Genomic DNA, 57,671 nt, shown 5'->3' with positions numbered 1-57,671 from the left:
AAGACGGCAAAATGTCACGTATAGAAATTTTGCAAACAGATAATGATAAACTGAATGCCCCGTCAATTGCAGTTGTACAGCAACTGAATAACTGGCAACCGGGCATCCAGAATGGCCGCAATATAAGAGGCTATAAAAAGCTGGTATTACAATGGTAGCTGCACCGTACGTTTAATAATAAAAGAGGCTGCTAAAAAAAGTGTACCACGAAAGCAATACCCGTATACTACTAAATTTCCAGGCACATAAAATGTGGGAATCTTACAACAAATTGTATTAATGCTGTAACACTTCCTGTTTTTTATAGCAGCATTTTTGTGTTACACAATTTGTGAGCAACAAAAAAAGACGTAACATGAAAAATACGGCTATAGATTACTTTACACAGCTGAGGAACGATTATATTCCAAAGAAAAAAAATCAATACGATCATCTGAGGCGACCGTTCAACCCCGGTGACCCTGCTGAACTTTTATTACTACCTGCTCCAAAACCGGAAGCAGCGCACGCTAATTCAGAGGCAGCATATAGTACCAATACCGGTATATAAAAAACCTGTTTAAATACAACAGGCATAAGAAATAACCAATTCTTAATTTTCAAAAACAGAACATGAAAATATCAAACCTTGTAAAATCATTCTTACTACTATCAGCTATCTTCCTGCTTAATTCGTGCCAGGCCATTGCCGACATATTTAAAGCGGGTATGGGATTTGGCATATTCATCGCTGTAGTAGTGGTGGCTGTTATCGTATTTATTATCATTAAAATTACGGGTAACAACAAAGGTTCATAATTTGTACCGCATAAAACGCTAAACTAAACGACAGCAATGAATAATATTTTCAGGGGATTAATTGCAGGCTACGGCGCAAAAAAACTAGGCGGTGGCTGCTTAAGTACGATAGTTATTTTTGTAGTGATATGGGTGCTGCTAAAAAACTGCTAGCATTGATTTCCTTATCATGGAAAGAAAAAAGGCAATGTTCAATTAAGATGCAGCTGTGTTTTATATTGGGTATTGATTTTTTTTGAACAGGTTAACCGTAATATCAGCTTACACTACTGTACCGCATACTTCTTCTCTGCCACAATCACATTCCCTTTGGCGCTTATACCCTGCACATCAATACGCACTGTGGTTTTAGGATCGGCATTATAAAAACTGATGCTGGCTTTGCCATTTTCATTGGTGGTGATCACCGGCGCCCAATGAATGGTGGTACGTTCATCCGGTACGGCCTTATCAACACTGTAGTCAGGGGCATAAAAAACTTTAGCCTGGTAATAGCCGGTAATTTCGGTAACTATTTTGGCGGGATCATTATTATAGGCACCGGGTTTCAACACCAGGTATACAACAAAAATATCGGTTGCAGAAGTACCCAGGTCACGTACCGTTCCATCTTCTCTTTCTGTTCTTTCAAAAGTGGGCCTGCCCAGCAAATGCCGCACGGTAACACTGCTTACCTGTTGCATCGGCAGCGAATAATAATCTATCCTGTCAAACACATCTTCTCTTTTATCCACTACAAAACGGGGACGTATTTTTTTACCATTAGCCATAAAATACACGGCATCGTTTTCTATATCGTAATAGGCTCCGGGTACTTTCTTGCCTAAAAAATTCCGCAGGTCATCATATTTATAATCCGCAGCAGTAATATCAAAATTATCTACGGGGTAGCCAAAACTCATATAGGCACCATCTCTTAAAAATTCTGTTTTCTTTTTAGCATCCACAGTTACGCCAGGCAATATTGTAAACCACTTATTATTTTTTTCGGTAGCATATCTTTTACCGGCATCCTGTGCAAAGTGCATAAAAGCTGCGGTATCATAATTGATGAACCTGTTGGGAGAAACCGGTAATTTATTATTGAATAAAGAATCCATGAACAACTCTCCTCCTTTTTCAGCCTTATCATTTTTAGAACTGAGCTTAAGTGTTTGTACGCCGTATAAAGGAATTCCATCTAAAAAATAATTACCCTGTGCATCACTGCGTGTGGTAAACCATTTATCACCCTTTGCATTGGGAGCCTGCAGGGTAATGTTCATATCAGCCAAAGGTTTTTGAGAAAATTTTTGTTTTACTTTACCGGAAATAGTAATACCCTGTTCCGGCATAAAATGTATGCCGATCGTGGTATCAGCCATCTTGCGCCATAAAAAATCTCTCCAGCCCTGTGTTCTCAATAACAGGTCCAGCTGCTGCAAACGCAACGGGTTATTAACATCAAAATAGGCAGCTGCATTTTCTATCTTTCCTTTTATTTCTGTTTGCAATAATAAATAAGTAGCTATATTTTCCGGCACTGCTTTTTCCACATTATCGTCTATAGCTGCCAGTGACAGATTTGCTTTTACGGGCTGCAGGTCTTTATTGGTGACGGAAATATTTACCGTAACTTTTTCTTTTGCAGCATAAGTATTTTTATTGGTGGTAATATTTATCACCAGGGGATCTTTATCCTGCACATAGATAAGCCTTTCGCAATTGGGGCGCAGGCTATCATCATAAACAGTTATGCTGCAGATACCGGTTGGAAAATTGGTGGTGGCAATATCCAGTGCAGCCTGGTTGTCTTTCAATAAGAGTTTTTCTTTGTACAATATCCTGCCGCCATATTTTGCAGCAACAGTAATGGCTCCCGAGGGATGTAGTGCTGCGGTAGCTGCATTGGCAAATACCCTGACCTTTGCCATACCTGGTTCGTTATAGGTAACCTGCATGGCATAACCATCTTTTACAGCAACAGCAAAAGATGCAGGCAACAAATCACCATGTTTATATTGAACGAAAGCTTTGTATTGCATGCCTGGCTCCGGGGTAAAATTAAAACTTCCCATACCGGCATGTACTGTTTTAAAATGCACTACCGTATCTCCATTGCCTGATACAATGGCCCCACCGGCATCCACTCCATTACCATTAATATCCGTTGCTTTAAACGATACCAATGAAGCAATACCTTCCACCATTGATCCGCCTTCGGGAAAAAACTGTATGCTGTAACCAGGTAAGCTACTTGTTACATTATCTCTATTTTTTTGTGGCAGTTCATTTTTCTTGTTTACACCGGGAACATTTTTTATCAGTATTTGTTTTTCAAAAATAAAATGATTGCCAAAATTTCTCATCCAGTTGGTATACGCCCTGATGCGGTAGTTGCCGCCGGCAATTGAATCATCCAATTTAAAATCACCTACACCATAGCCGCTATCTATACGTATCACCTGCCGGGCTGTAATAATACCGGCCGGGTTAATAAGTTCGGTATATAAAGTATTGCTGGTGCTTACCGGGTAATTACTCTGCCCGTTTACCAGGTAGGCTTTAAACCAGATATCATCGCCACCGGCATAAAAATTCCTGTCGGTATGCAGGTATACTTTTTCAAAGAATAGTTTAATACCTGTGCCGTTTTGCTGGCCATAGGTTTTAAAAGCAATAAAAAACAGCAGGAAAAATACAGGGAACAACCGTAAGTTTTTTAAACACATAGCATTGATTTTCTGATAACCTAAATTTATCGGGTTACGGCTGGCCAACTGTTATGGGCTGGCAGGTAATTTTGGTAAACAAATGTTATTGCCGTTTTACCGTAAGGCAGGTTTCCAAACAGTTCATTTAACATTTACTTTAAACAATTGGTATTATTTTCATTGTCCTATACCAAACCTGCCTGTAACAGATGCGTACTAGTAACCAGCTTTTTTTACTTTCCTTAATACTGCTCTTTTCCGCATGCCAAAAAACAAAGGACTTTGATGCGAACCAGTTGTATGGCACCTGGAACATAAAAAAGATAACACCACTGAATGGTAATACCAATACAACAGGGTTAGATTTTGTGTATGGTGAATTTACATTTACTGCCGGCAATAATTTTCAATTTGTGAATTATACAAGGGAAGTATTTACCGGCAACTGGCTATTAAACCAGGAACAGGTAGAAACAGATTGTACTACTGCTGCAGATGGCACAAGATCCTGTAATCATGAGTGGAACGTAAGTTTACGGGTGAATGCAACAGGGCAGGTAGCCGGGCAGCCGGCAAAGAATGGCTATTTTGAATACCTTTCTTTTACAGATGCCAATCATTTTACCGGTAAGCTAACCAGCAGCGGAGGCATCGGCACACACGAATATAATTTTGAGAGAACCAGGTAATAGTCATCCTGTTTTTAATTATTGATAGTTTTAACGCCGCTTCAACACAGCCAATGTTGTTGTATATTTACTACACAACCAATTAGTACACTTTTACATTTTCAGAATTATGGCAACATTTACCCTTCCGCATTTTGGCCCCATTGATCCCACTCAACTGGACGAATATTACGATGTAACCATTCCATTCAACAATACTACCATTGATGTGGACCTGAATTTTGAAAGTAAAACCATTGCTGTTGAAAAATTAGCCACAGTAAAACATTTTATTGATAATATCAGGATCTACGATATCAACAACAAAGGCTATATCGCCAACGATTATAAAGATGAGGATGGTGATACCGTGCAATTTTATTTGCAACATCACCTGGAAGAATTGGGTACTGCAGAACTGGCGGCTTTGTTACCGGCAGGCAGCAAATCAACCGACCATGAAAAATTATTACTGCAAAAATTACACCTGGTAAGAGTAGGCATCTATCCTGGCAATGAAGACCAGTTTGCCGTTTTTGATTATTCTATCGGCAGAGATATCACCAATTACCTGGTAGTTGTTTTTACAGACGAAAACGGCAACCTCGATTATATGACAGTGGAGAGTTAAGCTGAAATACAATGGCATTACTATCTATACAATCCCGGCAGATCAGTATCAGTAAATACCTTATCTATTTTATACTGATGGGTGTTCTTTTAAAACCAATGGGCACTAAGCTGTGGTATGCAATTACCTATACCAAAACAAAAGGTGCAGTAAAATATTTTACATTTAACAAGCCTTACAGAAATACCTATTATTATCCTGTAGTTGCTTTTGTGGTTAACCAGGATACGCTTACCTGCACAGGCAGTTCCTTACAGCACGATGCCATCAATGTGCATGATTCTGTTAGCGTAATTTATGGTCCGGGTGATTCGCCCAAAGCCTATGTATATACTTTTCTTGGCTTTTGGGCGCCACCGTTAACTTATATCGCTCCCGCTGCGTTAGTACTTACATTAATTTTTTTGGGCGTAACTACTATTCCGCAAAATTTTGTTATCAAATTATAACCGGTTATGATCAGATACATTGGCAATGCCTGTTTATTCTTTACATTATTGGGTTGTAATCAAACAAATAAATACCCGGCAATAGCTGTTAAAGATTCGCTTCCTGTTGCAGATACGTTGCATGCGGCACCCACCCGGCCTGTTGAATATGCTGACGGCAAAAGCCCAGATTGGGCCAACGAACTGATCATGGAATATGAGAGAAAGAACAACCTGGTACTGGTAAACGCCGGTAATAAAGACACGGCTTTTATACCATGGATACTTGACAGCAGGCTGGCTACTGACAGCGCACAATTCCTTATCTTTCAAATTGGCCATACTAACTCTGAAAATTTTTATGCTATAGACAGGTGGTTATACATTGACAGCGTTTCTAAAAATATGTACGATTACGACCTGCCGAATGAACAATTAATTAAATGGTCAGCCAAAAAAAACAATTAAAAAAATGATAACTACTGACAACATTGCAGTACCGCCATTACATTTTTCTACCGAAGGCGAAATAATCATTACCCCGTCTGCGACTTCTTCTAAAAATGATTTTGATTTTTTTGAAGGCAAATGGAAACTGCATAACAAAAAACTGAAAGCAAGATTATGCCATTGCACAGAGTGGATAGAATTTGAATCGACGCAGGAAATGTACCGTGTATTAAATGGCATTGGTAATATAGATAATTTTTTAGCCAGTTTTGATGGTGTGCCTTTTGAAGGCATGACGGTGCGGCTGTTCAATCCCCTAACAAAACTCTGGAGCATTTACTGGGCCGATTCCAATACCGGGGTTTTAGACCCACCGGTGCTGGGTTCTTTTGAAAATAAGGTGGGCCATTTTTTTACCAGGGATATTTTTAACGGTAAAAATGTGATCATGGTTTTTCGCTGGGATGCCCGTGATACCAACAACCCGGTATGGAGCCAGGCCATGAGCGATGATAATGGCGCCACATGGGAATGGAACTGGTATATGTACATGAGCAGGATGTAATAACGCAGTTTATCTTTTGAATTTATTACTGCAGCCTTCGATACAGATCGGATCAAGCGGAGACAGATATAACGCTCTATCTGTAGTGTTTACACGATAATTCATTAAAGTATAACCGGAAGGCCTTGCGGAGGGCTGAAACTTAATGGTGGCACTATCTACAATTACAAAATGCGTAGCTTCCTTTAAAAAAGAAGCCGTACCACTAAAACTGCCGTCAGCTTTAAACTCAATGGTTTGATTGGCAGGCGTTACAGCATACCATTGTCCCGGTGCCCCGGTACTATAAAAATATTCAGTGTACGTCCACACGCCGGTAAGTGTATTTTCTATGGGTTGCTTATCTGTAACAGTAGTTTTGCTGCATGCCATAAATAATAATACCGGCAATAAAGCGATCATAAATTTCAGTTTCATAAACTTCATTTTTATCGCTGACAAGGCAAATTGGCACACCGTTGCACCGGTAAAAAAATCTTGTTGTTAACAGTACTATAAAACTGTATTGTTGTATAGCATTTACCTTCAAAAGCACCCGGAATATTCGACACACTACCCTTTCACATTTCTTTCACTAAACTTTCACAGTAACACGCTTTACGTGCATGCTTTTTGCAGGTCTGTACTGTATTAGTTTAACTCACTAAAAACAATTAGTTATGACAATTCAATCAATAAAAAGCGGTGTATGGGCTATTGTGGCAGGCATTTTTATGGCTGGTTGTGGCAGTACAGCCCATGTGGAAAAAGCAAGGAATGCCAACATGGGTGAATATAAAACCTACAGCTGGATAGCCCCGGAAAAAACCAAAGGCGCCAAACCCAACCGGCGCAACGATATTGCATTGCAAAATATACGCAGTGCAGTAAACGACGAGTTGCAGAAGAAAGGCTGGCAGGAAGTACAAAACAATCCCGATGTATTGGTAAGTTCTGAACTGCTGGTGGAAAAAAGCCAGAAGGAACAAAGCGACCCGGTATATTCCAACTCTTATGTTCGCTCTTATTACAACCCTCGCACGGGAAGGTATAATAATTTTTACTACCCCTCCAGGTTTATGGGTTACAACAGTTATGCCACTACTGTTAAGGAAGGTACCATCACCATTATGCTGATAGATACCAAAACAGATAAAACGGTGTGGCAGGGATGGTCAACTGACGAGCTGAATACAGCACAGATCACCGACAGGGAGATCAACAAAAATGTAAGATCAATTTTTAAGAAATTTGATGTTGACAAATAAAGAGCATAATGCAATAAAAAGCCCGCTACAACAGCGGGCTTTTTATTGCCCGGCTTTTATTATTACAGCAGTTTCACCATTCATCTCCGCAAGTTCCGGGTGTTGTTATTGCGCAATGCTTACGATATTTGTTGTACCAGATACAATTATTGTAAAAAGATGACCATCGAAAATTGCACACTGCCGGATATGCCTGAAATATTTCGCCTGTACAGCATTGCCGCTGCCTATCAAAAAACAAAACAAACAGTGGTGGTATGGCCGCAATTTGAACAGCAACTTGTGGAGACTGAAATTGCAGAAAACCGTCAATGGAAATTATTGATTGATGATGTGATTGCCTGCGTTTGGGCCACCACTTTCAGCGATGCTGAAATATGGGAAGCACGAAACGCTGATGCAGCGGTGTATATCCATCGTATTGCCACTAACCCGGATTACAGGGGCAGGAATTTTGTTGCCCTGATTGTGGCCTGGGCTAAACGGTATGCACAACTAAATGGTAAAGATTTTGTACGCCTGGATACACTGGGTAATAACACCCGTTTAATAGAACATTACACTAATGCCGGTTTTAATTTCCTGGGTATGTTTGATCTGAAGGATACCAGCAGCCTGCCTGCCCACTATCATAATACCCCGGCTTGTTTATTTGAAATAAAATTATGATGCATTTTTTTATCATTCGCAGTTGCAGCACGCTGCCCGGATAGTAATACCACTAAGTAAAACTCCGTAAAAAACGAGTAGTTTTCTGATACTTGTTTGTTATAATTTTATGTTACTAATAAGGTGGTATAAAACGCCTGAAAATGATCCTGCAATATCCGTATGTTTTGAGTTCATAAAACTGAAAAGCCAATGAAAACATTTTTACACTTCATTATTATTTTCTCTTTTATCAACAATCTCAATGCCCAGATTACCACCCCGGTAATTAAAGCAAATTTTGGCGTTGACGGCGATTTAAAAGCAAACTATTTCAACAGCACCACAGCTCCCGGTAATGACGACTGGTTTAAATTCAACAAATTTGGTACCGGTGAGTTTATGATCGATACAACCGGGGCTGCAGGTATTGTGGCTAACTACATCAGTAACCCTGCCAGCAGGATGGCTTCTTTTTCCAGGCTGATGAAACCGGCATTTTACAGTACGGTACAAAACAAACTTGTAATTGATGCTGTTTTTCATCGTGATTTTCATGGTGATGATTCTACTGTATTTGCATCGGGCAGCAATAAAAATGGTATGAGCCCTGCCATCTGGACCTGCCCCGTTGCTCAAGGTATTCCTGATAAAAACGATATACTCGATGCTTTTACACATATCAGGAGAGACGGCCCGAATGTTACTGATTCCCTGTGGATGTTTGGCGGTATATCAATAGAAAACACCAATGGCAACAGGTATTTTGATTTTGAACTGTACCAGACCAATATTTCTTACAATCGTACTACAAGGACCTTCCAGGGCTATGGCCCCGATGCAGGCCATACCGCATGGCAGTTTGATGCTGCAGGCAATGTTTTAAAAGCCGGTGATATTATTTTCAGTGAAGAGTTCAGCAGCTCTGCCTTATCACTTGTGGAAGCAAGAATATGGATCAATAAAAATTCATTGTCTGTTACACCGGTTAATTTTAACTGGGGCGGAAGCTTTGACGGCGATGGCAACGCAGCAGTATATGGCTATGCCAGCATTGTACCTAAAACCACAGGTGATTTTTACACCGGTTTGCAGGCGCCCGATGTTACATGGGCAGGGCCTTTTTCGTTAGTACGCCAGGATAACAGCGTGGTAACTGATTATACTGCCGGGCAGTTCATGGAATTTTCTGTTAACCTTACCAAGTTGGGTATCGACCCCGGCAGTTACAGTAACAATCCCTGTGGCACACCTTTCAGAAGGGTACTTATAAAAACAAGGTCGTCTACTTCATTTACATCCGAATTAAAAGATTTTATCGCACCTTTTAGAATGTTTGATTATCCGGCAGTGGACGTACATACAGATTTTCAATATTACTGTAAGGTATTTCCGCTGGTACCCATTACTGTTATAAACCCCAACCCTACATCTATTTATACCTGGAACACGCCTAACGGACATATTGTGGGTACCAATATTGGCACTACTATAATGGTAGATGCTCCCGGCACTTATTATGTTACACAGCAATTAAATGCCCTGTGCGATTATTACTCACGGGATTCTGTCACTATATTTTTTGATAGTGTATGCCATGTATTGAATATAAACCTCATCGACTTTACGGCATCCAAAACAAATGATAATGCCCTGTTGCAATGGCAGGCAACCAATAATGAAGAAGCCAGTAACTACGATATTGAATATAGCGCAGACGGAAATATTTTTTCTTCGCTTGGTATAATAACTGCCCGTGCAGAAAAAGGAACTGCAGCATATAGTTTTAATTACCCGTTGTGTAAATTACATACGGCACTAAATTATTTCAGGATAAAAGTTACCGGTAAAGATGGCAGGGTGAAATACAGTACTATTGTAGCTTTAAGAAACAGCATTAGTACCGGTGCCACTGCAACAATTTTTCCTAATCCAACCCGTGGCGATTTATGGCTTTCTGTAACCGGCGTTACGGATGAAAATGCTGCGGTATCTATATGGAATGCAACGGGCAAACTCATCAGCAACACCACCATTCACGTAGCAGCGGGAGACAATTTACTGAAACTACCTGGTTTATCCCTGTACCCTGCCGGTGTGTACCTGGTAAAAATAAAAATGCAAAATGAAAGCATAACGCAAAAAGTAATAAAAATCAATTGATGGTTTTCAGCTGGTTGCAACAGGCATCTAAAAACATCGGTTACTTTTTAAAATTATGTTTTAACTTTAAAAGCATGAAGAAACTTATCCTGCTGATTGTTATTGTATGCAGCACATTTACCGTAACTGCACAAGCTCCCAAAACAGAATTGTATGACCTTGTAAAGAAATTACTGAGCGACAGCACGGGGTATGAAAATGTTGGAGACTGGGCAGTTGGTGCGCCCAAGAAATTTCCTGTTAAATGGAAAGCTGACAGGCTGGAAATGAGTGAGGATACCAGTATCAATTTTTTCAGGATGGGTACGGTAGATATTACGCTTAAAGGCAGGTCATTTATACAGGATAAGCTACCCGTAAAATGGAATATCATGTTAAAAGGGCCACGATCGGGCTATACTTCTTTCAGCATTGTAAGTGCGCCGCTTTGCAGCGATATGCAACCAAAATATACATTGGACAGTGTATTTGGCAAAAAACCATTTAAAGCCACCTTGCTTAAAAGCTGCGATACCAAAACGATCTCCGGTTATTATTATTACGAATTGAAATTGCCTAAAAAAGATATTGCTTATGTAAAACTGAGCTGGGTATCTGTTAACGGTAATACTGCTGTAAGAATGGATTGTTATGATGCATTTAGTAAATATGCAGCAAAACTTGATTGTGCCAGGTAGATTATAATATCCTGGTAATTTAAAAAATGTATTCTACATACCGGTTGATAAAAAATCAATGCTGTTTTTTTGTTTCCGCTTTCTCGTCTCCTGTATTAGTTTTGGGTTCGGGCAATTTTCCCCGCTTATAAATTATTAATCCGTTTAAAAAATTACGGAGTATCTGGTCGCCTGCTTCTTCGTAACCGGGATGATCGGCATTCCTGAACAGGTCTCCCAAAGCACCTTTGGATATTTTAAAATCCACCAATGCCAGAATTTCTACAATATCGTCATTTCGTAATGATAATGCTACCCTTAATTTTTTTAGTATATCGTTATTGCTTAGCATAGTGTTTGTTTATGTTCAGCAGTAAAAGTAATACAAATAAACCCATCCTGCATTCTTCAGGATAGTTCAGCCGCGGATTATAGTACATTTATAGGCAAATATTGCTGTTGCCTGTTTTACTTTAATAATTACTATATGAGAATTGTGCTGTTATTTATTTTTTTATTTTCTTTTGTTATTACCAAAGCACAGAAAGACACGCTGCTGTTTGCAGATAATTTTTCTGCTGCATTAAACGCTACCTGTTGGCTGGTGGAAAAACAGGATGCAGACAGCGAACTGGTAGCTGCAAAAAATGGGAAACTTTTAATTGATACCTACGGAGGCGCTACCATCTGGTACAAGAAAGAACTGAAAGGGAATATCAAAATAACTTACACCAGAAAAGTAATTGTAGATGGCGGAAAGAATGACCGTTTAAGTGACCTTAATCAATTCTGGATGGCAACAGACCCTGCAGGTAAAATGTTCAGCCGCAAAGGTGGCTTTGCCGAATATGATTCCCTGAACATGTATTATGCAGGTATGGGCGGCAATTACAACAAGACCACCCGTTTTAGAAAATACAATAATGGTGATAAAAGAATTATTGCAGAATATAGCGATAGTGTGCACCTGCTGCAACCCAATAAAGAATATTTTATTGAGATAACTGTAAGCAATGGCCTGGTAAAATTTGCTGTTGATGGCAGAGTTTACTTTACGTGGAAAGATGAGCAGCCATTTACACATGGCTATTTCGGTATCCGGTCTACCAGGAGCCGCCAGGAAATAGATGACCTGAAGATCTACCAGCTGAAATAAGCCATTCCCTGATTTTTTTGTACCATGATTGCCTTCCGGGCATAAAATGGCACTTTTTTAATGCTGTTCAATATTGAGTTATCAACATCTTTTAACAAACCAAAGCTTTATTGTATTTGTAAGTAGCTGATTACAGCCTCAGTCAACAGGCCACTCAGATTCATTAGTAAATTTACTGTTAAACAGGTAAAATTACTATTGTCATCCGGACTTTCTACTATACTTTCGCCCTGCTTAATCCCACAAATACCTTTTAACATGAGAAAAAATTTACTTTTTGCAGGTCTTTTTATGCTGTTTTTACTTTGTCACACTATGGTGTTTTCACAGGCAGCAATAACATCCACCAACGGTTATACGGTTCACATTACCGTTCAACCGGTATCTATTGTTCCTTCCTCCACCAATTGCACTTTTGGCTACAATTACAATGTAAACCTGCATTACGTGGTTACTTTTACCGGCTCCAACATTCCTGCCTCTTTATTTACATTGCAGGGCACATTGGGCTGTGGTGCCGGCAGTCATTTTTACGATCTGCCCAATAGTGGCGGAACAGGCAATGTAACCAGTGTATCAAATGTATGGAACCCCAATGCTGATTGTGCCACTGCAACACCTGCTTCGCTGTTGTGCAATACTGCTTCTGTACAAATTGAAGGCGCCGGCATTCCGGCACAAACAGTAACTTTTGCTATTCCCTCCGGAGGGCCGCTGGCTATCAGTTTAACTGATTTTAATGCAGAGGCAGTAAAAGAAAAAGTAAAACTAAACTGGTCTACCGTTTCGGAGATCAACAATAATTATTTTTCTGTAGAAAGATCAACGGATGGTTCATCATGGACGGTGTTACAAACAATAAAAGGTGCCGGTAATTCTTCTTCCTTACTTAATTATACCTGGATGGATGAAAAACCCGTTGTGGGCAATTTGTACTACCGTTTAAAACAAACTGACCTTGATGGCAAATTTACCTATAGCACCACAAGACTGGTAAAATATACCACGGGAGATAACATCTACGCCTACCCTGTTCCCAATACAGGCAATACCGTAAATTTTAAAGGCATGCTGCAACCAAAAGATATGCAGCTTGCACTGCTGGATGCCGCCGGCGCAACGGTATACCGCACAACCCTTACAACAAATCTGGCAGAGCTGCCACTGATCAAACCGGGTGTATACACCCTTTCGCTCTATAACAAACAGAGTGGAACAACTACCAACCTGCGTTACGTAAAATTATAGTGTACTGGTAAAGTATAACAAAGCCGCCTGCAATGCAGGCGGCTTTGTTATGTCCATTGAATGATTTAATTTATTCGATATAAAATTTCAGCTAAGCAGGAATGCTTTCAAAAAAATCCGGAATTTAATATTACCGAATCACATCATAACATCTTTTTCAGTCCTTCCCATTTCACTTTCCATTTGCCGTCTTTTGGTATACCGGGGTTTGAAATAGTACTGCCATCATAACCGGCGCACATCATGGCGATGGCGGTAAGCAAGCCGCCATTACCGGGAAGATAGATGGTTAACCTGCCATCCTGGTAGTTATGCCCGTTGTTTAAATAGGTATTAGTGGTGATGTTCATCAGTAATGCATCAATGGCTTTATCGGGTAGGCCAAGCCGTGTTGCAGTCATGGCGGTCATTGGAAAATCCCAGCCCCAGGTTTTATCCCAGCTCCAGTTATTCCATATCCAGTTAAATGTATTCAGCATTATCTTTTTATCTACCATTGGTGTTTCGGGTGCCATGCCCAATGCGCCCAGTACCGATGGATGATCGGTCTTAAATTCAGGATTGGTATAGGAATCTGTTGCACTTTCAGTAAATAAATATTTATCGCCTTGTAGGGGCAATGGTGATAAATTATTGATCACATCATCCCATTTTTTATTTCTTTGTAAATGCAGGCGCTCTCTCCATTGTTGTGCAGTACTTAATGCCCAGTGCCAATAGGCCAATTCATAGGTGGGGTTATAGGTTTGCTCCGCTTTAAATCGTTCCTGCGCTGCAATTACGCCCTTGCCTAAAACATATTTATGGGTAGCAGAATCATAGCGTGCAAATGAAGCCATAAAATCGGCTGTGGCAAAAACCAGGTCTTTGTATTTGTTTAATGTTTGCAGGTTTGTTTTCTGGCGATACACCAATTCGGTAAAATAAATATAATGCGGTTGTTGCCATATCAAAAATGCGCCAATGGATGAAGGGACTTCTCTGCCATCATTGTCTGTCATTTTCTGCCAGCGTACACCATCATAACCCTGGCGTTGTGCAATGGCTTTTGCAACAGGCGCCACTTTATCATACCAGGCAAGCGTTTTCTCTAACAGATCAACTCTGCCCCATAAAGCAAAATGTACCGCATGCCACCAATGCATTTCAATATGCGGTTTGCCGTACCAGCTGTTATAAGTTAAACCGGTTTCCTGCGGAGGATTACTGCCTGCGCATTGTATCTTGGTAAGGTATTGAGAAAGTACAATTCTTCTTTCCAGTTCTTTTGCTCTTGCATCAATGCTGCCGCTAAAATCAACTGCAGCTCCGCGTTGCCAGAATTGTTGCCATTGTAACCTGCTGTTGTTTTGTATTTGCGGAAAGGAATATTCATTTAACCTGGTATCATCCTTTATCGAAAATTTACAGGTAAATTCAAAACTATTACCGCCGTGATCTGTTGGGGCCAATAAAAAATAATGCTTTTGCTTTTCGGTGATATATGCCGTGCTTTTCCAATTTAAACTGATTCTATATGCCATAGTATCTAATCGATGCTTTATTAAGGCAGAACCAAAAGAGGGTTGTATAAGCGTGGACTCATGTTTATCTTCATTCGTAAAATTATTCCCCATATCTGCCCAACCACCTGTAGGATAAGGCAATCTTATTCTTATTTTTATTTTTCCTTGTCTCAGTAATGCTGAATTTATTTTTACACCAATGGCATCATCCTGCTGATGGCAATAAGTAATCACTTCAACCGGCACATCTTCTACAGTAAACCTGGAATGAATTTCACCCGTCCACATGTTTAAAGCCTGGTTGATATGCTTTACATCTTCAATTTTAAAAATGCTGCCATCTTTTTTTGTGATCTCCAAACCTATATTGGCTAATTGCAAGCGATGTAAATTCTGCCTGAAATAATCAGACACATTTTTATTTTGTTCAGGACTGTTCCATTGCACCATGTATTGCACATCACGTCCGTTAAGATGGTAGGTTTTTAGTGCTCCTTCTTCTTTGTATCCTTTTATATTGGGAAAACTATGCCAGCCCCATTCGCTTTGCGTACCCAGCGGAACGCCTTTTACATACGCATCGGGAAAAGATTGCAAACCTGTGGCATCAACTGTAAATGCAAATTTACCATTGCCTACTGACAGGGATGATAAGGTATCCATTGTTTTGTTTACAATGGTGTGTCTTTCAACAAGCGCTTTTCTGTTGATGGATTGTGCATTTGTTTGCATGGTGCAAAACATAAGTGCAATACAGAAGTTTATTATTATTTTTTTCATTCTACTTTCTTTATAATTTCAATCTTAAAATCTTCTTTTAAACTTTTTAGCTCCACAGCTGTACCAAAAACATTCGGGCTGGGTACCTGCGCTGGCGCTGGTGAAAAAGAAAAGATTTACTTTATCAAATTTGTTACAGATTTATCTTTTGCAATCCACAATCTACAATCGTCATTATCTCATCAGTGTCACACTCATCAACCCTACCACCACTTCATTAGCAAGAGTTACCAATTGCATGCTCTTTAGTGCTTTGTCTTTTTGCAGGTACATTTCTACTACAGTTGCAGCACCGCCATCAATAGCACGGTTGGTCAATCCTTTGATTGCAGTATATTTTGAAAATGTCCTGGTAAATTCTCCTGTTTTTAAAATAAGGCGGTAAGGTTTGGCAGCCCCGGTAGTAAATGCAAAACCATCGTCATAATAATCCTGTTCTATCGGCCACCAGTTAGAAGGATTTACCAATGGCAATTCATCTGTTGTACCGTCTGCATAGGTAACAATAATTTTTGCATTGGTGAACCGGCTTTGCTGGTGATTGGTACTTCCTGCCATTAACAGGTACGCCATTTCTGCTTTTCCGCTTAATGGTATGGTTGCAGATTTGGGATAATTATCCCATTGTGAGGTATAGATAATATTCCTGGCCTCCATTGAAGATGGCGTGGCAAAAGGAACATTCGCCAGTTGAAGCATATTGGCAGTACCGGCTTTAGCCCTGGTACCGCTGTCATTAATATTGGCATCTGCCAAAGGGTAACACCAGTTACCAATACCCTGCCATGGCATTTGTAAGGTGGGCGACTGCGGACGGGGAGATAAATATTTATTCTTAAATATCTGTGTTACTTTATCATTGAAATAAGGTTGCAAACTAACGGTATCGTATACACCCGAACAATCAGGAGAACAATGAAGGCTGCGGCCCCTGATAGCAGCAATAACTTCATAATGCAGCGGTTCAATCCAGGTTACATCGCCCTGGTGCAATTGCACAAAAGCCGTATGATGATCCAGGTCATCACTATACCCGTTGATTTCAACATAAATGCTCTTTTTTTCAGCACGTGATACTTTAAAGATATGTTGAGAATCGTCAATTGCCAGCACCGTTGCTTTTGGAAAATCAATAGTACCTTTTCCGTAAGGCGGACAATTCATAAAAATTAAATTATCAAAATCATTGCCCGCCCATTTAATTTTAATCACCGCCTGTTTTAGTTTACCCGCTTCCACTGCAATCTCCGGATGGCCAACAGCATTTTGTATCCAATTCCATTTTGCAGGCTTACCATTTACTGTTACTGCAACTATTTTATCTTTTAACGCTTTCAACTGCAACGTAATATCTAATAACTTGTTGTAAGACTGATTAATGCTATAAGCAGAAATATTTTTATCCTGTTTAAAATCAAAGCTAATATCAGGCACTGTAAGCTTTGCAAACTGCCATGCTGCCGGAAAGCCAGGTCTGATGATCAATTTATCATGTAAGGCATCGGGTGTAATACCAAACAATCCTTCTGTTAAACTTCTTGCGGTCATACCAATTCCATCTGCAAAATCCCGGTACAATTCGCCGCGTATGGCATCATAAAAAGAGAGTTGCTGAAAGCCACCGGGACTTGCACTGGCATACATACTTTCTGCCAATGTACTTTTAAATAATTTGTAAGCATTGTCATTTTCACCACTCTGCCAGTAAGCCAATGCTGTATGTAAGTTTTCTCCTAATCCTACGTTGTTAATGCTCCAGGTGTAAGGCTGCCAGTTAGTAGTAGACAGTAAATAACACCCTTCATCTTTCAAGCCATTTATTTTTACCGGAATATGCGGAATATAAGTATCTACATACCGTAACATCTGGTATTGTTGTTTTGCATCAGCCACATTTTCATCAATGGCGTGATACACTGTCCACAATGCAGCAGAAGGATGCACCAGTTGCAACCCCATCAGGTCTTTATTTTCTGCAAACCAGCCTTTATCTTTCAGCCATAAATTTTTATTCATGGCAGTAAAAATTTTATTCGCCTCTGTTTCGTATGCACTACCATCTTCGCCCATTAATTTAGCCAGCATAGCGGCAGTTTTATTGGCACGATAGTTATACGCAGAGGAATGTGTAACACCGCCGCCGCTATACTGCAATGCGTCGCTTGCCCATATTGCCGCATACGCATCGTACAAGCCATCGCCATCGGCATCAAAATTTCTTTTCTCCCATTCCAGGTGCAATTTGATAACAGGCCACATTTTTTTCACATACTCAATATCGCCGGTATAATTAAAGTGATTGAGTAATTCATCAATGTACACCAGGTTCATATCATAATGGTGCGGACGAATATCGCCACCGGGATTGCGGCTGATATATCCATTGCTGAACATGGCATTACCCATTTTTTCCTGTTGCCTGGCTATGTGCAAAGCCGTATCAAACACAGCCGGGCCCGGTGGAATTTTTGAAACCTGCGATAAGGCATAACTGCTGAAATGTGTTCTTGCCCTGTCGTGCCAGCCTAACGGATCGGCAACATATGGTCCACGCCATGCAGGCAAACGCATACGCCAGGCAACAGCACCGTGCATATAAGAAGGTTCTTCCCAAATGGCATCAGCAGCAATTGCCAATGCACTACCCAAAGGATTGATGTATGCATCAGGCGTTTGCAATACCACCCTAGCGGCTATTTTCTTTCTTGCCGCTTCTGCTTTTGTAAATACCATTGCAGCATCATTGTAGTTAACTGATGCAGGTGCTTTTTGTACGATAAAATAATGCACCGCATTTTTATTCAGCCTTACCTGTGCAGTAACAACGGGCAATTTTAGATTGGCAGGTGATGCCAGCAATTCATCGGGCGTATTTTGTTTTTCTGCATCTGCAATTTGTATAATGGCGCTATCAGGAAAAATACCTATTAACTGCTTTGGTTTTTCCTTTGCAGTTGTATCTGCTGTTTTATTATTGTATTGAATTTCGTAGCGTTCCTCTTCGCTTATTGGTTTTGATAAACCGTAAGAGAGTTGAAAAATATTTTTATATACTGTGTACCGGTTATCTTTACAATAAGCAGGTTGTAAATAAAAAGATGATTCCGGATCGGCTCCGATATCACCATCACGGCTAAACTTTTTCCCTGTTGCACCACCATACATAATGGTTAGCGATGTATTAACCGGGATATTTTCATTTTCTATTTTTATTATCATGCCTTCATCCTCTGCCAATGCCAGCACTGTAAGTTTGAGAATACCTTTGCCCAGCAGGCTGTCTTTTATTTCATACAACATGGAACCGGCACGATATATAGTTTTGATATTGCCGGCAGCAGTGATCCATTTACTTTTTCCGTTTACACTGATACCAATTTTACAATTGCCCCCCATACCCGGCATGTACAGTGCAAATTCAGGAAGATCACCTGCCTCTACCCTGAATGCAGTGTTGGTGCCGTACAATGCACGGTTGAATTTTCTTGTGCCTTTATACAAAATAAAATCGTTGCCTTGCGGCTGGTAATGCATGGTGCGTTCTATACCATGCCAGAGCTCCGTATTATTTTGTGCAGAAGTTTTATAACTAATAAAAAGTAAAAAGATGAAAACAATCTTATTACTGAAGCCCGGTAGCATTCCAACCGTACGTTCTATAAAAATATTTTTTATCATACTACTGTGCAATCATTTTTGGTTTTAATTCATCAGGCGCTGCTTTGGTAAACGCATCCCACACCAGTTTTGATGGCGTGGTGGTTAATTCCCTTATCAAATTTATATCAACAGACCGGGTTGGTGCAAACGCATTGCTGAGCATATATTTTTGCAGGCTGTAAAATAATTGCGAGGCGGCCGGCTTGCCTGGCATTGCTGCAGATAAGTCGGCACTGCTTACCATGATCTTTCCATTGCCACATTTTGCTTCAAACAACATGGCCAGCCTGCGGTTCATGAACCAGGTATCAATGCTGCGTACCAGGGGAGTAAAATCTTTCGGAAAATTTTCCAGGTGCATCACCTGCGCCCTGTTCACTATCTCCCACCATTGCAGGTTGCTGTAATAGCTGGTGGGGAATGCCGCAAAGGCCGGATTTTTTTCATCCACCAGGATACCGAGTGTATGCGGTGGCCGCATTTTAAACCAGGATGTATTCCAGAATACCGGCGTAAAATATTGCACTACTTCTTTTCCCTTTATAATTTTACCGGCAAGGTTTAAAAATACTTTGCCGCCCTTATCTAAAACAGCAGCTGCTTTTGCATCTAATGTATCGGTGTAATAAACAGAGGTATTATCCAATGCCGGTAATGTTTTCGGATATACCCAGACATCCCAGTTGTTTTCAATATTTGTTTTGTTAATGGTTACCTGCAAGGATAGCTGCTGTGCCTCCGTAATTTTTAAAAGCGGAATAGTAATGATACCAATGCCGGTATTTTTGCCTGTCGGAATGTTTTGCGCCGCAAATTTTCCTTCGGTAAAAAGAGTGCCGTTACTATTCACCAGTTTCCAGCTCACCACGGCATTATTAAAATCATTTTTCCCGTAGTGATAAATTTCCACTGCAGCCTGTAAGTTTTCATCGTTGGTGTATACAAATTTCGATGTGCGTATCAGCGGTACCGTAACATTGCAGAACTGTTTGAATTGCTGTGGCGATGTATATCCCTTCTCTTTCCAGAAAGCATTGAGTGTGCCTACAATGGCTGAACCCTGTCCCGGAAAATCCTGCAAGCCCAGCAACTGAAAACCGCCAAGGCCTGGTGTGCGTAGTGATTTTTCTGTTTCGAATTTGTAACAAAGTGTTTGCAATTTTCCTGAGGCCATTAAAAATTTTTCTGCAAGATCCTGCATGCCATTTTCTGTAAGGTCCTGCTGAAACATTTCAAAATTCTTTGCACGGTAATTACCGGTGTATTGTTTAATCTCTTTAAAATCGGGGAATACACACCATTGACCCTGCTCGTGTGTTACATAAGGCATGCTGAATGCTGTAATAAAGCGATGGTAGTCAGAATCACTTTCGGGCATACGGTTATTCCAATCTAATCCCCTTGCGCCTGATTTTATCATGTATTCATTTTCCGGAACCAGTGGCCAGCTCATAGCAACAGAAGCACCGGTGTACAGCCTGCGGTTATCCAATGCTTTAAAATGAAAAATAAAATCCTTTAAATATTTTGCCTGGTTTCTTCCCGCAGGTTCGTTACCGGCGGCCAGCATGGCGAATGACGGATGATTGCCATAACGCTGCAACATTTTTTCTGCTTCATCATAAATGTATTTGTCGATAAATCTTCCATCGCCGAGTGATGTACCATGGTTGGGCCATGAATCCACTTCGGGCTGCAAATAAAAACCTTCACGGTCTGCAGCATCAAAGGCGGCTTCGGGCGGGCACCAGGAGTGAAAGCGCATGTGATTCAACCCATGTGCTTTGGCTGTGGCAAATATTTTTTGCCATGCTGCAATATCAGTTGGCGGAAAACCTGTTAACGGAAATTCACAGTTGTTTACTGTACCCCGTAAAAAAGTTCTTTGCCCGTTGATGGTAAATTGGGTGCCCTCAATACCAAAGGCACGCATTCCAAATTGTGTGCCGGCTTTACTGATGCCATTTGTAACAGAAAAAACAGTGGCATTAAGATCGTACAATGCCGGATCAAACTCACTCCACAACAACATTTTATTGGTCATTGGCAAAAGCAACTCCAGTACGGTATCACCCTTTGCAACAGCAACGGTTTTTGTAAATACTACCCTGTGCATTGTTCTGGTGTTAAATGACTTTGCTATTAGTGCAATGCTAACAGTGGCATTATCATTTGTGGTATTGGCTACGGTAAGTAATACTTTAGCTGTTTTATCTTTTATACCAGGGTACACCTGTACATTTTTAATATACACTTTCCGCTCAGCCCTTAATTCCATTTTACCAATGATACCGTTCCAGTTGCCCTGTGTATGATCTGTTACGCTATGTGAGTCGGGGCCCACATTCATGTCTTTAATGCGGTTATCCAGCCTTATGGTTATGCGGTGTTTACCAGGCTGTAAAAATGCCGTACAATTGTATTCGTGTGCCGTAGCCAGGCTGTTTTGTGTACCAATTTCTTTTCCATCTATCCACACGGTTGAAATAGTATGTACCCTTTCTAAAAACAATTGTACATTTTGTTTATTCCAGCTGGCCGGAATAATAAATTCCTTGCTGTACCAGGCCGGCCCAACATAATATTTATTAGGTGTTAGCCAGAACGGGAAATGTAAATTACCCGGCTCACGGTATTTGGCAAGGCGTGGCATAAAGTACCAGCTGCTGTCGTAAATACTTCCTGTCCACCTGGTATCAATAGTAAGCTCATTGCCTTTATTATTGCTTAACATTGAACCCGGCAATAAAACCGTTTGATTGAATTTTTGATTGAACCATTGCTCTTTGATACCCACATCGGTACTATCCATCTTAAATTGCCAACGGCCTGCAAGCGAAATCGTTTGCGCACCGGTGTTATAAACCTGAAAGACCACTGCAATAGCAATGGTCATTTTTATAAAAATATTTTTTCCCCTTTTTCTTTTCATCAAAATAACTTTTCGTTTCCCTTCTTACTCTATTTACATTATAAACTCTATTTGCTTTATTTATTTAATATACTTAACCAATCCACATTTCGGTAATTCTTTAATCCCTTTTACAATTGAAGCAGCATTAATAGCAGCGCCTTCTCTTGAAGTATGCGTATGCTCATTAGGAAATAATGGTTTTACTGCTTCCTGCCCCATAGCGTCGTAAGTATCAGCAGTGATCGTATTCAGATCGATAAAGAAAGCGCCTGTTGATTCCGCCGTTTGCTTTGCCCACAAACCATAACCTGTACCATTGTAACGAACTACTTTACCATCTTTCCAATCATTGCGTGGAATGGGTGAACAAATAAAAACAGTAGCCCCTTTTGTTTTAGCATCGTTTACAAATTTTGATAAATACCACCCGTAGGTATGCACCACTTCCTGCTGTTTGGTAATGGGGTTATAAATTTCTCTTGCAGAATCACCTACGCCTTTTATTGTACCTCTTGCTCTTGCGGTATCATCCAGCGGACTGCTGTCGTTATGCCCGAATTGCAGAATAACATAATCGCCTTTTTCAATTTTTGCCACTACCTTATCCCATAATCCTTTGGTTAAAAACGTACGGCTGCTGGTGCCGCCCAAAGCATCATTCTCTAACTTTATTTTTGTGGTATCAAACAGCGGCGCCATCAGGTCGCCCCAGCCCCACATGTTACCACTGCCATCGCCTTTACCATTTTTAACCGTGCTGTCGCCCACAAAAAACAAAGTAGGTTTTTTATCGGCTTTTCTTAAAATAATAAATGAAGACAATAAAATGACAACAATTACTAAAAGGAAATTAATTTTTTTATTGGTGAACATGAGCTTAATTTTTTTGCAGTAAATAATTATTTAATCCAAATGATTTTAATAAGCGAATACCTTCTGTTACAGACGCTGCATTGATGGTGGCACCGGCTTCGTTGGTATGTGTATGATCGCCGGGGAAGAATTCTTTTACCTTGTCGGGCCCCATGGCATCGTATTTATCTGCCGTGATTGCATTCAGGTCAATAAAAGCCACACCTTCGCTTACGGCTACTTCCTTAGCCCATTTGCCATAGTCATTATCCGCTCGTTTTACTTTACCGTCTTTCCATTCATTTCTCGGTATCATTGATGCTACTGCCGGAATTGCACCTTTAGACCTGGCATCCTGTATAAATTTACGGATGTACCACCCATAGGTATGTACAATTTCTTTGGTACTGTCCGGCCATATCAATTCCACTGTTTCTTCACCCGTGCCTTTTAAAACACCACGATATCCTGCCTTACCGGTATCGGGTTTACTACCTTCATTGTGCCCGAACTGCATGATGAGATAATCCCCTTTTTTAATGGTACTCATTACTTTCTCCCAGCGTTTTTCTTTAATAAAGGTTCTTGTGCTTCTTCCTGCCATTGCCTGGTTGGAAATGCTGAGTTGTGTGGTATCAAAAAAGTCAGCGATCTTTTCGCCCCAGCCGCATTGGGGGCGATTGGTATTTCTTACCGTTGAATCACCAATGATGTAGAGTGTTGGTTTTTCTTTTTGTATAAATAAAAAAGAACTCAACGTTACCAATGCAACCAGGTAAACAATTGAATTTACCGATAAATATTTTTTGCTCATAGTCATTATTTTTTATTTGATCACTTAAAAATTTCATGCTGGGCTAAAGCCCCTTAATAAGCTTTTGTATTGCCCCGGGCTTAAGCCCTATTGCTCTTGCACTGCTCCGTGTTAAATTTTTCATTAGTATTTGTGCAAAGCAAATTCAAAAGGCAAATGCAAAACAAAATCCAGGAATTACTTAAAACAACGATTTTATCTTTAATTTTTTACATTTATCGTTACAGCGGCACTCTTTAATTCATCTGATGATGCAGTTATCTTTATCGCTCCCATATCTGCATTTGCTTTAATGATGGCAATACATTTTCCTTTAAATGCCCATCTTTCTTTACTGAGATAATTTTCTGAACCAGACAGATCTGCATTATCTACAGCAGCAATTACACCGGCGCCTTCTGCAGTGAATTTTATTTTGTTGATCGCATTTAAACAAGGTAAGCCATTTTCGTCTGTTACCGTTGCTGTAACATATACCACATCATCCCAGTTATTAGCAATGGTATTTCTTTCTGTTGTTAATACAATTTTTGCAGGATTGCCTGTAGTAGTGAGCTCCTGTTCTGCCACAACTTTACCGGCATTTTTGGCAACCGCTTTTAATGTGCCCTTATGAAAATTGATGGACCAGTTTCTTGGTGAAGCATTGTCAGCAGGCCTTGGTTGTACACCAACTGAAGTACCGTTTAAAAATAATTCCACTTCATCACAATTGCTGAACACCTGTATTTTTGCTTCATCGTAAGTATCAATATCTGTCGGGCTCCAGTCGCTCACCCATGCGCCTGCACCTGCATTGCCTTCTTTACGCATTACATATACCATTGGTTTTTCGCTCCACCAGCTTTGGCGTTGGTAACCTACATCTCTTATACCACCTGTTTTATCGAGTAAACCGGAACCATGCGCCACTTCAGGCCAATCTGCTTCTCCTAAATAATCAATACCCGTCCATAAAAATTGTCCTGCCATATAAGGTTTATCTCTTAACGGGATCCATGCGGCCTGCTCTAAACGGTTCTCTGTTCCGATCACTTTCCAGTTGGGATTTTTTTCGTGTGCGGCTACCAGTTCGTTCTCCCTGTAATTCTGTCCCACTACATCCATTGTATTGGCAAAACCATTATTATACACTTTTGACAATGCAGGGCGGAACAGCGCCATTGTAACCGGCCTTGTTCCATCAAGAGAATGCACAAGGTCCTGCTGCATTTTATATTTTCTAAAACCGGTGGAATCATTCAGGTTGTCATGTATCTCGTTACCGATACTATAAATTACAATAGAAGGATGGTTACGGTCACGCTGCACAATATCCCTGGTATCTCTCTCCCACCAATCGGTGAAATATAAGTTGTAGCCTTTTTCTGCATGGCTCTTCGCTGCATTCCAGGTATCAAAGGTTTCATCCATTACCAGAAATCCCATTTTATCACAAAGGTCTAAAAACTCCGGTGCCACTGCATTGTGTGAGGTGCGGATACCATTCACACCCAGGTCTTTCAATGCCTGTAAGCGCCTTACCCAGGCTTGTAACGGAACGGCAGCTCCTAGTGCACCTGCATCATGATGCAGGCAAACACCTTTTATTTTTACCTGTTTTCCATTAATAGAAAAACCGGTGTTGGCATCAAATTTTATTTCACGTATGCCAAATGAATTAGTAACTTCATCCACTGTTTTTTTATTAGAAACAATTGATGTAACCACTTTATACAATTGCGGATGATCTGCATCCCACAAAGCCGGCTGATTGATGAACGGGCTCATGATAACCGTTTGTGATTCTCCTGATTTAAGCTCCTGGCGGCTTTCGGCAGTACCAGCTACTTTACCATCAGGCGAAATAATACTGGCAGAGAGTATATATTTTTGTGCCGATGCGGTTTGATTAGTAACGGTTGTTTGAATATTTACAGTAGCTTTTGCAGCCGTAACATTTGCGCTATTAACAAATGAGCCCCAGTGCTGTATGTGCAGGGGATTTATAACGGACATGCGTACATGCCTGTAAATACCTGCACCGGTGTAATAGCGTGAAGCAGGCTGAATTGTATTATCAGCTCTTACAGCAATTACATTTTTCTTTCCGCCAAAATTTAAATGGCCGGTCAGTTCATATTCAAAACTGGCGTAACCGTTGGGGCGCTTACCCAAATGAAACCCGTTGATCCATACATCGCTGTTGGCCATCACACCATCAAATTCAATAAAAGCCAGTTGCCTGGCAGTGGCTTCATCTACTGTAAATGTTTTACGATACCACCCTACGCCACCGGGCAAATACCCGCCGCCTCTTCCTGTAGTATTATTCCTGTCGTAAGGCCCTTCAATACTCCAGTCGTGCGGCACATTTAAGGAACGCCATGCAGCATCATTAAAATCAGTTTGCTCTGCGCCTTGGGCATCTTCACGAATAAATTTCCAGTCGGTATCAAAAGGAATTATTTTTCTTGATTGCTGAGCGTTAACCACCAGCAATAAAAAAAAACTTGCAACAGCCAGGCAAATACGATAAATATTTTTTTTACTTTGTAGCATTTTTTTAATTGTATTTCTTAAATGCTCATAATACCTGAATGGTTTAATTATTACCATTCAGACATTGAGGACATTTAGATTTTATTATTGGATTCATTTCTTTTTTATAATTACAATATTCGGCTTCGGTGGTTGCGGCATATCCTGCCCCATAAAGAAACTGGTATGCGGTGGTTGGTTGTAGGCCACATTCTGCCACACAATACTCAACCTGTATTGCGGGTCCTGCATCAGTGTATAAAATTTTTTTGCTGTTGGAATGGTGGTTGTAAAAATGCGGAGCTCTTTACTGTCTCTTGTACGGCAAATTAATTCCTCTCTCCAGTCGCCAAACAAATCTGCCGATAAACAAGGATTTGATTTGGTACCGTTATTACTCACACAATCAAAATTTCTGCCATCGAATAATGTTTTGGTTTTGCTGCTGTCGTATATCCATTTGCTGATGTTAACACCATTCAGTACTTCACTCAGCACATCTCCATCCCAGAAGATGCCCATATTACAAGCCGGTGTTTTTTCTGAAATGGTATTGCCCTTATTATCAAACATACCGGTAATACCTGCACCCGCCACCCAGCATTCAAAACCGGGATAACGAGGGTCCACATCCAGTGCCAGCGCCCTGCCCGGGCCCTCGCCATCGCCACCCGCTTTTACCGAAGCTTTTTTCCAGATTACATCGCCTGTACGGGCGTCACGGAAGTTGGCACCGGCATCATCAAAACGTTCCTGGATACTGAACACTTCCAAACCAGGCCGGGAAGGATCGAGATCACTCACGTGTAACGCATCCGCATGCCCGATACCAGTACTGTACAACCCTTTGCCATTATCATCAATCGTCATTTGCCCGTATACAATTTCATCTTTGCCATCGCCATCCACATCTGCAACGGTTAAGTTGTGATTACCCTGGCCGGCAAATTTTTTATTGCCTTCGTCATTACTGTCAAATACCCAGCGCTTTTTTAATTTGCCGTCTACCAGGTCCCATGCAGCTAAAATAGTACGGGTATAATAACCACGGCACATCACCAGACTCGGATGCACACCATCCAGGTAGGCTACACAGGCTAAAAAACGATCCATACGGTTACCATAGCCATCGCCCCACACTGCTTTTAATTCATCAGTAGTAGGATTAAATTTTGCATGACGTGGTGGTGTATACTCTGTTGTATTAATGATCTCGCCGGTTAATCCATTAAATACCGTTAAATATTCCGGCCCCGATAAAATATATCCCTTCTCGTTGCGCCAGTCTTTGGTAGAATCACCAATTACATTGCCTTTTCCATCCATACTGCCATCGGCCGTCTTCATCGCAATTTCTGCTTTACCATCGCCATCTAAATCGTACACCATGAATTGTGTGTAGTGAGCACCTTCACGAATATTTTTTCCTAAATTGATCTGCCATAAAAAAGTGTCGTTCAATTTATAAGCCTGCAAGATCGGGGGATCGGTTAGCCCGGCCTGCGAATTATCGTGTGCCCGTCCTGTTAAGTGAATAATAATTTCATATTCGCCGTCGCCATCCAGGTCACCTACTGATGCATCATTGGCAGAATAGCCTTCCGGCGTGCGCAGGGGAATAGATAAATAGGGCTTTGCCAACGCCGGCACTGTAAATTTTTCTGAAGCCGTTAATTCTTTCCCCTTTACCACCGGCGTTACAAAATAAGTGTAGGCTTTAGTGCTGTCAGTTTTTTCATCCACATAATGGGTGAATGCATCAACAGGTTTTTTATTCAGCTTTCTAAGTTTTTCATTGGTGGCTGTGCGGTATACATTAAAGCCAATATTATCATCATCGGTTACCAATAACCTCCAGCTGATAAAAATATTGCCTTTGCCATCTGGCACTGCTACCACACCACGATTCAAATATTCCATTTGCCTTTGTGCAACAGCAGCCATGCCACAAAAAATTGCAATGATTGCTATAAGTGATTTTCTTTTCATACATTTTTTTTGAAACTACTGCGTAGTTTTTTGTTGCCACGGATTACACAGATTAAATACACTCAATCCGTGTAATCCGTGGCTAGTTTTTTTTGCTTCGTAGCAGCAATTTTTATCACAGTCCCGTTCTAAACGGCACTGCCGGTAATCCTTCGCTGTTCACTAAATTGGGTTGTGCTTTTTCATCCCATGCAAAGCGAACATATTTTGGTTTCTTCAACCCCTCTGCATACACTATTACTATATCACCATCTGTGGTTGCTTTTGCAGGCACAAATTTTCCATCCCTGCCGGCAATTTCAAACCAGCTTAATGCGTTGCTGCCATCACTGCTCATCAGTTTGGTGCCGTGGTGGCTGAAGCTGATAAAAATATTTTTCCTGTTTTTTTTCATGCCTGCAAACACAGGCCCCGAAATTTCTTTTTGTTCAATATGATAGTCTTTTTGCAAAGCCCATAGTGCCAGCCTTCTGCCTACGATCCATTTGTAAGAGGGATGAATATTACTTAACTCGTCTACCAGGTCGGTTGTAACTACCATACCGGTATTTTTTATATGTAAACATCTGGTTTGCGCTTCCCAAAATTCCGGCAACAGCGTTGCACTGTGTTTTTTAGCATCTTTTCTTGCGGTATATAAATACGGTGCCACCTGCACATAATAAAACGGGAGTGCATCATTTTTAAATAAGTTGCGCCAGGTGTTTACCAGTAATTCAAACTTTATGGAATAAGTTTCCTGGTCTTCCACCATGGCATTGCTTTCGCCCTGGTACCACAGTACGCCTTTAATAGTAAAAGGTACCAATGGCGCTATCAATCCCTTGTGCATTTGCCCGGGGTGCATGCCATCAATTTTAAAATTGGGCGTAGTAGCCGAATCTTTAAATATTTCTGACCGGGCATAACTCCAGTCGGGTTGCCACTGCTCAATCCTTGTGCCGCCCCAGCTGGAAGAGATGATACCAATGGGCACTTTTGTTTTTTCGTAAATGTCTTTGGCAAAAAAGTAGCCGATAGCAGAAATATATCTTACCAGGGTATCATTGCCATCAATCCAGCCCCTGGTGGGTAATACAGGAATTTTGTTCAGGTTCTTCTCCACATATAAATACCTTATTTCGCCGGGCTTTGTTTTGGTTAATTCCTGTTCGGCTTCGTCAATACCTTTTTTGGGAGCGCTGTATTTTTTTAACTTCCGGTCCAGCGGGTATTCCATATTGCTCTGGCCGCTGCAGAGCCATACATCTCCCACCAGGATATTATGGAGTGTAATAGTGGTGCCGCTTTGCACGGTTAAGCTTTGTGGTGAGGAAGCAACCTGCAATGGCGCCAGTACCAGCTGCCATTGGCCTGCACTATCTGCAATGGCTGTTTTTTGCTGGCCGGCAAATTGTACTGTTACCGTTTGCCCTGCTGCTGCTGCGCCCCAGATGGTTACAGGCGTTTCCCTTTGCAATACCATGTTATCAGAAAATGCTTCGGCAATTTTTAGCTGTGCGTTTGCCGTAGCGCCGGCCAGGCAGAGTATTATTATAAATAACGCTTTATTTATTGTAGCTAAGTTCATGCAGGACAATCGTTTTGCACCCACAATTTAGTTGATATAACAGCGGCTGCATCCTGTTGCATCCTGAGGATAAAATGATGTTTTGCGGCGACGGATTTTATTGAGGATGGCGTTGTGTGGAGATTTTTTGAAAAGGCTTGGGAAAAGGATAAGATAGCAGTGCATTCATCATCAGGAATAATTTTCTGCATAGCTGTTTTATGATTATTTTTAATATTTAAATTAAAACCCTGCATTTAAACCGAAGATTTTGTTCTTTTTGATTAAGTGTTACTTGGATAGTGAACAAGAGTTGGGAAATGCGGGAATTGTAAGCAAGCTTTAACCCTATCGAGGAAATGACATTTTTAGCAGCAGACGATTTTAGCCTTTCAATGGGATTGCTTTTGGGTATCCTTTTCTCCCTGACATTCTTGTGCGGAACAATTGTAGTAATAAAAATTGTGATCAAACCAAAGAGTAATGAAAATAGACTTCACCACATATTTTACACAGCAGTCACTTTGATTTTTTTTTATGATGGATTAAGAATCACATATAGAGAGTATAACCTGTTGTACAACTACTACTGGGTTGAGGGTACACTCATAGACAAGTGCTCTTCCAAAGGTTCAGGTCAGTCATATGAATTTGAGTATTATGTCGAGGGCAAACGATATACTAACTGCAATAGCTCAGGAAATGTGAAAAACATAAGATTCCCAAACGGGAAATACAAAGTCAGGGTTTCTACAAACGTACCTGGAAGTGGTCGCATTGATTACAATCAGGAAATAACTAATACTACTAATTTTGTGAGGTGAGCATTATTCAATCCAATTTGCCAACTGAGCCTGCACATAAAGGGTTTGCCGCAAGGCTCCCAGATGGAACAACAATCGGCTGTTGTATTACCCTCTGCTAATATCTGCATCACCGAATTCTATTTGGCTTTTTGTTGTTAACTTCAACCTTATATTTCCAACCAGGCCAGGTACTACCAAATGACTTTATGAATTCCGGTACACAGCAACCTCTTCCTGGTTGAGCAAAAATTAAAACAACTACTGTATGAACTGTAAAAAAATTATCCTTTTAGCGTTACTGTTTGGTATTGTTCAGCATACCTTTTGCCAGGATACTAAAAACAATAAGTGTGCTATAATGAAAAAAGGAAAATTTTTGTATTTAGATGCTGATGATAAGACCGCTTATATTGAGATGGACGGCAATTATCAAATTGAAAAAAGTGGTAAGACACCTTTTTACATAGAGTCTACAGTGGAATGGATAGATGATTGCTCCTATATTATGACCATGACCAAAATTACTGTCCCCGATTTTCCTTTTGGCCCGGGAGATAAAATGAAAGTGACCATAGATAAAGTGGATGGAAACATTATCTATTATACCTCTACAGTAAAAGGAACGTCCTGGAATGGCAGATTTAAAAGACTTAAAGGTTAAAAGGCGCTACATCAGTATCGGTTAAAGGCGTAACCAACTACAATATACTGTGTATATACAAGCTTTTAATAACCGGGAATAGCATCTGCATATCCTTTAAAAGCAGGATAAACAGGCTGCATTTTTATTTACCCCTTACCTTCCCTTATTTATTTTTTAAAATTATTTTGCAAAAAACTTGCGAAACCGAATAGTTGCACATATATTTGCAACCGATTAGTTGCGCAAGCAAAATTTTAAATATTATGAGACGAGACATTTTCCAGGCCATTGCCGACCCTACCAGGCGGGCCATCATTACTTTAATTGCTCTGCAGGCCATGACGCCGAATGCCATAGCCGATAATTTTAACACCACCCGGCAATCGGTTTCCAAACACCTGCGCATACTTACCGAATGCGAACTGGTAAAACAGCAACAAAAAGGAAGGGAAATATATTATTCACTTGAAATTGAAAAAATGAAAGAGATCGATAAATGGATTGACCAGTTCAGAAAAATCTGGGAGATCAGGTTCAACCAACTCGACAATGTATTAGCAACAATTAAAAAACAAAAAAAATGACAAACCATTTGCTATTTGATTTTACAGTTGATAAATCAACAAAAACAGTATTTATAACCAGGCAATTTGATGCCGAACTTTCGTTGGTATGGGATGCTTTTACCAAAGCAGAATTGATTGACCAATGGATTGCACCAAAGCCCATGATCGCAAAAACAAAATACCAGGATTTTAAAGTGGGTGGCAAAAGATTTTATGCGATGATAAGTCCTGACGGTAATGAGCGCTGGGCACTGCAGGAATATACTTCCATTACCCCGAAGACAAATTTTAAAATGAAAAATGCCTTTGCAGACAAGGATGAAAACCCTGAGTTACATGGTTCTGAATGGGACCATACTTTCAGCGAACAAAACGGTACCACAACAGTAAGCATCTCTATTTACAATGAATCTCTTGAAAGATTAGAAAGAATACTGGAAGGCTTTACACAGGGCATGAAAATGTCGTTGAGCAACCTGGAAAATCTATTGGCAACTTTATCACAAAAATGATCTCCGTTTTCAAAACATCTGTAAAAACCAACCTGCAGGTAAAGCAGCTTAAACCGCATATTGATAGCCTGCTGCCAAACGCAACCTGGAATTTTGACCTTACAGACTGTGATAAAATTTTACGTATTGACGGCGAAGACAATGTTGTTTTGAAAATAATTGATCTGCTAAACCGCCATAACTACTATTGCGAGGAGTTAGAATAACAAACAAACAATTAAACAATCTAAAAAATAAAAATTATGCCACTTATCAATCCACACATTAACTTCAACGGCAATGCCGAAGAAGCATTTACCTTTTACAAATCAGTATTTGGCGGAGCATTTGCAAAAATTATCCGCTTTAAAGAAATTGCCAGCGCTGAGTTCCCGGTATCGGAAAAAGAAGAAAATAAAATCATGCATATTGCATTACCCATCGGCGGTAATATGCTAATGGGCAATGATGTTCCGGAAATCATGGGCAAAACAAATGAAAATGAGAACAGGAGTAAAATTGTAATCAGTGCAGCAAGTAAAGCAGAAGCAGACAAATTATTTAACGGGCTTTCTGCAGGAGGACAAATAGAAGGGCCAATCGGTGATAGTCCATGGGGTACGTATTTTGGTTGTTTCAGAGATAAATACGGTATTGAATGGATAGTGGAATTTGATGCCGGCAATAACTTAATATAAAGACATGATGAGAAAAATAATTGTGTTATCAATGATTTCAATAGATGGAGTAATGCAGGCACCCGGTGGGCCAAAGGAAGATGTATCAGGCGGTTTTAAATATGGCGGCTGGAGTGCACCGTATGGTGATAAAGCCGGAGGAAAAGTGGTGCAAAAAGAATTGCAGCAACCGGCTGATTATCTTTTGGGCAGCAAAACATTTGAGCTATGGGCCGCTTACTGGCCTGATCATGGAGACTTCTGGCCCCGTATTAATGAAGGTACCAAGTACGTATTTTCTAAAAGCCTGAAAAAGCAGGACCCGGTTATTGCCGGATGGAAAAACTCGGTAGTGATAAAAAACCTGGCCGCCATTAAAAAACTTAAACATTCAAAAGGCGCCGATATACAGGTTTGGGGTAGCAGTAAGCTTGTTCAACTGCTGTTTAAACATGACCTTGTTGATGAACTCAGGCTTAAAATTCATCCCCTGACTTTAGGTAAAGGAAAAAAACTTTTTGATAATGGTGCAATCCCGGCTGCATTTACCTTAACAGAAAGCATGGTTACATCAACCGGGGTTATTATTGCCGCTTACAAGCGGGCGGGAAAGGTTACAACAGGTACGAGTGGAACTTAAAAAGTAATAAAACTGGTAAAGCATTACGTCATTGCGTATTCCCGCTCATAAAACTTTGCTTACTGCTTCATTGCCGCAAAATATGTAGCATCTACCAGGTGCAACAGGCTGTTGATATGCCGCCCGGTACAATACATAGGCAAATAAAAACAGGCTTCCCCTTGGGAAGCCTGTAAAAAAATGATGCCCGTAAGTTTACCGCCTGTACCCATTGCGCAAATAAAAATCATTGTATTCGTAATTGTTGGAAATACCCAAATAAGAATCATCATAATTATGATATTGGGTAATGGTATACGAGCTTTGCCCCGCAGTGAGGGTATAACTGGTTTCTGAGTAAGAATAGTTGTTTGTACCCGAGCCATGATACGATGACAAACTGTGCCGGATATTCGCAGTTTTGGTTACAGAAAGTATTGCAGGCGTTGTATGCGACGCATCTGCCCAAAAATTAATCACCACATCCCCGTATTCATCAAAGTCTTCGCCGTTAGGATTGTGATAAGAATATGTAGGTACAAGATCTACAGACGCAAACGGCGGTCCGTACAAAAATGCTGCTGATTCTATATCTCCGGCAGAAAGTACGGTAGATGTACCCCATGTGGTTCCATTTAACCTTGTCATAACCGGGGTAAACGGATCAAACACAAAGTTGGGATCAAAGATGAATGAAGGATACAGCATGATGGAGTTAAAATCGAAAGTACCCAGGTCAGCTCCCGGTATACCCTGCTGTGCGTATGTTAAAAAGTTGAACTGCATTGCCGGCCGTATATTGGCCCAATTCACTACAATCTCATTATCCCGATCTGCTCTCGACTGTTCATGAAAAAAACCTATGGCATGCCCGATCTCGTGAATGGCAGAACTTCGGTTAACCGTTGTAGCAAGGTTGATTACCTGGCGCCCATTTTGCCGGCCCACATATGAATTGTTGACTGTACTCGGCATGAATTCAATGTAATTACCATCAGATTGCCTTGGTACAATATCCAGCGATGATACTGCCCGCCAATCGGCAATTGCATCCAGGATGGTGTTACGGTCTGCAGCAGAAAAACCGGCATTAATAACATACGCCACACGGCCCAGTTCCCAGTTCCTGGCAACGTCGGAAGTAAAGGTTCGTTGCTGGCCACTGTTATTTGCCTTAATGATCTCCAATTGTGCAAGCGATAATATAATATCGCCGTCAAGATAGTAGGTAGAGTCTTTTTGCAACAGCGATAGCGTTTTCCCGTTTTGAAAATGAATGTCAGTGGGCAGTGCATCTTTTGGAAAAAAGGCAACAGCTGTTGCTTTGTTACCCGTTGCTGAATCAGTTGAAGTGATGGCGGGTTCGTTCTTTTTACAGGAAGAATAAAAAATTGTTACAGCCATAACCAGGAGCAAAGATTGCTTTTTCATAAGGAAAGTTTTAGGTTAAAAAAAAATATTGGCTGGAAGGAGATTATCGGGCAGATGCACAAAGTAAACATTTTATTTAAAAAAAGAAATAGCCGAAAGTTAAATTATTGTTTCGTGTAAAAATTAAAATAAGGCCTTCGTTATTTTACAAGTGCCGAAGCTCCATAATTACCGGGAGCTTTTATAGCTGTTACAGCATAGATACACGGGTGGTTGGTATGCCAATGCTCATTAACTTTGCTTTAATACAAACAATAGCCCACTTTGATGAGAAAATTGTTTTTAATAAAGAAGCCAATATTTTGACAGCCCGGGAAATTATAACAAATAAAGAAATTATCTACCAGTGCGCAAAAGCATTCAGAACCGATGCAAATACCTTAATGCTTGCACTTGCACGGGAATTTGATTTTAGCATAGACGATTGCGGAGCATGGCCATCAAGTGTATATAACACGAGTCATAACAATAAAGGAATACTAAACCGGGAATGGACCTTTTACCTGCATGGATCTCATTGCCGTTTTGATAATCTGCATACAGGACAGGCTGTTGAGGTACTTTATACAGAGAAACCGGAGTTTGGTATTTTAAATGGATTTTTCTTTTATAAGTATATGCAGACAACAGAAGAGTTTAAAGGACTTGCCGCCAGGTTTATTGATTACCTGAATGTTTATAAGGCCATTGATATATTGTGCAAAGAAGATATCCTCACAAAAATTCCGGGTAACGGACCGACTAGCTACATTATTGCCTTGTAAGCAAGCGCCTGACATTACTATTGTAATAAGTAAATTTTAAAATTTCCTGTATAACTTCAACAAAAGTTATACATTTAATTTCCGTTCCGGCAAACAGTTGGCAAGTCCCCGACTGTAAAGAACATCAGCCGCAATGATTTAATACCCTTATAATTTCTAACCATAAAAATCTCTATTATGAAACTGATCCCCCTCCTCGTAACCGGTCTTTTATTTTTTACCACCCATCTTTACAGCCAGGATTTTGAGGTACCTAAAGGCTATCAATTGAAAAACGCTGCAGATTATACCCGCTATGAAAAAGATATTATTGCAGCCGCCAAATGGCTAAAAAAAACGCCATTAAGTGAGCAGGCTGACAAACGAAAAGAAGTAGGTGCTTTTGTAATTTCATGGGTTAACGGAAGTCCTACTGTTAATGTGGAGATCAATCCTACGATCATGGACTTTGAAAAAAAGAATGAAGGCATGCTCCTTTTGTACATGGCCTTTTCAGCAAAATATGTTTTGGAAAACAATTATTCCAAAGACATGCGTGCAAAACATAAAGCCGCATTGCATGATATGATCAGTGTATATCAATCGGGCAATGGCATTAAGAAGGATAAAAAAATGGAAAAACTTATTAAGAGTGATGAGGATGGAAAGTTAGATGAGTGGTTAAGTGAAAATTTAAAAGTGAATACAAATTAATATTGTAGCCAGGCATGACCTGGCAATATTCCTGTTTGAATGTATTTACATTATTTGAAGCAATTGATTAATCCCCGGCTGATTCAACTTTTAGCCCGGCTTAAACTATGTGTATGCGTTATTTCTTTTTGATACTCATTGGCTTTTATTCCTGTAAAGGAAATGAGCAGAAGATTTTACTCAATAAGGATAAAATAAAAATAAACGGAGTCCCATTCGTTCAGGCAGCAGGAGCATCAGTGAACGCTGATTCCTCTTATACAAAATCGCCTGGCACCTGTTGCTATTTATCCTGTGATAGTTGCAAATACATGCTGATAAAAGGTACCTGGAGAATAAAAGATTCTGATTCTTTATATTTTTCTTCAATAGATATCGTCTCCAACTCTGTTTTGTAAATTGACCAGCACCCTGTAGATGCTCAATCAACTTTACAACAATTGGAAGACATTTTTAAAACATATGACAGCGAGCTGTTGGACTGGAAATCAGAAAATAAAAAAGTATTTGCTGTAAAAACAAACGACAATTGCCAATTACATTTCAGATTTGAAAATGGAAAACTTAAAGAAGTTGTATATGGAACATTCATTTATTTTTAACGAGGCCGGCGCTTCGCCATTGCTGCATTAATACCAGGTAAATTTTATTTTATGAACATTAATTTAATTTCATGGTTATATAAAAATGATAGTGAGGAAGAGATTTTAAATTCCGGATTAAAAATTTTTCGTGCCAACTATCTTGATAGCAAAGCCACCTTTGTAAAGCTTAAAAAAAGATACCCCGGCACAGCGCCTGAAATTATAGCCGCACATGTGCAGGAATGTGAAAAAGCAAATACATACGCCACCGGCCTGGTAGAAATGGCCGCAGCAGCAATTGAGACCGCAAAAAAAAGAAGCTTACCCGTCAATACAGCATTCCGGCAACAGTTTGATGCACAAATGAAAGCTGCATTTCCCTGGGTGAATGAGTATAATTTATCGTCGATATACAAATGGGCATGCTACGGATTATTGTTTGATGATTGAAAATGTTAATTGGTGCGCCAGATGAATAAAAAAAAGAAGTTTTAAATTACACTACAACGGCCTGTTATTTAAAAGCAATTAAAACCATTTACATGTTCCTCCCATTAAAATATGGCATTGCAAGAACCCCGATAGGTGTTGGCGAATACTTAATTAAATGCCCGTCGTGCGAAACGCATCAATGGGCAGAGCTATTGGTATCAGGTGTTTATTCGCATGTGTGGTTTATCCCTATCATGCCCAACGATAAAGATGCGATGGTGGTGTGCAAAAAATGCGGTTTAAAAAGATATGGCGTACCATTTGATGCCAGGCTGATCAGCAACTATGATGATGTAAAAAAACTTTACCGGCACAAATTATTTACCTATACCGGGGCTATCATTATTGCATTCCCCTTTATACTCTGGTTATTGATTATAATCAGCCGTTGGTTATCTTAAGCCTGCCATTATCCTGCCGGTGCTGCTTTATTTTCCTGCAAAAAAACAGGTATAAATACGGAAGAGAATTTCATTTCTTTTTTCCACTTTTACAGATGCGTTTATAAATGTTTTTGCCCGTCTTTAAACCTTCTGTTATGAAAAAATATTTTTGCAGGATACTCTTGCCGGCAGCATTGCTATTTTGTACAACCGGTTTATTTGCCCAGTTTCTTCCCGATTCAGTAAAGCTCAGGGTGGTCATCATCAGGCATGGCGAAAAACCCGGCAAAGGTGATAACCTTAACTGCATGGGATTAAACCGGGCACTGGCATTGCCCGCAGTGCTGGATACGGTTACCGGCAGGCCCGATTATACTTATGTACCCACCATCAGCACCGGAAAAAAAACCAGCAGTGTGCGCATGTTTCAAACTGTTACACCTTTTGCAATAAAAGACAGCCTCACCATCAACAGCCATTATGAAGAAACCGCCACCGACAGCGTAGCCAAAGATGTACTTAAAAAAAGAGGCATGGTACTGATGGTTTGGGAACATAGTAATATTCCTCCCCTGGCAAAAGCATTGGTGGGTAAAAAACATGCCGGCATTATCGGGGGCTGGAACAAGCTGGATTTCGACAGCATCTGGACCATAGATTTTAAATTATCAAAAAAAGGCAACCTCACTTTTTGCAGGTATGCAACAGGGCAGGAAAATATTTTTCCTTCGCCGGATTGCAGATAATCTTATCTCTGTCATTCACATAATACTGAAGGCTATTTACCTTAGCCACAACTCCCGCCTGCTGTAAGCCTGGCTGTTGCAGACCATTAACCGGCCAGGCCGGCATTTTTCATTTTTGATGCTTATCTTCAGTAAAATATTTTATCGCAGGTTATTAAAGTAGTGCTATACCATGACAGTTAATATTGAAAACGGGCAAGACATTATTGACATACTTAGCGATGGATTTGTAACCTGTTTAAAAATACAAAAGCCTGTTGCTGCTGATTGGTACGATTACGCAGGCTCTGCAGGTAAATACTATTCACTTACCACCGATTTTGAACCTGTTGCTAAAAAATTTAATGAGGTGTTGATAAAAGGCAACGACACTGCAATACTGCAGGCGGTTGCTGATTTTTTAAACCTGTTCAACTCAGGTGAATATACTGTTGTCGTCAGCAGGGAAAAAAGAACGGACTATCAATTGCATTATGAATATGGCACAGCACACAATTCAAAGCATTTTACCTATGGTTACTACAACCCCGGTGGCGATAATTTAATGTTTACACAATTACATTCCGCTATAAATAAAAAAAGAGTAAAAGAGTATGAAGAAAGTATCTTTTACGGTCAAAGACCTAAGGCAGTTGTATTCCAGGCTTATTTTAATGACCGGGGTACGTATGCCGATGGCTCTACCTGGATGAATACCGTTGACAGTCCTATGTTTATTTTAGACGGGCACCATAAACTATTGGCTTACCAAAACCTGGGCATAGATCCTGAATTGGTGATCATTACCAAAGAGAGAATGGCTAAAGTTGAATTTGCAAAATATAAACAGGAGCTATTTTTTGAGTATGAATATTTTTTGACAGATCATTGCAGGCAGCATATCATCAGCCATATACCCAAACTGTTAACAGGCGATACTCCTGCTGCTAAAAATTATAACCTTCAGCTGGATAAGTACTTAAGTTCCCCGGGAAGAATTGAAACAGAAGTGCTGGAGCTTTTAAAAACAGCCGCTGTAAGTGATGAAAAAGCCAGCCTCAACTGGTTTTATGAAAGACTTGAAGCCATTAAAGCAAAAGATTTTGAAAAAGGAAACCTGTGGCTGCAATACTTTGAACACACGAACGAGTACCCGAAGGGTATCTGGAACGGTATATCCATAAAATCACAAGCTGACTTTGCTGACTGGGTTATAAAAATGTTTGGCAAAAGTATTGACGAAATAAAAAATAACCTGCAGCCTTAAAATTGTTAAACAATTATTTTTTTACACATGAAATACCTCTTTACACTTTTACTCCTTTCCTTTTCGCTCCCTTCTTTTCAAAGTAACAGGCAAATATTTAATGACTTTCACCTTGCATTTGAGCAGTCTGATTTTGAAAAAATGGATGGATTACTAACAGAAGATTTCAGTTTACTGCAGGATGGAAAAGTAAGCAGTAATAAAACAGAGTACCTGAAATATATGATGAACTGGAACAAGGCTTTTAATACCAAATGGAATGTGGTATCGGTGGAAGAAGCAGGACAACAGGTAAAAAGTATAGAATACGACTCCGATATTTTCAATGATCATTTTTACGGTGATAAAATGAAATTCAAATACACCTACTCCTTTGATAAAAACAAACTGAAAAGCATTGCCGTTGATACTTTACCCGGGACTGCAAAATTAAGAGCCATATTTGATGAACGGTTTCGTAAATTTTATAACTGGGTATATTTTAACTTCCCCGGTAAATTACAATATTTAAACCAGGGCGATAAACAATCGGCACTTAAAGAAAAAGAGTTGCTGGAGAAATACCTGCTGTCTTTAAAATAAGAGCAGCAGCAGATAAAACAGTAAGTTTACAAGACCAAAAAGAGGTTAGTGCTCATTTATGACTATCACCACTACTGAATATATCAACCAATTAGCGTTTGATTATTTTAAAACTTACTCCTTTCAAAGAAAAGGCATTTATGAGCTGTTGAATACTCTGAATAAAAAAAGGTTGGCAGGCATTGCGCTTACTAAGGCAGAAGCGGAAACGTGCAGCACTTTAAGAAAAACGATAGCAAACTCTGACACTACAGGAATTTTTACTGAGTCAGGCACACTGAATGCTACAGCAGAAAAGATTGCTGTAATTACTAAAGAGAAGGCATCTTTTTCATCACTTATAGAAATATTACGTACCGAAATTGAAGAAGAAGTGCTTTGGGTATGTGCCCCGGTTTACAGGGATGCAATATTATTTTATTCAAAGAATAATGAACTTGTTAATGGCATACATATTTGTTTTGAATGCGACAGGATTGAATCGATACATGGCGAACATATTGCAACCGATTTTAAAACTTTCAAATATTTAAAACAGCTACTCCTGCAACTCGGGCATCCCATTGAAGATCCGGGGTATTTTAAAGCAGACGAAATATTAAAAACTATTGAACGAAATAAAAATAAATAATAACCTCTTTCTAAATTTATTGTAATGAAAAAAAGTATTTTCCTGGTCATTGTTTTTATTATGGCAACAGTTGCTGCGGTAATGGCACAAACTGCCAACCCCATTGCAGAAAAAACAAAACGCATGAAACTGTACAAGGGTTTTATTGATTTTTACCGGGACGACAGTACAGGCAAAGTGTGGCTGCAGCTGGATAAATTTGATACCGAAATTTTATACCAAACCGCATTGCCGGCCGGCTTAGGCTCCAATGATGTTGGGTTAGACAGGGGCATTATGGGCACTACCTATATTGTAAAATTCAGCCGTGTGGGCAATAAAATTTTAATGACAGAACCTAATTATGCCTATCGTGCGGTTACCGGTGATGCTGCCGAAAAAAGGGCCGTGGCGCAGTCTTTTGCACAATCCACTATCTGGGGATTTACTGTAGCCGCAGAAAAAGGCGATACCGTACTGGTGGACGCCACCGAATTTTTATTACGCGATGCCCTGCAGGTGAGCAATGTTTTACAAAACAGTAAGCAAGGGTCTTATGCCATTGATGCTTCCCGCAGTGCGATGTACCTGGCACGTACCAAAAATTTTCCGTTGAATACAGAGTTTGAAACTACCGTAACTTTTGTAAATAAAGATGGCCGGCCGGGTAATTATGTTACTGCTGTTACACCTGCGCCGGAGGCCATAACACTGCGTATGCACCACTCGTTTGTGCAGCTGCCCGACAGCAACTACCAGCCAAGGCTATACGATGCCCGTTCCCCGTATATACCCACCTCCTATTTTGATTACAGCACACCGGTAACTGAACCGATACAGAAAAACTATATTATCAGGCACCGCCTGCAAAAGAAAGACCCCACGGCAGCAAGAAGCGAAGCGGTGAACCCGATTGTGTATTACCTGGATAACGGCACACCCGAACCTATACGCAGTGCTTTACTGGAAGGTGCCCAGTGGTGGAACCAGGCTTTTGAAGCAGCCGGTTATATCAATGCCTTCCAGGTAAAAATCTTGCCTGATACTGCCGACCCGATGGACCTTCGTTATAACATGATCAACTGGGTACATCGTTCCACCAGGGGCTGGAGTTTTGGTAATGCGGTAGTAGACCCAAGAACCGGGGAAATAATTAAAGGCAATGTAACCCTGGGATCTTTGCGTGTGCGGCAGGATTATATGATCGCACAGGGTTTATTAGCGCCTTTTGAAAACGGCGAATTACCGGCAGATAATAAAATGCTGCAAATGGCACTGCAACGTTTAAAACAATTGGCCGCACATGAAGTGGGCCATACCCTGGGCCTGATGCACAATTATATTTCCAGCGCACAAAACAGGGCCAGTGTTATGGATTATCCGCCACCGTTAGTAACACTAAATAATAATGGCGATATTGACCTCAGTAATGCCTACACCAACCAGATAGGCGATTGGGATAAAGTAAGTATTGCTTTTGGTTACCAGGATTTTGCCAAAGGTGCTGATGAAGCGAAGGAACTGAATACTATTTTATCTGCTGCTGCAAAAAAAGGGCTTACATTTATTTCTGACCGTGATGCCCGTGACCCGGGTGGCCTGCATCCCAATGCTCATCTCTGGGATAATGGCAAAGACCCGGTAACAGAATTGAAGACTGTTTTGAAAGTAAGAGCCAAAGCCTTATCGCAATTTGGTGAAAACAATATCCGTAAAGGAACACCGATGGCCATGCTGGAAGATGTGCTGGTACCCATTTATCTTTTTCACCGTTACCAGGTAGAGGCAGTTACCAAAGAAGTGGGCGGCATGTATTATTCTTATGCCATACGTGGTGATGGACAGGTGATCACACAAGCGCTTACAAAAGCAGATCAGTTAAATGCATTGCAGGCAGTTATTGATTGTATAGATCCCCGGATATTAGCCTTGCCGGAAAGCATCATTAAATTAATTCCGCCACGCCCTGCAGGCTTTGGCTATACCAGGGAATTGTTTAACAGGCGTACAGGACTGGCTTTCGATCCGCTTGCTGCAGCAGAAGCAGCGGCTGATATGCCGCTCTCATTTTTATTCAACAGCAGCCGCCTGAACAGGATGGCACAATTCCAGGCAGAAAATAACGGATTGGGTATTGATGAGATGATAACACAATTAATGGCGAAGACATGGAAAGCCGCCAGGTTAAAAGGTTTGGAAGGACTGATACAAAAACAGAATGAACAATTACTGCTTACCTATTTGCTTGCTGTTTCTGTAAACGATGATGCTTCGTTTGCTACTAAATCGCAAATGCTCAGTGCTATCGAGGATATTAAAAAATACGCCACGGCACAATTAAAAACCAATACAGATAATACTTACAAAGGGTATTTGCTGTTGACATTGGAAAGAATAAAAGCACCTGAAAAAGCAAAACCCACATTACATGAAGCAGCGCCTCCGGGTTCGCCGATAGGTTGTGATGCCGAGGAGTATTGAATAAAATATTATACCGCTCGCCCTGGTTGTGTGAAACGGGCCTGGATTACACTATTGCTAATGGCCTGTTAGACACGAGCCAGGGTGAATTAAAGTAAAATAGTAAGTTTGTAATTCACTGACATAATCTTTCATTTAAAATGAGCGCTATGCAATTTTTATCCCTCGCCCCTTTTATTCCTTCGGGCAGCAATTTTGAGCGTGCCAAACAATTCTTTGCAGCATTAGGTTTCAATATTACCTGGGATGGTGGTGGTTACGCAGGTTTTGAAAGCGGTGAATGCAAATTTATTTTACAGGATTATAACGATAAAGCATTTGCAGAAAACCTGATGCTGACTGTAAAAGTGGATGATGTGACATCATTCAGAAATTCGGTGATCGAGAAACAATTACCGGAAAAATTTGGCATTAAGTTAGGCGCCATTACACAACAACCTTATGGTAAGGAAGTGAACATCATTGATATGGCAGGCGTTTGCTGGCATTTCGTACAATAATTAAAAGCCTGCTGACTCCTTTTACCCTGGCTTTAATATTTTTTTATGGAATAATGTCCGTACCGCATCTGTTCACCAAATGTTGATTCCGAAAAACTATACGGCATGAGAAGTATTGCATTTCTACTATCTTACCAGTAACAAAATAGCCTGTCTGCCTTGATTCGTAAGTTCTCCACCAGGATGAATACCAATACAGGCATTACATTTTTGATCAAAAAATATTTTTATACTCCCATAATCAATCCCGGATGAAGAAAATTTCAATGCTTTGTATCGCAACAATAATTTTTGTTTGCACCACCGTTGCCCAAACTGCATTTGACAGAAATAAAATTGCAGATTTTTTTCAGAACCAGCAATATGAAGATGCTATCAATTACTTAACACCATTATTGGATGCTGGTCCTAAAGATATTTCATTACTCGGGTACATGGGTTACGCTAATTATATGAACGATAATGAAAATGCTGCGGAAAAATATTACCGGCAGATTTTCGATATCGATTCTGTAAATATTGCTGCTATCAGTTACCTGGCTATTTTAACTAAAATTGAAAACCCCGGCGAATCCCTATCTTTTTACCGGCGCCTCGTTAACCTGCAACCGGCACGGGCCAGTCATTACAGGAATATAGGCGAACTATTAAAAAGAAAGCAACCTGATTCTGCACTTATTTTCTACAACACCGCTTACCAGCTATTACCAACAGATCAAAAAAACAGCCTCGGTTTTGCTGAAGTTTTAATTGACAATAAAACTTTTGTAAAAGCAGACAGTATTATAGCTGTTGCTTTACAAAAAGATTCTTTAAATATTCCATTTTTAAAATTAGCAATACGTTCAGCTTATAATTCGGGCAACTATCAAAATGTGATAGTACCGGGTGAAAGACTGGTAAGGCTTAATGATCCTGCTTTAACGGCATTAACTCAAATCGCATTGTCTTACTACAGTTTAAAGTTGTATACTGATTGTATCAGGATTTGTGATTACATGGATCAACAGGGCATTGCCAATGAAAGAATTTTATACTACGAAGCAAAAGCATGGGGCCAGTTAAAAGAATTAAACAAGAGCAATACCTTGCTGAAAACCTGCATCAGCATGGCCATTTCAAAAGACGCAGAAACTTATTATTACAACATGGCACAGAATTATGAGTCGCTTAAGCAATATAAGAATGCTGTTGCTGACTATGATACGGCCTATTATATTTTTAAGCATCCCATAATGAAATATAATTGCGGCCGCATTTATGAGCTCAGTTTAAAAGACAGTTTGCTTGCCCGTAAATATTATACCGAATACCTTTCGAAGGCTGATCCAAAAGATGCAGAAGAAAAAAAGGCCTACGAATATGTGCAATCGAAATGGGGGAAAGCAGGCAAACTAAAAAAATGACTGCAGAGTATAATGCCTGGTAGTATCGATCAGCAATGGAGACGCAGTTAAAATAACGGGTATCCGTTTACAAAATAGTACCTGCCGTTTAATAACCGTTTTGTTCTACAGCATGCCATTCCGTCTTTCTTTGCAAAAAAAAACAATGGTGAAGAAAATAATATTTGCGGTGCTGCTAACGATGTACTCAGCCCTTACCTATGCACAAAGCAATGCAAAAGATTACCTGAAGGTGCCGGGCCCGGTTGTTTTTGCTAACCAATCCTTTCACCTGGATTGGAGCTCCCATCCTGCTGTTAATTTTTATAAACAGGAATACCTTACTAAGAATGACACTGCAGGTAAATACAAAACAATGTTGCTGATGGATGTTATTACCGGCGATAAAAACCTTAAAGATGTTGTGGCAGAAAAAATAAACTCACTTAAAAATTTAAAAGCCACCAATCCATTGGTTAGCTACGAAAGTTTTGGCAATGCCGCAGCGGGTGAATATATGCTGGATTTTGTTTTAACCGCTAATACCACTGATGGCAAACAGCTGAGCATTGCAGAAAGAAATGTATACCGTTATAAAACCTTTACTGATAAAGACGGCACAAAGGGTGTTCTTCTGTTTGGTGTAAGCACAAGGGCCTATGGTAAAGATATCAGCAGTTTTTTTGCTTCATTAAAAACAAACAGATCGCAATTGGTAAACCTGGTGGCAAAATATACGATGCCGGAAATAAAGGTGGGTAAATAAATTTAAAGCCGGGGAAACAGTACCCGTAAGGAAAAACATTATCTTTAGTACATAAAAATGTACTGCTTGAATTGTAAAAGAATTTTTATAGTAATACTAATTACGACAATTACTGTATTCCATTCCTGCACTGATACAGCAAAAGAAAAAACCCCATCCTTATATGTAAACCCGGCCCCGGTTGACCTTACTGCACAACTGGACAGTATTCAGCAAAAAGATTCGCAATCAGTTTTATTTATTAAGCTGAGCCTGTTGAATAAAACGGTTGTTCCCCTTAGCTATTACTCAATGACCTGCTCGTGGACTACAGGCATTACCTGCGACAATAAAGACATTACCCCGAATCAAAACATTTGTTTTTCAAACTGGTGGATAAAAGAAATTATTGCACCGGCACAAAGCCACAATTATTTTTTAACTGCGGTAACAAAAGGCGATCAGCTGAAAAAAAATTTCCGGATCGGTTTTAATGTGGTCACTGATGTGGTGAATGATGTTGACAGTATTGCGCATGCGCTATCCGATATGAAACACGTGGTGTGGAGTAATGTAATTCAACCGGCGCATTAATTGCGGGACTTCGTTTTACAGTTATGCCACTGCTAATGCCAGTTCTGAAAAAGATATTTTTATAGCATTGGCTGTAGCGGTTGAAACGGTATGCTCAACTGTACCATTGTAAGATTGTGCCATCTCAAATAATAAACTGTTGAACACTTCCTTACTCACTTCATTAAACCCAAGTACCGGGCCGTCATCCTCAATTAAAATTTCAAAAGGCATACCTGTTTGTATGGTAATGGTAACGGTGGTAATATCTTTTTTATCGGCCAGTACTTTTAACCATTGTTCAATAATGCGTATGGCAGCAATGGCTTTATCACCGGTATAAGCAGTTTTTTTACCTGTAATTTTAGTGCGTATTGAAAATGAAAAGGTACCTGCCACTCTTTCTATAAATTCTTTCACCAGTTCTTCTGCCGGGATAAAATTCATAGCAGGTGGTGTAATAGCATAAGAAAGATCACGTATACCGGTAAGTACTTTACTCAATTCTTCCTGAGCAGTTTTCCAATGTTGCGAATCCTGTATACCTGAATCAGCTGCCATTTTCAGAAATATCATTGCCGAGGCCAGTGATTGCGCCAGTTCTTCATGCAGGCTGTAGGCTATTTCCTTTTTATTAACTTCCTGTGCCAGTATTACCCTGCTGATAGTTTTACTTTTTACTGCGATCATTTCTGCGGCACGTTTGCGGATGAGCAGATTTTTCTTACGCAACTCCAGTAATTTAGTAACCTGGTTAGATAAAATTTTCAATGCCCTAGCCTGCTCCGGCAACAATTTACGGGGCTGATTATCGATGATACAGATCGTTCCCAGTTTATAGCCCGCTGTTGATACGATCGGCGCACCGGCATAAAAACGAACCTTGTGTTCACCACTTACAAGCGGATTGTCAAAAAAACGATCGTCCCTTGCAGCATCTTCTACTTCCATTACCTCATCCTGCAATATGGCATGAGCACAAAAAGCAATATCCCTTGCTGTACCATTATCCAACCATCCTTTTTTTGCTTTAAACCATTGCTGGTTTTTATCCACTAAGCTGATCAGGGAAATAGGGCAATTACAAATCTGCGCCGCCAGTTCTACCAGTTCAGTAAAATCAGTTTCTTCGGTGCTATCGATTATTTCGTAAGACGCCAGGTCGATAAGTCGTAGTTCTTCGTCAGGAGGTAATTCAGCAATGATCATGATACAGGATTTTAATTCTCAGTTTACCAATTAAGATAATCAACTGCAAAGGTGCAACTATTCCTTATTTGATCTACGTATTAGTTGTTAAAAAAAAGATCTACTACAGCATTTTCGAATTACTACTACCCACTGCGCTGGCATATATAATTTTATATAACAGTAATGCATGCAGTATACCTGGCAGCACAGGACATTGCTATTGTAAAATTACCGGGAAGATAAAAATTACCGGCAGCCGGAATTGATTTGTAGAAAAACTAAAGTATTTTAGCAATTGCAGCAAAATGCATTTAATCTATAATAATGATGACATCGGCGCCATATCCAAAAGTATATTTATACCGGCGTATTGTGCAGGCCAAGCTTTTTATTGATGATCATTATACAGAGCCTATCGATCTTGATAATATTTCAGACGAAGCTTATTTTTCTAAATTTCATTTTATCCGGTTGTTCAAAAAAATATATGGTAAAACACCGCACCAGTATTTAACCGTGGTAAGATTAGATAAGGCCATGGCCCTGTTAAAAAACGGCACTCCTGTTACCGCAGCCTGTTATGCTGTCGGGTTCGAAAGCCTCTCTTCTTTCAGCGGCCTTTTTAAACGTACGGTTGGCTGTTCCCCTTCTGATTACCTGGTACAACAACAACTTCTCCAAAAACAATTGCTGCAAACGCCTTTAAAATTTGTTCCCGGATGCTTTACCACAAAACATGGCTGGGCAAAAAACAGCAATTTTGGAGAAGTCGCATTGTAATGCATTCTTCATCTTTGTTACTCATCAATAATTATTACCATCATGATCTCAAAACTGACACATGTATGCGTTTATGTGCTTAACCAGGACAGCGCCTACGATTTTTATGTAAACAAACTCGGGTTTAAAGTACATACAGATGCCCCCATGGGTAAAGATGCCCGCTGGCTCACTGTTTGCGCTCCCGATGATCCGGGACTGGAGATCACTTTATTTTTGATTGCCGAAGGTGGGCCATTCAGTAAAGCAACGGCAGAAACAATGAAGGAACTGGTACAAAAAGGAACTTTCGGATGTGGCGTATTTACCTGCAAAGATATTTTTGCCACTTATGAAGAACTGAAAGCAAAGGGAGTAGAATTTACCAAAGCGCCAACAAAAGAATTTTATGGTACTGAAGCTCTTTTTAAAGATGATTCAGGCAACTGGTTTTCTTTAGCCCAGTTAGAATAAAAAACCAGTTATGATATACCCTTTTTGAATTGTTGTACAAAATCATAAAAAGATATGAAAACTGTATTTGACGAAAGTACAAGAACTGAATTGATCAACAGGATAAATTCACTTAATGAAAACAGCACTGCTCAATGGGGCCAAATGAATGTGTACCAGATGCTGAAACATTGCACCCTGTGGGATGAATGGGTTACCGGCAGGGATACTACAAAATATCCCCGGGCATTCCTAGGCCGCCTTATCGGGAGAATGGCATTGAAGAGTATTACAAAAGATGAAACACCGATACAACGCAATGCCATTTCCCTGCAGGCATTTATCATAAAAGAAACACAAGGTGATGTTGAAGCCGAAAAAAAGAAATGGATAGCACTGATTGCATCCTATGCTCATTTTTCAAACCACGATTTTGTACATACATTTTTTGGAAAGATGACAACTGAACAAGTTGGTTATTTTGCCTACAAACATACCGATCATCATTTACGGCAGTTTAATAGTTAGAAAGGAGCTGTCCTGTCTATTAAAAAATGCAGTACAGGCAATAGCGTTTCTCCAAAAACTTTCAAGTGTAGCCTGACCATTTAAAACAAAAAAACTCCGCCTGTAAAATCCGGGCAATCCTGATTCAACTTTTTCAATTCTTCCTTGTTACTCTTCCTGTTATTTCCATTCTTAATAACCGCCATAAAACATGGAAATTATTTACATCGCAAATATCATCGTTGCCGGATGGATCAGTATCACATCAATATTTAATCCTAAACTTGCTGCAGCAACCATATTTCAACATGCCTATCCCCATACAGAGATTACCAGGCTTACAGGTTGCCTTTGGCTTTCCATTGCTGTTATTTCTTTTTTGGGGCTCTGGCAACCGCTCACATTTGCACCTATACTGCTGGTACAACTGATTTATAAATCTGCCTGGCTTTTATTTGTTGCATTACCGGCCCTGAAACATAAACAACGTTATCCTGCTGCAATGGCTTTATTTTTTTTGGTGTGGGTAATAGCTTTACCTTTTTTTATACCCTGGAGCGAATGGATAAAGTGAGTACCGTTTTTTAAATACAACAGTAGTTGAACTTCATTATAGCGTAGCCAATTTAAAAATATGAAAATCAAACCTGAAGAATTACCTGCACAACATTACACCCTCCTCGCCAGGCTCGAGCACCATAACATCATTCCTTTTGTAAGGACTTACATAAAAAAGAAAACCCGGTTCGCTATAATTTATTATACCTGCAATAGTATTCCGGTATTGTTACTGTTTTTCTTTTCTTACAGGTATCATACTACTCCCGGGTTTACAATTATCAATTGCATCAATCATTTTTGTTACGGACTTGCTATCGCCATTGCATTAGTGCCTTTGCATGAGTATATTCATGTGCTGGCATATAAATCGCAAGGCGCAAAACAAACTTCGTATGACAGCAACCTGAAAAAATTCTATTTTATGGCCATTGCCGACCAGTTTGTTGCCAACAGAAAGGAATTTCAAATTGTAGCACTGGCTCCTTTTGTATGTATTTCTTCTATTTTGATAGTGGCATTATTTTTCTGCGGCCCCTTATGGAGTTACACTATCACCGGAATATTACTTACACATACGGCTTGTTGCTCAGGAGATTTTGCCCTGTTGAGTTTTTTTGATTTTTATAAAGACAAGGACCTGGTTACATATGATGATAAAGCGAATAAGGTTTCTTATTTTTTTGCCCGGTAAATATTACCTCACACTGCGACTACTCTTCACACATTTATCCCACATATTTACAAAATAATCAGCAGCAGAAAAGAACACCTGCCTTTCGCTCCGCTCCATACCCAGGTTTTTCAGGTCCTGGAAATAATCAGGGTACAATCCAATATGCGCCACGCCCTCGGTATTATAATCCCAGCTTTTATTACCAAATTTATATTTACGCATTTTTAAAGGTGCGCCCGGTGATGATTGCAAAGGCATTCCATCAGCAGCATAACTTATTTGTTTATTCCAGAAGTTGTAAATATTTCCGGTATACCTGCTTCTGGCCCCATCCCTCCCGGGGCCGATACGTGGCTTTGGCATGGTAACGGCACCATTTACATCAGAGCCCATCATAATTGCGCCGCCATCCATTTTATTGGCATGCATGGCAATGCGAAAGTTGGTAAGGTATTGCGCCGCTGTTGATTCGCCGATACCAATACCAAACACTCCGCCGAGGCTCTTTATGTTTTGTAATTGTTCATCCGTTCTCTGGTTCTCACTTACTTTATGTTCCCTGTCTTCAAAAAAACCGTCACGCATACCATTATGGCCCGATACCACAGGGTAATTATATTCATTCGCCATCATCAGCATATCCGTTACCGAATGATCGCTCATATGGTCCACATCAATGATCATTCCCAGGCGCATCATTTCTTTTATGGCTGCTTTTCCCAAATCGGTAAGGCCTAACTGATTTTGTTGCCCGCCCGCAATACTATTGTACACATCCCATGCAGGATCTGGTGTAAGTAAACTTTTGATGATCTTAAACTGGCTGATGCAACCCAGTTTAGGATCGGGGCAAAAATCACTGCTTGTAAAATCAAGATTTAATGCAGGAGGAAAAGGTATTTGCGAAATACCATCAAACAATCCGTTGATGCCTGCAATAGCGGCGTTCATTGAACCTGCTGTAGCCACACCATTGGTAAGGCTTAAAGAATATTTTATCCTCGGGTCACGTGCAGCCTCTACATTAAACATTAATCCGGGCCGCAACGGATCGCCAAAACGAAGTGGCTGGCTGTTGGTAAAACGATTACTGAAATTAAACAGCAAACTGTAAATAGCAGAGCCGCCGAATTTATTATTTACCAGGTGAACAGGAAAAATATACCGCACACCTTTGTTGTACAAGCGCCTGATCTCCGCCTTTGCCGTAGTTTCATTTACGGCAACATTGGCATAATTAAAGTTGCCGATATTATCTACTTCCATACCAATGATGATGGCCATTTTATTACTGCGTACGATGCGCCTGATATCATCGGGGCCATTAGCTACTTCCATAAAATCATTATGCCTTGCCACGAATGCTTTTATTTCATCCAGTTGCAGGTCGGCACTGGCTTTATCATCCATCGGCCCGTCACCACTAAGTACAGCCCCCAGCAATTCACTATTTACAGTAAGGGTAACCATCACCCGCAATCCGCCCTGGTAGGCCCTTTTGATCCAGTCTACCCACATCTGCTGGTGGCTGGCACTGGAAAAATGCGGCCAGTATAAAAAATCGGGATAGCCTGCATGGGGATGATCGCCATGTAAATTTCTTTCCAGCGGCACCCGGTTTTCAAACTCTGCATCAAATGCAAAATTCAAAACTGCGGCACGTATATAATTACCGCAATCATTATCTGCCCCCCAGCCTCCATGCGCCGCATTGCAATTGCCTAACGCATCGGCCGGACCTTTCGCCCTTTCATCGCCGGGGTTACATTCAGGAGCAAATGCATCAAAACCACGTACATGCGTACCCGCAGGCACTATAGAACCGGAATCGGGTGCGCCATAAATTAATTTCTTGCCCATCGATAAATGACTCATCAGGTGTGTATGCAGGTCGGCAGCGCCATATACCGGCACATACATATCTGCCGTAATCTGCTGATCCCTGTTGGCCACCATATCTTTGATAACGATCTGCTGTACTTTTAAAGAATCATTGGGTTCCCTGTTATCTGCAGGATTAAATTTCACCATTTTAAAATCATCCACATTAATGATACCCCAGCTGAGATTAGTGGAATTATCTGTAATGCGGATGGCATATAGTTTTGACGTATCAAGATTATGTACATCCCACCAGTCTCTGCGAAAGATATGATTGTTATGGCCGGTTTTGGCAGCAACACCTGCAATGGATTTATACATGGTATCTCCCACCGTTCTTATACTGCCCTGGCTTACACCCGGCAAAGTTTGCTGGCCGGTTAATACGCCGGCAACATTTGAACCGGCAAGCCTTATACCTGTTACATATTCCAGCAACTCTACTTTTAAATGCTGTATATCATTGCCGCCGGAAATTAAAAAGCTGATGAAATTCTGATTGGGATATAGTTTAAAGGGTTCCGAAGTTAAGGTCCCTGTTGCACGGCCCGCTTCTGTACTGCTGCCCAATATACCATCGCCTTTGCTGCTGATCCAATGGCCGCGATGATTACCTAAATTAAATTTAAGGTCCGTCCAGTAGTCGCCTCCCACATCAGTTTTTGAAACCACATCAAAATCACTCCAGGTATAAATATCAGCGCCTTCCTTTTGCATGAATGCCGCGCCGTTAATTTTCCATCCGGGTAATTGGCGGAAATACCCCAATTCAAAATCACCATTATTTAAATAATCAAATGTGCGGATGTTGGCATTCACCTGTACCGGTGTGGGTACGTACACCATGGTTTTAACTGTATCCTTCTTAGGCAGGGTTTTAACTTTAAGCGGTGCGTTCTTTACAAATTTAGGATCTATTTCAAAAGCAATACTGTAGGGATTTTTAGACTGATCCACTTTTGCCAGCATATTGTTGTACATCAACCGGTAAAACGCAGTATCGCCGGGGTTCATATGCAGGAAGATGATCTTACTGCCATCTAATCTTACCTGGCCCTGTTGTTCCATCATGCGAAGGCCACGTTCAAAATCTTCCTTTGATTGCTGGGCGTTGGCAATTACAGGCAGTACCAGCAACAGGAATACAATGGTTCTTTTTAGCATAGTTTGATTTTGCTACGCAATAAACAAATAACCCTGTTTTTAAAAAACTACATAATCATGTTTCAGTTTAAGTAAATTCGTTTAGCCATAGCCAATTTTATGACCGAAATGCCTGTTAAAAAATGGATACTGCCCGCCATTGTAGTGGCACAATTTTTCTGCACTTCCCTATGGTTTGCAGGCAATGCCATTATGCCCGACATTATAAAAAACTTTGCATTGGATGAAAGTTTTTTAGCAAACCTCACCAGCGCTGTGCAATTTGGTTTTATTACCGGTACATTTATTTTTGCCTTGTTTACTATTGCCGATCGTTTTTCTCCTTCGGTAGTTTTCTTTAGCTGTTCTGTTATTGCCGCATTGTTTAACCTGGGTATAATCATCAATGGCATTCCTTCATCTCCCTTATTATTATTCCGCTTTTTCACCGGCTTTTTTCTTGCCGGCATTTATCCTGTAGGCATGAAGATCGCCTCAGATTATTTTCAAAAGGGATTAGGCAGGTCACTGGGATTTTTGGTGGGGGCATTGGTTTTAGGTACCGCTTTTCCTCATTTATTAAAAAGCATGACGGCACAATTGCCCTGGAAATATGTGATCTATTCTATTTCCATACTTTCTATGGCAGGAGGATGCATCATTTTATTTTTTGTACCTGATGGCCCGTACAGAAAAAAAAGCCGGCAACTCAACTTTGCCGCATTCAGAAATGGTTTCAGCAATACAAATTTCAGGTCGGCTGCGGTTGGTTATTTCGGGCATATGTGGGAGCTGTATACCTTCTGGGCATTTGTACCGGTGATGCTGGCTGCCAATAAAAATTATTATCATAACGATATTGATGTGCCGCTTTTTTCTTTTTTAATTATTGCCGGTGGCGCTGTTGCCTGTGTGGTAAGCGGTTTATTATCGCAACAATTTGGCGCAAAAAAAATAGCTACCCTTGCTTTACTTTTATCCTGCTCCTGCTGTTTGTTATCGCCGCTATTTTTATCATGCAGTTCAACACCGCTATTGATCTCGTTTTTATTTTTCTGGGGATTTACAGTGATTGCCGATTCTCCCCTGTTCTCTACCTTGGTGGCACAAAACGTAGCTGAAGAATCAAGAGGTACATCGCTCACTATGGTAAACTGTATCGGGTTTTCTATAACGATCATAAGTATCCAGTTAGTGAAAATATTATCAGCTAATATCAATGCCCGGTATGTATACCTGATATTGGCTATTGGCCCTGTGATAGGCCTTATAGCTTTAACCAGGCATAAAAAATAACACCACCTAATACACTGCTATGATAGACAACCACAGAATAACAAATCCTTCTTTCATTGACCGCAAACTTATTTTATCCGAATTAAAAGCAGGCCGGGAAATTACTATTCAGTTCAGCTATAAAAAATACAATGATAAATTACTGGCAGATATCAATGCTCTGTGCAGGATTTGTAATGAAAACCTTTGCATCCGGTTTTACAGTCATCACACTACCGGATTCAATTGCAAAACGCTGCTAAAGATCGCTCATGTAAAAAACCTGCACATCGATTGCATGGATAAAGTACAGCATACCAGTGCGCTGGCCGAACTTTTACATTTACATACTTTACGACTTGATATTTATACACTACATGAAAATACGGTATTGCAATACCAGAATTTACAGTCTATTACTGACCTTGCCATTACCAAAACAAAAAGCAATGCCATTGACCTTTTATATTTAAAAGATTATACCAATTTAAAAACACTGCAGATAGACGGACAATGGAAAAACATTGCTGCAATCGGGCAATTAAAAAAATTAAACACCCTGTACTTATCACTGCCCGAAAAAGTATCGCTCGATTTTATCAATCATACTAAGGGCTTAAAATCGCTATACCTGCTTGGCGGCAGCAGGGAAAACATTAATGAAATTGAACAGAACAATATAGAGGAACTTAAAATTGAAGGCGTACGCCGGTTTAGTAATTTTAACACTATTGCCCACTTCAGTAAACTCAGCAAATTGCGTCTTGCTGATGAGTCACAGTTAAAGAATATTCATTTTACCACCAGGATGTCAAAATTAACTGACATCAGCATTGCCAATTGTAAAAGCCTGCACACTATCAGCGGACTGGTTAATGTACCCCATTTAAAAAATCTGCACCTATATGGCACGGCTATTGATTTTACTAATTTTATACAGCAACCACTTCCGGCCACTTTACAAAATTTGAATTTCTATACCATGCAATCAAAGATAAATGCCGGCATCAAAAAAATAATCCTGAGTAAAGGGTATACCTGTGCTTAAAACCAAATCATTCATATTGCCATTGTTGCTGTTACTTAATGCTGCAGCACTAAGCCATTGTGTTAATAAAAAAACTGTTGACGATAATAATTTTATCACTTACACCGCTGATGCACAAAAGCAGGACATTCAATTCTACTGGAAAGATGCGGCCAATAAAAACTTCAGCAGTATCGGAAACCTGGAACAATGGCTAAAAAAAAATAATCAACAACTGGTATTCGCCATGAATGGTGGTATGTATACAACAAACGGTGCCCCGCAAGGACTTTATATTGAAAACGAAAAATTGCTTTCGCCTTTAGATACTACAAACGGCGATGGAAATTTTTACCTGAAACCCAATGGCGTTTTTTACATCACTACAAATAATATCGCTGGTATTTGCAGCAGCCCCGATTTTATGCACAAAGAAAAAATAAAGTATGCCACACAATCCGGCCCCATGCTGGTGATTGACGGACAAATCCATCCTGCTTTTCAGCAAGGCTCTGCCAATCTTAATACCAGGAATGGCGTGGGCATACTGGAGGATAATAAAATTATTTTTGTGTTATCTAAAAAACCCGTGAACTTTTATGACTTTGCAAATTATTTTAAAAGCTTAGGTTGCAAAAATGCATTGTATTTAGACGGGTTGGTATCCCGTGCTTATTTGCCGGAACAAAACTGGATACAAAAAGATGGAAACTTTGGCGTGATGATAGGTGTAACCGAAAATAGTAATTAAGACAAACAGCGATAACAGTTATCTTGTCATTATCGGAATCTATTTACAAAAATATTATTTTAATTAAACTAACAGCTGATGCAAAAACCGGTAACTTTTTTAATGTTTGATGGCCAGGCTGAAAAAGCAATGAATTTTTATTTATCCATTTTTAAAGAATCGTCCATATTACAAATTGCACATTATGGCAAAAATGAAGGCGGTGCAGAGGGCTCCATTCAATTAGCCACTATCGTTCTGGCCGGCCAGGTATTCATGCTGATTGACAGCCCGGTAAAACATAATTTTTCTTTTACGCCTGCCATATCCATTTATGTGAATTGCGAAACTGAAGAAGAGATCAACACTATTTTTTCAAAACTATCACAATACGGAACTGTCTTTATGCCGTTAGGCCCTTATCCTTTCAGTAAAAAATTTGCGTGGATCGCAGACCAGTTTGGTGTGTCATGGCAGGTAAATCTTATTGCAGCCTAACCATATTACATCGTAATTATAC

The 57,671-nt window shown here is 40.2% G+C and carries 58 protein-coding genes (1 of these 58 only partly in view); 44 read left to right on the top strand and 14 right to left on the bottom strand.

Annotated features, from left to right (window positions below; all coding sequences use genetic code 11):
- The 3 genes from ACYVM0_RS00475 to ACYVM0_RS00465 form a co-directional block, all read left to right on the top strand.
- Positions 1-158, top strand: partial view of an energy transducer TonB gene (locus tag ACYVM0_RS00475; RefSeq protein ID WP_460550815.1) — the final stretch only. Its footprint begins 1,357 nt before the window's first position; the window shows 158 of its 1,515 coding nt (coding positions 1,358-1,515); the start codon falls outside the window, past its left edge; it ends in the stop codon at positions 156-158.
- A gap of 197 nt (positions 159-355) precedes the next feature.
- Entirely contained in the window at positions 356-550 is a 195-nt protein-coding gene (locus tag ACYVM0_RS00470; protein WP_460550812.1) for a hypothetical protein, read from the top strand.
- A gap of 62 nt (positions 551-612) precedes the next feature.
- On the top strand, positions 613-798 hold the full coding sequence (locus ACYVM0_RS00465) for a hypothetical protein (protein WP_460550809.1): 186 nt from the start codon (positions 613-615) through the stop codon (positions 796-798).
- Positions 799-1,064: 266 nt separating this feature from the next.
- On the opposite strand, the gene ACYVM0_RS00460 is transcribed toward ACYVM0_RS00465, so the two are convergent.
- Positions 1,065-3,509, bottom strand: a complete 2,445-nt coding sequence (locus tag ACYVM0_RS00460) for a hypothetical protein (protein ID WP_460550806.1) — start codon at positions 3,507-3,509, stop codon at positions 1,065-1,067.
- 191 nt (positions 3,510-3,700) lie between these two features.
- Here ACYVM0_RS00460 and ACYVM0_RS00455 point away from each other — a divergent pair, with 191 nt between their 5' ends.
- From ACYVM0_RS00455 to ACYVM0_RS00435, 5 genes are all read left to right on the top strand, one after another.
- Positions 3,701-4,180, top strand: a complete 480-nt coding sequence (locus tag ACYVM0_RS00455; RefSeq protein ID WP_460550803.1) for a hypothetical protein — start codon at positions 3,701-3,703, stop codon at positions 4,178-4,180.
- A gap of 109 nt (positions 4,181-4,289) precedes the next feature.
- Positions 4,290-4,790 carry a DUF2004 domain-containing protein gene (locus ACYVM0_RS00450; protein WP_460550800.1) on the top strand — a complete coding sequence of 167 codons (501 nt, stop codon included), beginning with the start codon at positions 4,290-4,292 and terminating at the stop codon, positions 4,788-4,790.
- A gap of 11 nt (positions 4,791-4,801) precedes the next feature.
- Positions 4,802-5,239, top strand: coding sequence for a hypothetical protein (locus tag ACYVM0_RS00445; protein ID WP_460550798.1), 438 nt, complete (start codon positions 4,802-4,804; stop codon positions 5,237-5,239).
- 6 nt (positions 5,240-5,245) lie between these two features.
- Positions 5,246-5,686, top strand: coding sequence for a hypothetical protein (locus ACYVM0_RS00440; protein ID WP_460550795.1), 441 nt, complete (start codon positions 5,246-5,248; stop codon positions 5,684-5,686).
- A 4-nt stretch (positions 5,687-5,690) separates the two neighbouring features.
- Positions 5,691-6,233, top strand: a complete 543-nt coding sequence (locus ACYVM0_RS00435) for a hypothetical protein (protein ID WP_460550792.1) — start codon at positions 5,691-5,693, stop codon at positions 6,231-6,233.
- A gap of 9 nt (positions 6,234-6,242) precedes the next feature.
- On the opposite strand, the gene ACYVM0_RS00430 is transcribed toward ACYVM0_RS00435, so the two are convergent.
- On the bottom strand, positions 6,243-6,650 hold the full coding sequence (locus ACYVM0_RS00430) for a hypothetical protein (RefSeq protein WP_460550789.1): 408 nt from the start codon (positions 6,648-6,650) through the stop codon (positions 6,243-6,245).
- 242 nt (positions 6,651-6,892) lie between these two features.
- On the opposite strand from ACYVM0_RS00430, the gene ACYVM0_RS00425 reads away from it, so the two are divergent.
- From ACYVM0_RS00425 to ACYVM0_RS00410, 4 genes are all read left to right on the top strand, one after another.
- Positions 6,893-7,480 (top strand): DUF4136 domain-containing protein, encoded by a 588-nt coding sequence (locus tag ACYVM0_RS00425; protein WP_460550787.1) that lies wholly within the window; start codon positions 6,893-6,895, stop codon positions 7,478-7,480.
- Positions 7,481-7,639: 159 nt separating this feature from the next.
- Positions 7,640-8,149, top strand: a complete 510-nt coding sequence (locus tag ACYVM0_RS00420) for a GNAT family N-acetyltransferase (RefSeq protein WP_460550784.1) — start codon at positions 7,640-7,642, stop codon at positions 8,147-8,149.
- Between the two features lie 192 nt (positions 8,150-8,341).
- Positions 8,342-10,291: a T9SS type A sorting domain-containing protein gene (locus ACYVM0_RS00415; protein ID WP_460550781.1), complete on the top strand. Its 1,950-nt coding sequence runs from the start codon at positions 8,342-8,344 to the stop codon at positions 10,289-10,291.
- Between the two features lie 74 nt (positions 10,292-10,365).
- Complete coding sequence (locus tag ACYVM0_RS00410) at positions 10,366-10,968, top strand: hypothetical protein (RefSeq protein ID WP_460550778.1); 603 nt, start codon at positions 10,366-10,368, stop codon at positions 10,966-10,968.
- Positions 10,969-11,023: 55 nt separating this feature from the next.
- On the opposite strand, the gene ACYVM0_RS00405 is transcribed toward ACYVM0_RS00410, so the two are convergent.
- Entirely contained in the window at positions 11,024-11,299 is a 276-nt protein-coding gene (locus ACYVM0_RS00405) for a DUF1456 family protein (RefSeq protein ID WP_460550775.1), read from the bottom strand.
- A 135-nt stretch (positions 11,300-11,434) separates the two neighbouring features.
- Here ACYVM0_RS00405 and ACYVM0_RS00400 point away from each other — a divergent pair, with 135 nt between their 5' ends.
- Both ACYVM0_RS00400 and ACYVM0_RS00395 read left to right on the top strand, forming a co-directional pair.
- Positions 11,435-12,103 carry a DUF6250 domain-containing protein gene (locus tag ACYVM0_RS00400; protein WP_460550772.1) on the top strand — a complete coding sequence of 223 codons (669 nt, stop codon included), beginning with the start codon at positions 11,435-11,437 and terminating at the stop codon, positions 12,101-12,103.
- A gap of 258 nt (positions 12,104-12,361) precedes the next feature.
- Positions 12,362-13,351, top strand: coding sequence for a hypothetical protein (locus tag ACYVM0_RS00395; protein ID WP_460550769.1), 990 nt, complete (start codon positions 12,362-12,364; stop codon positions 13,349-13,351).
- Between the two features lie 143 nt (positions 13,352-13,494).
- Here the strand turns inward: ACYVM0_RS00395 and ACYVM0_RS00390 are convergent, their stop codons facing one another.
- The 8 genes from ACYVM0_RS00390 to ACYVM0_RS00355 form a co-directional block, all read right to left on the bottom strand.
- Entirely contained in the window at positions 13,495-15,636 is a 2,142-nt protein-coding gene (locus ACYVM0_RS00390) for a hypothetical protein (protein ID WP_460550766.1), read from the bottom strand.
- Between the two features lie 174 nt (positions 15,637-15,810).
- Positions 15,811-19,314 carry a DUF4450 domain-containing protein gene (locus ACYVM0_RS00385; RefSeq protein WP_460550763.1) on the bottom strand — a complete coding sequence of 1,168 codons (3,504 nt, stop codon included), beginning with the start codon at positions 19,312-19,314 and terminating at the stop codon, positions 15,811-15,813.
- Position 19,315: 1 nt separating this feature from the next.
- Positions 19,316-22,228 (bottom strand): exo-beta-1,4-galactosidase, encoded by a 2,913-nt coding sequence (locus ACYVM0_RS00380; RefSeq protein WP_460550760.1) that lies wholly within the window; start codon positions 22,226-22,228, stop codon positions 19,316-19,318.
- Between the two features lie 60 nt (positions 22,229-22,288).
- Positions 22,289-23,083, bottom strand: a complete 795-nt coding sequence (locus ACYVM0_RS00375; protein ID WP_460550757.1) for a rhamnogalacturonan acetylesterase — start codon at positions 23,081-23,083, stop codon at positions 22,289-22,291.
- A 4-nt stretch (positions 23,084-23,087) separates the two neighbouring features.
- Complete coding sequence (locus ACYVM0_RS00370; RefSeq protein ID WP_460550754.1) at positions 23,088-23,876, bottom strand: rhamnogalacturonan acetylesterase; 789 nt, start codon at positions 23,874-23,876, stop codon at positions 23,088-23,090.
- Between the two features lie 201 nt (positions 23,877-24,077).
- On the bottom strand, positions 24,078-26,417 hold the full coding sequence (locus tag ACYVM0_RS00365; RefSeq protein ID WP_460550751.1) for a glycoside hydrolase family 2 protein: 2,340 nt from the start codon (positions 26,415-26,417) through the stop codon (positions 24,078-24,080).
- Positions 26,418-26,510: 93 nt separating this feature from the next.
- Positions 26,511-28,385, bottom strand: coding sequence for a rhamnogalacturonan lyase (locus ACYVM0_RS00360; protein WP_460550748.1), 1,875 nt, complete (start codon positions 28,383-28,385; stop codon positions 26,511-26,513).
- 115 nt (positions 28,386-28,500) lie between these two features.
- Entirely contained in the window at positions 28,501-29,955 is a 1,455-nt protein-coding gene (locus tag ACYVM0_RS00355; protein WP_460550745.1) for a sialate O-acetylesterase, read from the bottom strand.
- A 338-nt stretch (positions 29,956-30,293) separates the two neighbouring features.
- Between ACYVM0_RS00355 and ACYVM0_RS00350 the strand changes: the two genes are divergently transcribed.
- The 7 genes from ACYVM0_RS00350 to ACYVM0_RS00320 all read left to right on the top strand — a co-directional run bounded on the left by ACYVM0_RS00350 (position 30,294) and on the right by ACYVM0_RS00320 (position 33,757).
- Entirely contained in the window at positions 30,294-30,758 is a 465-nt protein-coding gene (locus tag ACYVM0_RS00350) for a hypothetical protein (RefSeq protein WP_460550742.1), read from the top strand.
- A 247-nt stretch (positions 30,759-31,005) separates the two neighbouring features.
- Positions 31,006-31,401, top strand: coding sequence for a hypothetical protein (locus ACYVM0_RS00345; RefSeq protein ID WP_460550739.1), 396 nt, complete (start codon positions 31,006-31,008; stop codon positions 31,399-31,401).
- 245 nt (positions 31,402-31,646) lie between these two features.
- Positions 31,647-31,967 carry an ArsR/SmtB family transcription factor gene (locus ACYVM0_RS00340; protein WP_460550736.1) on the top strand — a complete coding sequence of 107 codons (321 nt, stop codon included), beginning with the start codon at positions 31,647-31,649 and terminating at the stop codon, positions 31,965-31,967.
- Complete coding sequence (locus ACYVM0_RS00335; RefSeq protein WP_460550733.1) at positions 31,964-32,461, top strand: SRPBCC family protein; 498 nt, start codon at positions 31,964-31,966, stop codon at positions 32,459-32,461. The genes ACYVM0_RS00340 and ACYVM0_RS00335 overlap by 4 nt, the downstream gene beginning before the upstream one ends.
- Positions 32,458-32,667, top strand: coding sequence for a hypothetical protein (locus ACYVM0_RS00330; protein ID WP_460550730.1), 210 nt, complete (start codon positions 32,458-32,460; stop codon positions 32,665-32,667). Before ACYVM0_RS00335 ends, ACYVM0_RS00330 begins: the two co-directional genes overlap by 4 nt.
- A 36-nt stretch (positions 32,668-32,703) precedes the next feature.
- The gene (locus ACYVM0_RS00325) at positions 32,704-33,138 is read left to right on the top strand and encodes a VOC family protein (protein ID WP_460550727.1); all 435 of its coding nucleotides are present in this window, start codon (positions 32,704-32,706) and stop codon (positions 33,136-33,138) included.
- Between the two features lie 4 nt (positions 33,139-33,142).
- Positions 33,143-33,757, top strand: a complete 615-nt coding sequence (locus ACYVM0_RS00320; RefSeq protein WP_460550724.1) for a dihydrofolate reductase family protein — start codon at positions 33,143-33,145, stop codon at positions 33,755-33,757.
- 195 nt (positions 33,758-33,952) lie between these two features.
- Here ACYVM0_RS00320 and ACYVM0_RS00315 read toward each other — a convergent pair whose 3' ends face one another.
- Positions 33,953-35,167 (bottom strand): M12 family metallopeptidase, encoded by a 1,215-nt coding sequence (locus ACYVM0_RS00315; RefSeq protein WP_460550721.1) that lies wholly within the window; start codon positions 35,165-35,167, stop codon positions 33,953-33,955.
- A 218-nt stretch (positions 35,168-35,385) separates the two neighbouring features.
- On the opposite strand from ACYVM0_RS00315, the gene ACYVM0_RS00310 reads away from it, so the two are divergent.
- From ACYVM0_RS00310 to ACYVM0_RS00245, 14 genes are all read left to right on the top strand, one after another.
- A complete protein-coding gene (locus ACYVM0_RS00310) occupies positions 35,386-35,931 on the top strand; it encodes a DUF6896 domain-containing protein (RefSeq protein WP_460556278.1) in 546 nt (181 codons plus the stop codon).
- Between the two features lie 177 nt (positions 35,932-36,108).
- A complete protein-coding gene (locus ACYVM0_RS00305; RefSeq protein ID WP_460550718.1) occupies positions 36,109-36,624 on the top strand; it encodes a hypothetical protein in 516 nt (171 codons plus the stop codon).
- Between the two features lie 113 nt (positions 36,625-36,737).
- Entirely contained in the window at positions 36,738-37,022 is a 285-nt protein-coding gene (locus ACYVM0_RS00300; protein WP_460550715.1) for a hypothetical protein, read from the top strand.
- Between the two features lie 255 nt (positions 37,023-37,277).
- Positions 37,278-37,658: a hypothetical protein gene (locus ACYVM0_RS00295; protein ID WP_460550712.1), complete on the top strand. Its 381-nt coding sequence runs from the start codon at positions 37,278-37,280 to the stop codon at positions 37,656-37,658.
- 92 nt (positions 37,659-37,750) lie between these two features.
- Positions 37,751-38,101, top strand: coding sequence for a hypothetical protein (locus tag ACYVM0_RS00290; RefSeq protein ID WP_460550709.1), 351 nt, complete (start codon positions 37,751-37,753; stop codon positions 38,099-38,101).
- A gap of 137 nt (positions 38,102-38,238) precedes the next feature.
- Positions 38,239-38,829, top strand: a complete 591-nt coding sequence (locus ACYVM0_RS00285; RefSeq protein ID WP_460550707.1) for a histidine phosphatase family protein — start codon at positions 38,239-38,241, stop codon at positions 38,827-38,829.
- 172 nt (positions 38,830-39,001) lie between these two features.
- Positions 39,002-40,075 carry a hypothetical protein gene (locus ACYVM0_RS00280; protein WP_460550704.1) on the top strand — a complete coding sequence of 358 codons (1,074 nt, stop codon included), beginning with the start codon at positions 39,002-39,004 and terminating at the stop codon, positions 40,073-40,075.
- Positions 40,076-40,102: 27 nt separating this feature from the next.
- Complete coding sequence (locus ACYVM0_RS00275) at positions 40,103-40,657, top strand: nuclear transport factor 2 family protein (protein WP_460550701.1); 555 nt, start codon at positions 40,103-40,105, stop codon at positions 40,655-40,657.
- A gap of 58 nt (positions 40,658-40,715) precedes the next feature.
- Positions 40,716-41,288, top strand: a complete 573-nt coding sequence (locus ACYVM0_RS00270; protein ID WP_460550698.1) for a hypothetical protein — start codon at positions 40,716-40,718, stop codon at positions 41,286-41,288.
- Positions 41,289-41,312: 24 nt separating this feature from the next.
- Positions 41,313-43,748: a zinc-dependent metalloprotease gene (locus tag ACYVM0_RS00265; RefSeq protein ID WP_460550695.1), complete on the top strand. Its 2,436-nt coding sequence runs from the start codon at positions 41,313-41,315 to the stop codon at positions 43,746-43,748.
- A 149-nt stretch (positions 43,749-43,897) separates the two neighbouring features.
- Positions 43,898-44,248 (top strand): VOC family protein, encoded by a 351-nt coding sequence (locus ACYVM0_RS00260; RefSeq protein WP_460550692.1) that lies wholly within the window; start codon positions 43,898-43,900, stop codon positions 44,246-44,248.
- 251 nt (positions 44,249-44,499) lie between these two features.
- Positions 44,500-45,654 carry a tetratricopeptide repeat protein gene (locus ACYVM0_RS00255; RefSeq protein WP_460550689.1) on the top strand — a complete coding sequence of 385 codons (1,155 nt, stop codon included), beginning with the start codon at positions 44,500-44,502 and terminating at the stop codon, positions 45,652-45,654.
- 145 nt (positions 45,655-45,799) lie between these two features.
- On the top strand, positions 45,800-46,399 hold the full coding sequence (locus tag ACYVM0_RS00250; RefSeq protein WP_460550686.1) for a hypothetical protein: 600 nt from the start codon (positions 45,800-45,802) through the stop codon (positions 46,397-46,399).
- A gap of 66 nt (positions 46,400-46,465) precedes the next feature.
- A complete protein-coding gene (locus tag ACYVM0_RS00245; protein ID WP_460550683.1) occupies positions 46,466-46,972 on the top strand; it encodes a hypothetical protein in 507 nt (168 codons plus the stop codon).
- A 21-nt stretch (positions 46,973-46,993) separates the two neighbouring features.
- On the opposite strand, the gene ACYVM0_RS00240 is transcribed toward ACYVM0_RS00245, so the two are convergent.
- Positions 46,994-48,160 (bottom strand): GAF domain-containing protein, encoded by a 1,167-nt coding sequence (locus ACYVM0_RS00240; RefSeq protein WP_460550680.1) that lies wholly within the window; start codon positions 48,158-48,160, stop codon positions 46,994-46,996.
- A gap of 306 nt (positions 48,161-48,466) precedes the next feature.
- Between ACYVM0_RS00240 and ACYVM0_RS00235 the strand changes: the two genes are divergently transcribed.
- The 5 genes from ACYVM0_RS00235 (at position 48,467) to ACYVM0_RS00215 (ending at position 51,113) form a co-directional block, all read left to right on the top strand.
- Positions 48,467-48,922: an AraC family transcriptional regulator gene (locus tag ACYVM0_RS00235; protein WP_460550677.1), complete on the top strand. Its 456-nt coding sequence runs from the start codon at positions 48,467-48,469 to the stop codon at positions 48,920-48,922.
- A gap of 42 nt (positions 48,923-48,964) precedes the next feature.
- Entirely contained in the window at positions 48,965-49,375 is a 411-nt protein-coding gene (locus tag ACYVM0_RS00230; RefSeq protein WP_460550674.1) for a VOC family protein, read from the top strand.
- Positions 49,376-49,429: 54 nt separating this feature from the next.
- On the top strand, positions 49,430-49,882 hold the full coding sequence (locus ACYVM0_RS00225) for a DinB family protein (protein ID WP_460550671.1): 453 nt from the start codon (positions 49,430-49,432) through the stop codon (positions 49,880-49,882).
- A 190-nt stretch (positions 49,883-50,072) separates the two neighbouring features.
- A complete protein-coding gene (locus tag ACYVM0_RS00220; protein WP_460550668.1) occupies positions 50,073-50,435 on the top strand; it encodes a hypothetical protein in 363 nt (120 codons plus the stop codon).
- Positions 50,436-50,495: 60 nt separating this feature from the next.
- On the top strand, positions 50,496-51,113 hold the full coding sequence (locus tag ACYVM0_RS00215) for a DUF3267 domain-containing protein (RefSeq protein ID WP_460550665.1): 618 nt from the start codon (positions 50,496-50,498) through the stop codon (positions 51,111-51,113).
- A gap of 3 nt (positions 51,114-51,116) precedes the next feature.
- On the opposite strand, the gene ACYVM0_RS00210 is transcribed toward ACYVM0_RS00215, so the two are convergent.
- Positions 51,117-54,140, bottom strand: a complete 3,024-nt coding sequence (locus ACYVM0_RS00210; RefSeq protein WP_460550662.1) for a membrane dipeptidase — start codon at positions 54,138-54,140, stop codon at positions 51,117-51,119.
- A 99-nt stretch (positions 54,141-54,239) separates the two neighbouring features.
- On the opposite strand from ACYVM0_RS00210, the gene ACYVM0_RS00205 reads away from it, so the two are divergent.
- The 4 genes from ACYVM0_RS00205 to ACYVM0_RS00190 all read left to right on the top strand — a co-directional run bounded on the left by ACYVM0_RS00205 (position 54,240) and on the right by ACYVM0_RS00190 (position 57,649).
- The gene (locus ACYVM0_RS00205; protein WP_460550659.1) at positions 54,240-55,415 is read left to right on the top strand and encodes an MFS transporter; all 1,176 of its coding nucleotides are present in this window, start codon (positions 54,240-54,242) and stop codon (positions 55,413-55,415) included.
- 19 nt (positions 55,416-55,434) lie between these two features.
- Positions 55,435-56,442 carry a hypothetical protein gene (locus ACYVM0_RS00200; protein WP_460550656.1) on the top strand — a complete coding sequence of 336 codons (1,008 nt, stop codon included), beginning with the start codon at positions 55,435-55,437 and terminating at the stop codon, positions 56,440-56,442.
- On the top strand, positions 56,435-57,172 hold the full coding sequence (locus ACYVM0_RS00195; RefSeq protein ID WP_460550653.1) for a phosphodiester glycosidase family protein: 738 nt from the start codon (positions 56,435-56,437) through the stop codon (positions 57,170-57,172). The genes ACYVM0_RS00200 and ACYVM0_RS00195 overlap by 8 nt, the downstream gene beginning before the upstream one ends.
- A gap of 78 nt (positions 57,173-57,250) precedes the next feature.
- On the top strand, positions 57,251-57,649 hold the full coding sequence (locus tag ACYVM0_RS00190; protein ID WP_460550650.1) for a VOC family protein: 399 nt from the start codon (positions 57,251-57,253) through the stop codon (positions 57,647-57,649).
- Positions 57,650-57,671: the final 22 nt, after the last annotated feature.

The organism is Ferruginibacter profundus (assembly GCF_054783275.1).
The sequence above is the reverse complement of the archived record's forward strand: the minus strand, read 5'-3'. Positions and strand labels throughout refer to the sequence as shown.

Excerpts from the sequence above, each read along its gene's own strand:
- ACYVM0_RS00470 (WP_460550812.1), top strand. The coding sequence starts at position 356 with ATGAAAAATACGGCTATAGATTACTTTACACAGCTGAGGAACGATTAT.
- ACYVM0_RS00465 (WP_460550809.1), top strand. The coding sequence starts at position 613 with ATGAAAATATCAAACCTTGTAAAATCATTCTTACTACTATCAGCTATC.
- ACYVM0_RS00460 (WP_460550806.1), bottom strand. The coding sequence starts at position 3,509 with ATGTGTTTAAAAAACTTACGGTTGTTCCCTGTATTTTTCCTGCTGTTT.
- ACYVM0_RS00455 (WP_460550803.1), top strand. The coding sequence starts at position 3,701 with ATGCGTACTAGTAACCAGCTTTTTTTACTTTCCTTAATACTGCTCTTT.
- ACYVM0_RS00450 (WP_460550800.1), top strand. The coding sequence starts at position 4,290 with ATGGCAACATTTACCCTTCCGCATTTTGGCCCCATTGATCCCACTCAA.
- ACYVM0_RS00445 (WP_460550798.1), top strand. The coding sequence starts at position 4,802 with ATGGCATTACTATCTATACAATCCCGGCAGATCAGTATCAGTAAATAC.
- ACYVM0_RS00440 (WP_460550795.1), top strand. The coding sequence starts at position 5,246 with ATGATCAGATACATTGGCAATGCCTGTTTATTCTTTACATTATTGGGT.
- ACYVM0_RS00435 (WP_460550792.1), top strand. The coding sequence starts at position 5,691 with ATGATAACTACTGACAACATTGCAGTACCGCCATTACATTTTTCTACC.
- ACYVM0_RS00430 (WP_460550789.1), bottom strand. The coding sequence starts at position 6,650 with ATGAAACTGAAATTTATGATCGCTTTATTGCCGGTATTATTATTTATG.
- ACYVM0_RS00425 (WP_460550787.1), top strand. The coding sequence starts at position 6,893 with ATGACAATTCAATCAATAAAAAGCGGTGTATGGGCTATTGTGGCAGGC.
- ACYVM0_RS00420 (WP_460550784.1), top strand. The coding sequence starts at position 7,640 with ATGACCATCGAAAATTGCACACTGCCGGATATGCCTGAAATATTTCGC.
- ACYVM0_RS00415 (WP_460550781.1), top strand. The coding sequence starts at position 8,342 with ATGAAAACATTTTTACACTTCATTATTATTTTCTCTTTTATCAACAAT.
- ACYVM0_RS00410 (WP_460550778.1), top strand. The coding sequence starts at position 10,366 with ATGAAGAAACTTATCCTGCTGATTGTTATTGTATGCAGCACATTTACC.
- ACYVM0_RS00405 (WP_460550775.1), bottom strand. The coding sequence starts at position 11,299 with ATGCTAAGCAATAACGATATACTAAAAAAATTAAGGGTAGCATTATCA.
- ACYVM0_RS00400 (WP_460550772.1), top strand. The coding sequence starts at position 11,435 with ATGAGAATTGTGCTGTTATTTATTTTTTTATTTTCTTTTGTTATTACC.
- ACYVM0_RS00395 (WP_460550769.1), top strand. The coding sequence starts at position 12,362 with ATGAGAAAAAATTTACTTTTTGCAGGTCTTTTTATGCTGTTTTTACTT.
- ACYVM0_RS00390 (WP_460550766.1), bottom strand. The coding sequence starts at position 15,636 with ATGAAAAAAATAATAATAAACTTCTGTATTGCACTTATGTTTTGCACC.
- ACYVM0_RS00385 (WP_460550763.1), bottom strand. The coding sequence starts at position 19,314 with ATGATAAAAAATATTTTTATAGAACGTACGGTTGGAATGCTACCGGGC.
- ACYVM0_RS00380 (WP_460550760.1), bottom strand. The coding sequence starts at position 22,228 with ATGAAAAGAAAAAGGGGAAAAAATATTTTTATAAAAATGACCATTGCT.
- ACYVM0_RS00375 (WP_460550757.1), bottom strand. The coding sequence starts at position 23,083 with ATGTTCACCAATAAAAAAATTAATTTCCTTTTAGTAATTGTTGTCATT.
- ACYVM0_RS00370 (WP_460550754.1), bottom strand. The coding sequence starts at position 23,876 with ATGAGCAAAAAATATTTATCGGTAAATTCAATTGTTTACCTGGTTGCA.
- ACYVM0_RS00365 (WP_460550751.1), bottom strand. The coding sequence starts at position 26,417 with ATGCTACAAAGTAAAAAAAATATTTATCGTATTTGCCTGGCTGTTGCA.
- ACYVM0_RS00360 (WP_460550748.1), bottom strand. The coding sequence starts at position 28,385 with ATGAAAAGAAAATCACTTATAGCAATCATTGCAATTTTTTGTGGCATG.
- ACYVM0_RS00355 (WP_460550745.1), bottom strand. The coding sequence starts at position 29,955 with ATGAACTTAGCTACAATAAATAAAGCGTTATTTATAATAATACTCTGC.
- ACYVM0_RS00350 (WP_460550742.1), top strand. The coding sequence starts at position 30,294 with ATGACATTTTTAGCAGCAGACGATTTTAGCCTTTCAATGGGATTGCTT.
- ACYVM0_RS00345 (WP_460550739.1), top strand. The coding sequence starts at position 31,006 with ATGAACTGTAAAAAAATTATCCTTTTAGCGTTACTGTTTGGTATTGTT.
- ACYVM0_RS00340 (WP_460550736.1), top strand. The coding sequence starts at position 31,647 with ATGAGACGAGACATTTTCCAGGCCATTGCCGACCCTACCAGGCGGGCC.
- ACYVM0_RS00335 (WP_460550733.1), top strand. The coding sequence starts at position 31,964 with ATGACAAACCATTTGCTATTTGATTTTACAGTTGATAAATCAACAAAA.
- ACYVM0_RS00330 (WP_460550730.1), top strand. The coding sequence starts at position 32,458 with ATGATCTCCGTTTTCAAAACATCTGTAAAAACCAACCTGCAGGTAAAG.
- ACYVM0_RS00325 (WP_460550727.1), top strand. The coding sequence starts at position 32,704 with ATGCCACTTATCAATCCACACATTAACTTCAACGGCAATGCCGAAGAA.
- ACYVM0_RS00320 (WP_460550724.1), top strand. The coding sequence starts at position 33,143 with ATGATGAGAAAAATAATTGTGTTATCAATGATTTCAATAGATGGAGTA.
- ACYVM0_RS00315 (WP_460550721.1), bottom strand. The coding sequence starts at position 35,167 with ATGAAAAAGCAATCTTTGCTCCTGGTTATGGCTGTAACAATTTTTTAT.
- ACYVM0_RS00310 (WP_460556278.1), top strand. The coding sequence starts at position 35,386 with ATGCCAATGCTCATTAACTTTGCTTTAATACAAACAATAGCCCACTTT.
- ACYVM0_RS00305 (WP_460550718.1), top strand. The coding sequence starts at position 36,109 with ATGAAACTGATCCCCCTCCTCGTAACCGGTCTTTTATTTTTTACCACC.
- ACYVM0_RS00300 (WP_460550715.1), top strand. The coding sequence starts at position 36,738 with ATGCGTTATTTCTTTTTGATACTCATTGGCTTTTATTCCTGTAAAGGA.
- ACYVM0_RS00295 (WP_460550712.1), top strand. The coding sequence starts at position 37,278 with ATGAACATTAATTTAATTTCATGGTTATATAAAAATGATAGTGAGGAA.
- ACYVM0_RS00290 (WP_460550709.1), top strand. The coding sequence starts at position 37,751 with ATGTTCCTCCCATTAAAATATGGCATTGCAAGAACCCCGATAGGTGTT.
- ACYVM0_RS00285 (WP_460550707.1), top strand. The coding sequence starts at position 38,239 with ATGAAAAAATATTTTTGCAGGATACTCTTGCCGGCAGCATTGCTATTT.
- ACYVM0_RS00280 (WP_460550704.1), top strand. The coding sequence starts at position 39,002 with ATGACAGTTAATATTGAAAACGGGCAAGACATTATTGACATACTTAGC.
- ACYVM0_RS00275 (WP_460550701.1), top strand. The coding sequence starts at position 40,103 with ATGAAATACCTCTTTACACTTTTACTCCTTTCCTTTTCGCTCCCTTCT.
- ACYVM0_RS00270 (WP_460550698.1), top strand. The coding sequence starts at position 40,716 with ATGACTATCACCACTACTGAATATATCAACCAATTAGCGTTTGATTAT.
- ACYVM0_RS00265 (WP_460550695.1), top strand. The coding sequence starts at position 41,313 with ATGAAAAAAAGTATTTTCCTGGTCATTGTTTTTATTATGGCAACAGTT.
- ACYVM0_RS00260 (WP_460550692.1), top strand. The coding sequence starts at position 43,898 with ATGCAATTTTTATCCCTCGCCCCTTTTATTCCTTCGGGCAGCAATTTT.
- ACYVM0_RS00255 (WP_460550689.1), top strand. The coding sequence starts at position 44,500 with ATGAAGAAAATTTCAATGCTTTGTATCGCAACAATAATTTTTGTTTGC.
- ACYVM0_RS00250 (WP_460550686.1), top strand. The coding sequence starts at position 45,800 with ATGGTGAAGAAAATAATATTTGCGGTGCTGCTAACGATGTACTCAGCC.
- ACYVM0_RS00240 (WP_460550680.1), bottom strand. The coding sequence starts at position 48,160 with ATGATCATTGCTGAATTACCTCCTGACGAAGAACTACGACTTATCGAC.
- ACYVM0_RS00235 (WP_460550677.1), top strand. The coding sequence starts at position 48,467 with ATGATGACATCGGCGCCATATCCAAAAGTATATTTATACCGGCGTATT.
- ACYVM0_RS00230 (WP_460550674.1), top strand. The coding sequence starts at position 48,965 with ATGATCTCAAAACTGACACATGTATGCGTTTATGTGCTTAACCAGGAC.
- ACYVM0_RS00225 (WP_460550671.1), top strand. The coding sequence starts at position 49,430 with ATGAAAACTGTATTTGACGAAAGTACAAGAACTGAATTGATCAACAGG.
- ACYVM0_RS00220 (WP_460550668.1), top strand. The coding sequence starts at position 50,073 with ATGGAAATTATTTACATCGCAAATATCATCGTTGCCGGATGGATCAGT.
- ACYVM0_RS00215 (WP_460550665.1), top strand. The coding sequence starts at position 50,496 with ATGAAAATCAAACCTGAAGAATTACCTGCACAACATTACACCCTCCTC.
- ACYVM0_RS00210 (WP_460550662.1), bottom strand. The coding sequence starts at position 54,140 with ATGCTAAAAAGAACCATTGTATTCCTGTTGCTGGTACTGCCTGTAATT.
- ACYVM0_RS00205 (WP_460550659.1), top strand. The coding sequence starts at position 54,240 with ATGACCGAAATGCCTGTTAAAAAATGGATACTGCCCGCCATTGTAGTG.
- ACYVM0_RS00200 (WP_460550656.1), top strand. The coding sequence starts at position 55,435 with ATGATAGACAACCACAGAATAACAAATCCTTCTTTCATTGACCGCAAA.
- ACYVM0_RS00190 (WP_460550650.1), top strand. The coding sequence starts at position 57,251 with ATGCAAAAACCGGTAACTTTTTTAATGTTTGATGGCCAGGCTGAAAAA.